The organism is Bradyrhizobium sp. HKCCYLS1011 (assembly GCF_051167795.1).
Lineage (GTDB): Bacteria > Pseudomonadota > Alphaproteobacteria > Rhizobiales > Xanthobacteraceae > Bradyrhizobium.
On sequence record NZ_JBNPTT010000014.1, the window covers coordinates 169,868 to 219,892 of the forward strand.

General features: G+C 64.0%; 37 protein-coding genes, 1 tRNA gene and 1 pseudogene (1 of these 39 running past the window's edge). 15 read left to right on the forward strand and 24 right to left on the reverse strand.

Going from position 1 to position 50,025, the window contains the following annotated elements:
* On the forward strand, positions 1-432 hold the 3' portion of the coding sequence (locus ACQR1W_RS36200) for a hypothetical protein (protein ID WP_434855245.1). 45 nt of this gene lie to the left of the window's left edge; 432 of the gene's 477 nt are visible here — the last part of the coding sequence; its start codon lies off the left edge, out of view; the stop codon is at positions 430-432.
* Positions 433-490: 58 nt separating this feature from the next.
* Here the strand turns inward: ACQR1W_RS36200 and ACQR1W_RS36205 are convergent, their stop codons facing one another.
* The 4 genes from ACQR1W_RS36205 to ACQR1W_RS36220 all read right to left on the reverse strand — a co-directional run bounded on the left by ACQR1W_RS36205 (position 491) and on the right by ACQR1W_RS36220 (position 5,330).
* The gene (locus ACQR1W_RS36205) at positions 491-2,188 is read right to left on the reverse strand and encodes a methyl-accepting chemotaxis protein (RefSeq protein ID WP_434855246.1); all 1,698 of its coding nucleotides are present in this window, start codon (positions 2,186-2,188) and stop codon (positions 491-493) included.
* 443 nt (positions 2,189-2,631) lie between these two features.
* A complete protein-coding gene (locus tag ACQR1W_RS36210) occupies positions 2,632-3,279 on the reverse strand; it encodes a flavin reductase family protein (protein WP_434855247.1) in 648 nt (215 codons plus the stop codon).
* Between the two features lie 168 nt (positions 3,280-3,447).
* On the reverse strand, positions 3,448-4,647 hold the full coding sequence (locus ACQR1W_RS36215) for an MFS transporter (protein WP_434855248.1): 1,200 nt from the start codon (positions 4,645-4,647) through the stop codon (positions 3,448-3,450).
* Positions 4,648-4,847: 200 nt separating this feature from the next.
* A complete protein-coding gene (locus ACQR1W_RS36220; protein ID WP_434855249.1) occupies positions 4,848-5,330 on the reverse strand; it encodes a hypothetical protein in 483 nt (160 codons plus the stop codon).
* Positions 5,331-5,732: 402 nt separating this feature from the next.
* Here ACQR1W_RS36220 and ACQR1W_RS36225 point away from each other — a divergent pair.
* Positions 5,733-6,504 (forward strand): annotated as a pseudogene (locus tag ACQR1W_RS36225) (SDR family NAD(P)-dependent oxidoreductase).
* A 121-nt stretch (positions 6,505-6,625) separates the two neighbouring features.
* Here ACQR1W_RS36225 and ACQR1W_RS36230 read toward each other — a convergent pair.
* Entirely contained in the window at positions 6,626-7,555 is a 930-nt protein-coding gene (locus ACQR1W_RS36230) for a helix-turn-helix domain-containing protein (protein ID WP_434855250.1), read from the reverse strand.
* Positions 7,556-8,084: 529 nt separating this feature from the next.
* Here ACQR1W_RS36230 and ACQR1W_RS36235 point away from each other — a divergent pair.
* Positions 8,085-9,890, forward strand: coding sequence for a feruloyl-CoA synthase (locus tag ACQR1W_RS36235; RefSeq protein WP_434855251.1), 1,806 nt, complete (start codon positions 8,085-8,087; stop codon positions 9,888-9,890).
* A gap of 70 nt (positions 9,891-9,960) precedes the next feature.
* Here ACQR1W_RS36235 and ACQR1W_RS36240 read toward each other — a convergent pair whose 3' ends face one another.
* Positions 9,961-13,071 (reverse strand): efflux RND transporter permease subunit, encoded by a 3,111-nt coding sequence (locus tag ACQR1W_RS36240; RefSeq protein ID WP_434855252.1) that lies wholly within the window; start codon positions 13,069-13,071, stop codon positions 9,961-9,963.
* Positions 13,071-14,174 (reverse strand): efflux RND transporter periplasmic adaptor subunit, encoded by a 1,104-nt coding sequence (locus tag ACQR1W_RS36245; protein ID WP_434855253.1) that lies wholly within the window; start codon positions 14,172-14,174, stop codon positions 13,071-13,073. Before ACQR1W_RS36245 ends, ACQR1W_RS36240 begins: the two co-directional genes overlap by 1 nt.
* A 223-nt stretch (positions 14,175-14,397) precedes the next feature.
* Here ACQR1W_RS36245 and ACQR1W_RS36250 point away from each other — a divergent pair, with 223 nt between their 5' ends.
* The 4 genes from ACQR1W_RS36250 (at position 14,398) to fabF (ending at position 17,416) form a co-directional block, all read left to right on the forward strand.
* The gene (locus ACQR1W_RS36250; RefSeq protein ID WP_434855254.1) at positions 14,398-14,976 is read left to right on the forward strand and encodes a TetR/AcrR family transcriptional regulator; all 579 of its coding nucleotides are present in this window, start codon (positions 14,398-14,400) and stop codon (positions 14,974-14,976) included.
* Between the two features lie 32 nt (positions 14,977-15,008).
* The gene (locus tag ACQR1W_RS36255) at positions 15,009-15,860 is read left to right on the forward strand and encodes an alpha/beta fold hydrolase (protein ID WP_434855255.1); all 852 of its coding nucleotides are present in this window, start codon (positions 15,009-15,011) and stop codon (positions 15,858-15,860) included.
* A complete protein-coding gene (locus ACQR1W_RS36260) occupies positions 15,857-16,087 on the forward strand; it encodes a hypothetical protein (RefSeq protein ID WP_434855256.1) in 231 nt (76 codons plus the stop codon). The genes ACQR1W_RS36255 and ACQR1W_RS36260 overlap by 4 nt, the downstream gene beginning before the upstream one ends.
* Before the next feature lie 66 nt (positions 16,088-16,153).
* A complete protein-coding gene (gene fabF / locus ACQR1W_RS36265) occupies positions 16,154-17,416 on the forward strand; it encodes a beta-ketoacyl-ACP synthase II (RefSeq protein ID WP_434855257.1) in 1,263 nt (420 codons plus the stop codon).
* A gap of 158 nt (positions 17,417-17,574) precedes the next feature.
* Here fabF and ACQR1W_RS36270 read toward each other — a convergent pair.
* A tRNA-Ser gene (locus tag ACQR1W_RS36270) sits at positions 17,575-17,664 on the reverse strand.
* 238 nt (positions 17,665-17,902) lie between these two features.
* Between ACQR1W_RS36270 and ACQR1W_RS36275 the strand changes: the two genes are divergently transcribed.
* Positions 17,903-18,211, forward strand: coding sequence for a hypothetical protein (locus ACQR1W_RS36275; RefSeq protein ID WP_434855283.1), 309 nt, complete (start codon positions 17,903-17,905; stop codon positions 18,209-18,211).
* Between the two features lie 67 nt (positions 18,212-18,278).
* Here ACQR1W_RS36275 and ACQR1W_RS36280 read toward each other — a convergent pair whose 3' ends face one another.
* The 4 genes from ACQR1W_RS36280 to ACQR1W_RS36295 all read right to left on the reverse strand — a co-directional run bounded on the left by ACQR1W_RS36280 (position 18,279) and on the right by ACQR1W_RS36295 (position 24,814).
* Positions 18,279-19,739, reverse strand: coding sequence for an alpha,alpha-trehalose-phosphate synthase (UDP-forming) (locus ACQR1W_RS36280; protein ID WP_434855258.1), 1,461 nt, complete (start codon positions 19,737-19,739; stop codon positions 18,279-18,281).
* Positions 19,740-20,002: 263 nt separating this feature from the next.
* On the reverse strand, positions 20,003-20,836 hold the full coding sequence (gene otsB, locus ACQR1W_RS36285) for a trehalose-phosphatase (RefSeq protein WP_434855259.1): 834 nt from the start codon (positions 20,834-20,836) through the stop codon (positions 20,003-20,005).
* A gap of 7 nt (positions 20,837-20,843) precedes the next feature.
* Positions 20,844-22,367: an MFS transporter gene (locus ACQR1W_RS36290; RefSeq protein ID WP_434855260.1), complete on the reverse strand. Its 1,524-nt coding sequence runs from the start codon at positions 22,365-22,367 to the stop codon at positions 20,844-20,846.
* Between the two features lie 407 nt (positions 22,368-22,774).
* Positions 22,775-24,814: a methyl-accepting chemotaxis protein gene (locus tag ACQR1W_RS36295; protein WP_434855261.1), complete on the reverse strand. Its 2,040-nt coding sequence runs from the start codon at positions 24,812-24,814 to the stop codon at positions 22,775-22,777.
* Positions 24,815-25,072: 258 nt separating this feature from the next.
* On the opposite strand from ACQR1W_RS36295, the gene ACQR1W_RS36300 reads away from it, so the two are divergent.
* From ACQR1W_RS36300 to ACQR1W_RS36310, 3 genes are all read left to right on the forward strand, one after another.
* Positions 25,073-25,558: a (2Fe-2S)-binding protein gene (locus ACQR1W_RS36300; RefSeq protein ID WP_008973916.1), complete on the forward strand. Its 486-nt coding sequence runs from the start codon at positions 25,073-25,075 to the stop codon at positions 25,556-25,558.
* An 83-nt stretch (positions 25,559-25,641) separates the two neighbouring features.
* Positions 25,642-27,981, forward strand: a complete 2,340-nt coding sequence (locus tag ACQR1W_RS36305) for a xanthine dehydrogenase family protein molybdopterin-binding subunit (RefSeq protein ID WP_434855262.1) — start codon at positions 25,642-25,644, stop codon at positions 27,979-27,981.
* A gap of 127 nt (positions 27,982-28,108) precedes the next feature.
* Positions 28,109-28,909, forward strand: a complete 801-nt coding sequence (locus tag ACQR1W_RS36310; RefSeq protein ID WP_434855263.1) for an FAD binding domain-containing protein — start codon at positions 28,109-28,111, stop codon at positions 28,907-28,909.
* 496 nt (positions 28,910-29,405) lie between these two features.
* On the opposite strand, the gene ACQR1W_RS36315 is transcribed toward ACQR1W_RS36310, so the two are convergent.
* Complete coding sequence (locus ACQR1W_RS36315) at positions 29,406-32,489, reverse strand: PAS domain S-box protein (RefSeq protein ID WP_434855264.1); 3,084 nt, start codon at positions 32,487-32,489, stop codon at positions 29,406-29,408.
* 560 nt (positions 32,490-33,049) lie between these two features.
* On the opposite strand from ACQR1W_RS36315, the gene ACQR1W_RS36320 reads away from it, so the two are divergent.
* The 3 genes from ACQR1W_RS36320 (at position 33,050) to ACQR1W_RS36330 (ending at position 37,492) form a co-directional block, all read left to right on the forward strand.
* Positions 33,050-34,159: a CaiB/BaiF CoA transferase family protein gene (locus tag ACQR1W_RS36320; protein ID WP_434855284.1), complete on the forward strand. Its 1,110-nt coding sequence runs from the start codon at positions 33,050-33,052 to the stop codon at positions 34,157-34,159.
* A 273-nt stretch (positions 34,160-34,432) separates the two neighbouring features.
* A complete protein-coding gene (locus ACQR1W_RS36325; RefSeq protein ID WP_434855265.1) occupies positions 34,433-36,166 on the forward strand; it encodes an ABC transporter permease in 1,734 nt (577 codons plus the stop codon).
* A gap of 15 nt (positions 36,167-36,181) precedes the next feature.
* Positions 36,182-37,492 (forward strand): ABC transporter ATP-binding protein, encoded by a 1,311-nt coding sequence (locus ACQR1W_RS36330; protein ID WP_434855266.1) that lies wholly within the window; start codon positions 36,182-36,184, stop codon positions 37,490-37,492.
* Between the two features lie 12 nt (positions 37,493-37,504).
* Here ACQR1W_RS36330 and ACQR1W_RS36335 read toward each other — a convergent pair whose 3' ends face one another.
* The 6 genes from ACQR1W_RS36335 to ACQR1W_RS36360 all read right to left on the reverse strand — a co-directional run bounded on the left by ACQR1W_RS36335 (position 37,505) and on the right by ACQR1W_RS36360 (position 43,659).
* Positions 37,505-37,819: a cupredoxin domain-containing protein gene (locus tag ACQR1W_RS36335; protein ID WP_434855267.1), complete on the reverse strand. Its 315-nt coding sequence runs from the start codon at positions 37,817-37,819 to the stop codon at positions 37,505-37,507.
* A gap of 9 nt (positions 37,820-37,828) precedes the next feature.
* On the reverse strand, positions 37,829-38,350 hold the full coding sequence (locus tag ACQR1W_RS36340; protein WP_434855268.1) for a DUF4142 domain-containing protein: 522 nt from the start codon (positions 38,348-38,350) through the stop codon (positions 37,829-37,831).
* Positions 38,351-38,446: 96 nt separating this feature from the next.
* On the reverse strand, positions 38,447-39,127 hold the full coding sequence (locus tag ACQR1W_RS36345) for an RNA polymerase sigma factor (protein WP_434855269.1): 681 nt from the start codon (positions 39,125-39,127) through the stop codon (positions 38,447-38,449).
* A gap of 98 nt (positions 39,128-39,225) precedes the next feature.
* Positions 39,226-40,851 carry an FMN-binding glutamate synthase family protein gene (locus tag ACQR1W_RS36350; RefSeq protein ID WP_434855270.1) on the reverse strand — a complete coding sequence of 542 codons (1,626 nt, stop codon included), beginning with the start codon at positions 40,849-40,851 and terminating at the stop codon, positions 39,226-39,228.
* Between the two features lie 284 nt (positions 40,852-41,135).
* A complete protein-coding gene (locus tag ACQR1W_RS36355; RefSeq protein ID WP_434855271.1) occupies positions 41,136-42,701 on the reverse strand; it encodes an acyl-CoA synthetase in 1,566 nt (521 codons plus the stop codon).
* A 184-nt stretch (positions 42,702-42,885) separates the two neighbouring features.
* Positions 42,886-43,659, reverse strand: coding sequence for a ferredoxin--NADP reductase (locus tag ACQR1W_RS36360; protein ID WP_008973973.1), 774 nt, complete (start codon positions 43,657-43,659; stop codon positions 42,886-42,888).
* A 285-nt stretch (positions 43,660-43,944) separates the two neighbouring features.
* Between ACQR1W_RS36360 and ACQR1W_RS36365 the strand changes: the two genes are divergently transcribed.
* Complete coding sequence (locus tag ACQR1W_RS36365; RefSeq protein ID WP_434855272.1) at positions 43,945-44,898, forward strand: ATP-grasp domain-containing protein; 954 nt, start codon at positions 43,945-43,947, stop codon at positions 44,896-44,898.
* Here ACQR1W_RS36365 and ACQR1W_RS36370 read toward each other — a convergent pair.
* The 5 genes from ACQR1W_RS36370 to ACQR1W_RS36390 all read right to left on the reverse strand — a co-directional run bounded on the left by ACQR1W_RS36370 (position 44,789) and on the right by ACQR1W_RS36390 (position 49,808).
* Complete coding sequence (locus ACQR1W_RS36370; RefSeq protein ID WP_434855273.1) at positions 44,789-46,600, reverse strand: carbamoyltransferase family protein; 1,812 nt, start codon at positions 46,598-46,600, stop codon at positions 44,789-44,791. The two genes, ACQR1W_RS36365 and ACQR1W_RS36370, sit on opposite strands and share 110 nt — an antisense overlap.
* Positions 46,601-46,996: 396 nt before the next feature.
* Entirely contained in the window at positions 46,997-47,287 is a 291-nt protein-coding gene (locus ACQR1W_RS36375) for a DUF1330 domain-containing protein (protein WP_434855274.1), read from the reverse strand.
* A gap of 28 nt (positions 47,288-47,315) precedes the next feature.
* A complete protein-coding gene (locus tag ACQR1W_RS36380; RefSeq protein ID WP_434855275.1) occupies positions 47,316-48,200 on the reverse strand; it encodes an alpha/beta fold hydrolase in 885 nt (294 codons plus the stop codon).
* Positions 48,201-48,246: 46 nt separating this feature from the next.
* Positions 48,247-48,717, reverse strand: a complete 471-nt coding sequence (locus ACQR1W_RS36385) for a MarR family winged helix-turn-helix transcriptional regulator (RefSeq protein ID WP_008971746.1) — start codon at positions 48,715-48,717, stop codon at positions 48,247-48,249.
* Complete coding sequence (locus tag ACQR1W_RS36390) at positions 48,714-49,808, reverse strand: quinone oxidoreductase family protein (RefSeq protein ID WP_434855276.1); 1,095 nt, start codon at positions 49,806-49,808, stop codon at positions 48,714-48,716. The genes ACQR1W_RS36385 and ACQR1W_RS36390 overlap by 4 nt, the downstream gene beginning before the upstream one ends.
* Positions 49,809-50,025 lie beyond the last annotated feature (217 nt).

The following is a 50,025-nucleotide window of genomic DNA, read 5'->3' on the forward strand; positions in this document are numbered from 1 at the left end:
TTCGTGCCATCCAGCCTCAGCAAGCAATGCAGGTCGCTGATCGAGAGCTATCATCGCGTCCACGGCTACGCCGGATTACCTGATCTGTTGTGGAAGTCCGGGCTCGGGCCCTTCATCGAAAGCCAGCGCGATCTGCGGCAGCTGTTGAAACGCGCCTCGATGTCACGCAGCGCGAAACGCGCCAATGAAGGCTTCGTGCGGATCGCAACCACGATCCTGGCGCTCGAGATCCTGGCCTCGAGTTTCGCCGGCTGGGCCGGTCTCCATCCTGAGGCCGCGCTGATCGCGCGCACGCTGCTGCAGCCCTCGGCGAGCCATCAGCAGCTGCCGCTGATGGCGTTCTACCTCTATCCGCAGCAAACGGTCGTGCCGAACGCGCTTGCGACCCTGGCGCCTCCGCTTGATGCCGACGATGAAGACCGCGCGCACTGACATGCGCGCGGCTTAATCGGATTGACCTGTCAAATAGTCGGCAGTGCCCCGGGCGGATTTAGGCCGCCCGGACATTGCCAAGGAAGTTCCCGGTCTCGCGCTTGAGCTGATCGGATTGCGAGCCGAGCTGGCCGGCGGCGCTGAGCACCTGCGCAGCCGCCGCGCCGACCTGGCTGGAGGCCTCGCGCACGCCGACGATGTGCTTCATCACACCCTGGGTGCCCTCGGCGGCCTGCTGAACGCTGCGCGCGATCTCCTTGGTCGCCGCCCCCTGCTCCTCGACCGCCGCGGCGATCGCTTCGGTGATCTCGTTCATCTGGCCGATGGTGGCGCCGATCTCGCGGATCGCGGTGACGGTCGAGCCGGTCGCATCGCGGATGGCCTCGATCTGGCTGGTGATATCTTCGGTCGCCTTGGCGGTCTGCGCCGACAGCGCCTTGACCTCGTTGGCGACCACCGCGAAGCCCTTGCCAGCCTCGCCTGCGCGCGCCGATTCGATGGTCGCATTGAGCGCGAGCAGGTTGGTCTGGCCGGCGATGGTCTGGATCAGCGCCATCACCTCGCCGATCTTCTGGGTGGCATGCACTAGCTTCTCGACCATGGCTTCCGTGCGCGTGGCCTGGCCGACCGCGTTCTGGGCGATCGACGAGGACTGGGTGACCTGCCGGGCGATCTCCTGGATCGATGACGACAGCTGCTCGGCCGAGGCCGACACGGTCTGCACGTTCTTGGCGGTCTGCTCGGCGGCGGCGGCCACGTTCGCGCTCTGGGTCGTGGTCCCCTCGACGATGCTCGACATTGACGAGGCCGAGCTTTGCAGCTCGCCGGCAGCGCTCGCGGTACCCTGGATGACGCCGCCAATCGAGCGCTCGAACTGGTCGGCGATGCGGGCCAGCACCGCGCGCCGCTCCTCGGCCGCCTGCGTCTTGCCCTGCTCCTGCTCGGCACGCAGCCGTTCGCTTTCGGCAAGATGGTCCTTGAACACCTGCAGGCTGCGCGCCATCCGCCCGATCTCGTTCTTGCGGTCGACGAACGGGACATCGAAGGCGAGATTGCCTTTGCACAATTCGTCCATCGCCTCGCAGGTCTTGCTGAGCGGATCGACCAGGCCGCGCCCGAGCCAGAACGCGATGACGCCCGCGATCACCAGCCCAGCCAAGCCGCCAAGGCCGGCCCACATCGCGCGCTCATAGACGACTGCGTCGACGTCGTTGATGTAGACGCCGGCCTGCAGCGCCAGCATCTTGTCGCCGCTGCCATAGGCCCCGACATAGGACAGCTTGGGCAGTTCGCCCCCGCCGCCCGAACGCGGCGCCATGTATTCGACGTAGCCGCCGCCGGCGCGCGCGGTGCGCACGATGTCCTGGATCAGCAGCTTGCCGGTGTTGTCCTTGAAGTCCCAACGATTGACGTTGATGTATTTCGGATTGGCGTGGACATAGGTGACGCCGGCGTCCGACGGGCCGGTGCCATAGACGCCGAGATAATCGGCATATTGCCCCCAGCGCATGGCGCCGATCGCAGCAAAAGCCAACTGGCGCGCGCGCTCCGGCTCGAGCCGGCCCGCCTTGGCATCGGCATCATAGGAACTCAAAATCTTGGTCGCGGACTCCACGAGGTTGCGCACCATGGTCCGCCGCTCCTCCAGCACGGAGTCCCGGAGCAACAGGATCTGCATGGCGGAGACGGCAAAGAGGGTGATCGACAGCACCGCAATGATCGTGGCCAGGCGCTGATAGACGGTGAGATGTCGCATTTATCTGATCCGGCTTCCCGTTTCGTGCAGGCCGCAACCCTATCAACTTGAAATTAATAGAGTGCTATTTGCAGATACCTCAGGTGCAACTATTAAAATCCCACTTAATTCGGTGCAGGTAATGCACCGGATCGGTATACGACACACCGTGGATTTCGCCGTCGATCGCGGGTTCCCTGCGCGGAACGATCTGTCAAAAGCTGGATCTCTCCTCACCCGCGACTGCGATCGCGGTCGGAGCCTTGCGAGTGCCACGCCGCGACCAACGCCGCTACTGTCGCGACGCGATCCGAGCCCGAGCGTTGCCAATCTATTAACTTTTTTGATAGCGGAAGGCGCCGCGAAGACCGCGCGGCGTCCCGCACCGACTCCCGTGCGAAAAAGAATGCACGGGGCGAAACCACAGGCTCAGCCGACCCGGGCTCCGCGTCCCGGCAGCCCGCTCAAATCTCCGCCCTGAAAGTCCGTCCTAGATCGCGTGCGTCGCCGAAATAGTGCCGGAATACGTAGTACAGCGGATTCCATTTCTGCGTATCGATGTGATTCGTTCCCGGCACTACGATACCGCGATGGGCGTGGACGCGGACAACCTCGCACTCGATGATCAAAGCCTTCTGCGGCGTGGAGCCGAGATCGACCTTGTCACCATGGATGGCAACAAGCCTGGCTTCGAACTGCAACGGACATTCGGAGATGCGCGGCGCCCGCACGCGCTCCGATGATACGGCAGTAAATCCACCAGCCGCGAATTTATCGCCCATGTAGCTGTAACCCATCGCGTGCTTGAAGGCCGGCACCGGATCACGACCGGTGCCGCGCGCGATCTTCTCGACTTTCGGCCACAACTCGGCGGAGGCAAAATTGAGTGTGCATTCCCGCTCACGTCGCAGATTCGCAGCACCGTGGCCGGCCGTCGAGAGACCGAGCACCACGCATGAACCCAGCGCCCAGGCCGACGACATCGGCGTGATATTCGATGTCCCGTCCTCGTTCCTGGTCACGACGAGAACGACAGGCGTTCCGAAATAGAGCACGGACGGCGAAATCGTCAAATGGTCGTCCGGCAGGTCCATAACACTGGAGGCGGTCACGACAAATCTCCCATATTTGGTTGTCGAGACCTGACCTAGCCGATCCGAGCGCAGCGACGCTTCGTCACCAGTCGAAGTATGCCAACAACCACCGCCCTCCGCGGAGGCGGAGACCCTTCATCAAACGAGCGGCTTGACGCCGCCGTCGCGATGCAAGGGAAAGGGAAATCAGGTCGCCGCGACGGCGGCACTGCCTGGTCGTCGCCGGCGCAACAAGAGCAGCATGCCGAGCGCGGCGCAGGAGCAAGCGAGCACCAGTGCCAGCAGCGCGTTGCTGCCGTAGCGCGTGAGCAGCGCGACCAGGATCGGCGCGGACATGGCGGAAAGCAGGTTGAGCGGCAAGGCGATGCGTGCGCTGGCCTTGGCGAACTCCGCCTTGTCGTAGAACACCAGCGGCATGGTGGCGCGCGCCACCGCCAGCGCGCCGCTGCCGAGACCATAGAGCAGAATGAACGTGGCTGCGGCGACATAGGAGCCACCGCTCACCATCAACAGCAGCATCGCGACCGGCAGTGCCAGACCGGCCACCAGAGCGGTGGTGATGCCGTCCCAACGGCCGCCGCCGAGGAAGTCCACCGCGCGGGCACTGACCTGGATCACGCCCAGCATCGCGCCAAAGCTGATCGCCTCCGAGGCTGTCAGTCCCTCCGCCTTGAGCAGCTCGATCAGCACCGCGCTGAGGCCGAACGCCACAAAGGCATTGAGACCGATCGCAGCAACCAGCAGATAAAACGTGCTCCGGGCCGGTGCAGCTGTGGGCGCCGCCGTCGATCCGCCGGCCGCTCCCATGGCATGCTCCTTGCGTCGTGGCGGCAGGGCGAAGGCGTAGAGCGGAAGCGAGACCAGCAGCAGCAGAGCCGCATAGACGAGGCAGGTGCTGCGCCAACCAAGCATGCCGGCAAGATAGGCGGTGGTCGGCCAGAAGATGCTGCTGGAGAGGCCGGTGACCAGCATCAGTGCGCCGATCGCGCCCGTGGCGTTCTGGCCTGCGATCTCGTTGAGCACGATGTAGGCGGCCGTCGACAGCGTGGCGCTTCCCGCCAACCCGAGCAGGAGCCAGGCTGCGTAATAACTGACCGGCCCTTGCGCGACCGACAACAGCACGAAACCGGGCGCTGCAATCACCGTCCCTGCCATCATGACGCGCCGGGCGCCATAGCGCACGAACGGCTGCGCCAACAGCGGCGAGCACAGACCCATGGCGAGATAGAGCACGGAGGTGCTGCCAAACACCGCGGTCAGGTCCATGTCCAGATCGGCGGCCATCTGGCGACCGAGCACGGCAGGAAGGCTCAGCGTCCCCCAACCGATGAGCTGGGTGACGGCGAGAACGACGAGCGCAATGAGGAGTTTACGATCGGCGAGCAAGAGGCATTCCAAGAATCGACGCGCCAAGAATCGACGCGCCAAGAATCGACGCGAGCGGCGCAACTGGCATCGCACCATTCGAGACCGCCATATTTGCCCTGGATCTGCAACGTCTTCAACGCCCAACCCGGCAAACGCGGCCCGCGTTTGCTGCATGAGTTGGGGCGCTCACAGCACTGCGGGCTTTTATCAGGCGGCCGTCAGCGTTGGCCTGTCGGGCAGCTCTTACGGGTCTCCTTCAAGAGCGTGCGCATCTTCTCGAAATACGTTGCATCATCCTCGGCCGTCATGTCGAAGCAGACATATTCCATATGCGGCCTGATCTCCTGCGCGAAACTGCGCCGCCACTCTTCATGATCGTAGACCGACAGGATCTCGTCATAGGCAAACAGCATATGGGCGACGAAGTTCTTGTAACGGACGAATTGCAGCCGATCGGCGCGCAGCGCCTTCATGTCAGGCTCGACGAGCTCCGGATTCCTCAAAGCGGACTCGCTGTAGGACATGTAGACCTGACGCGCCGTCGTCTCCCTGGTGTTCTGCCGGATCAGGTTGATCTGAAAGGACACGGCGGCAAAACCGAGCACGCCGACGGCGGCGGAGATGATCTGCGCCCAATTGGATTGCGGCCGCTTGGGCTTTTCTTGCGGGCTGGGTGTCGGACTGGGGGTCGTACTCGTCATGGCGCCATCCTAAGCTCATCGACCTTAAGAATGTCGTGACGGCCGCTCCATGGGCCGAAGCGTCGCCGACACCGTGCAGGAACCTCGCCTGCCGCGGCCGGTTGACGCCCCGACGGAGCTCGGGAACAAGCCATGCCCGCCTATAACATCTTCCGCCGCGGCATCCTGAAGGGAACGGCGGCGATGACCGCGTTTGCGGTCATCAACCAGACTATCGCGCAGTCCGCTGCGCCCGGCAGGTCCGACTCCGGCCCGCGGGAGTTGCGTGGACAGCCGGTGCCGGAGCCGCCGGAGGGCAAGAGCGCAGGACCGATCCGGCCCGACCGCGGCTCCGCGCTGTCGGGCAAGGTCGCCGTCGTGACCGGTGCGGCGCGCGGCATCGGTCGCGCCATCGCGGTGGAGATGGCGGCCAACGGCGCCGACGTGGTGGCGCTGGATATCGCGGGGCCGGTATCGACGGCGTCAAACGCGGTACCTGCGACGCCTGAGGATCTCACCGAGACCGTGCGGCAGATCATGGCCTATGGACGGCGCGGCGAAAGCATTCGGGCCGATATCCGCGACATCGCCGCGCTTCGCGCGGCGGCCGATCATGTCGAGCAGACCTATGGCAAGATCGACATCGTGGTCGCGGATGCCGCGATCCAGCGCTGGAAGCCGCTGCTCGAGATGGAAGATTCCGACTGGCGCGACGTGATCGACAACAATCTCAACGGCACCGCGAACACCATCCGCGCCTTTGCGCCGAAGATGGTGGCGCGCAATCAGGGCCGCATCATCGTGCTGGCGTCGATGCAAGCACGGCACCAAGGACGGCTCGAGCTACGCCGCCTCGAAATGGGGCATTCTCGGCTTGATGAAATCGGCCGCGCTGGAGTTTGGGCAATATAACATCACGGTCAACGCGCTGATCCCCGGCCAGGTCGACACGCCGCTGACCCGCTACGACAAGCGGTTCAGCGAAGCGATCGGCGAGACCGGCAGGCAGGCGCCCGAGCATCCCTCGCCGCAGCAGGCCTGGGACGCCCGCGCGGCGACCGTCGCGCTCAAGGTCGGGTGGCTGCAGCCGGACGACATCTCGCCCGCCGCCGTATTCCTCACCTCCGATGCAGCGGCGGTGGTGACCGGCGCGGAATATGAGTTCACCGGCGGCGACAGTGCGAAGAATGTGTGAGCTGGATGGTCGTCACTCGTGCGCTCTACGGAGAGTTCACCTCGGCTCGAATGACACAACAAGCTTGCCCCGCTCGTTGGTCCCGTTTGAGCCAACTTCGAGGTTGAGCAAGCGGCGGCAGCTAATACGATACCCTCTGTACATTCCCCCGCGACGGCGAAGCGATCGCCGCCCCACCGCGGAATGCCTGATCCGGCGGGACGCCAACGATCGCGTTGACATCATGGATCATGTGGGCCTGATCGGCAAAGCCGCAGGCATAGGCGACATCCGCCCAACCCGGCTCGCTGTGTCTTGCCGCCAGCGCCTTCTCGACGCGCGCGGTCCGTGCAAAACCTTTCGGCGTCAGGCCGAACATCGCATGAAAGCGGCGCGACAGCTGCCGTTCGCTGATGCCGAGGTCCCTGGCGAGCAGTCCAACGCGCAAAGATGGATTGCGCTTCAGCCTCGCTGCCGCTTGGCAGGCGATCTGATCCGGTCCGCACTTGCAGAGATGAGCAACCAGGAAGCGCTGGACATGGCCGACCCGCTCGCGGCTCGATCGCGCCTCCGCCAGCATCTCCACCAGCAAGGCGATGTCGCCTGGTGGGAAAACGTTCTCGAGACCGATCTTGAGATCGGCGAAGGGCTGCAGGCGATCGCCGAGCAGGTGTGCCGCAGTTTCCGGCTTGAGCTGCACGGCGACTAGTCCCAACGGCCCGCTCGGGTGAACCATCGCGATGCCGCTCTGAACTCTGGTTGCGACGTGGCAATAGGGTGGGTGCTGGAAATCTGTAGAGCCGAAGCGGCGCAGCGACCGGATCGGCGTGCGATATTGAAAAAGCAGCAGGGTCATCGTTCCCGGCAAGACCTGCATGACCAGCTTGCTGGTCGCCGCGTCATCCGCAACGTCCCAATCGGTGATGTCCTCGACCAGATCCGAGAGCTTCAAGGATGAGTCCACCGGCGCGGTGTCCAGTAGCTGCCCCGCGACCCGTTTCATGCCCAACGACAGAAGCCTGTCCGCAGCCCAGGGCCCCGTCGGCCAGGTAACGACCTCATGTTCGCCCATCCGTGCAAACTCCACTGAGTCACCAAGGACCCGCGCAGGCGGCCATCGTTTGTCGCTGCGGCAATCTGTAGGCGTAAAGCGGCACTGCCACGCAATCAAGCGCGTCACGAACAAGTGACCCGACCAGAATTGAAATGACCGATGCGCCGTACGCGGCTGGCGAACAGCAGGCCCGGAATCGTGACTAATTTGTCCAATTCAAACACGGCAGGCTCGTGTATCGTGTGTGCTTCGACGTGCCTGACGATCGCACGCCACTTCGGATCTCAACATAAACGGCCTCGGGTGGACGCTCATGCTGTTTGCCCTACCCGCTCGCAAGTCATGCGCCGCGCGTAGCTCGGCGCGCCAAACCCACGTTGGTTTCATCCGTAACGACTTCGTTTCATCCGTAACGACTTCGCACGGGCCGGGAAGTTGTCATGAAACGTGCAGGCTCCATCTCGATGAGCAACGTAACCAAATCATCCAGGAAACACCGAAGGCCGAATTGTGAAGGGGTTGTTTACGGCAGGAAGGAAGTCGACTAATGGCGGCAAATATCTTGCAACCCGGCGCGACGACGCAACAGATCGTCTGCGCAGCGTCTGCGGACGGCTCCGTCCTGGTTCGTCGGACCGAGCCTCTCGGCGCCCACGCGCGGCGCGTCACCGAGCCCCTCGAACATTGGGCTAACGTTGCGCCCGGCCGCGCCTTCATGGCGGAGCGGGCTGGCGACGGCTGGCGCATGGTGACCTATCGGGAGGCCTTGACGGCGGCGCGAGCGATCGGCCAAGCGCTGCTCGACCGTGACCTGTCAACCCAGCATCCGGTTCTGATCCTGTCCGGCAACAGCATCGCGCATGCGCTGCTCGCGCTCGGTTGCCTGCATGTGGGCATTCCCTTCGTGCCGATTTCGACGGCCTATTCCCTGCTCTCGGCCGATTTCGCGCGTCTGCGCGACATTGTCGACCTGGTGCGGCCCGGCCTCGTCTTTGCCGAAGACGGCTCTGCCTATGCGGCCGCCATCGATGTCTGCATCGCGCCGGAGACCGAGCTCGTCGTCGCCCGCGGCAATCCCGGCCGGCATGCCACCCTGTTCGATACGTTGCTCGCCACAATCCCTGGCGCCGCGGTCGATGTCGCGGCTGGCAAGGTCGGTCCCGACAGCGTCGCCAAGCTGCTGTTCACCTCGGGTTCGACCGGCTTTCCAAAAGGCGTGATCCACACTCACCGGATGTGGTGCAGCACCATCGCGATGTTCGCTGCCGTCCACCCGATCGGAGGCGAGAAAGCGCCCGTGCTCGTGGACTGGCTGCCCTGGAGCCACGTGTTCGGCGGCAGCGTCAGTTTCGGCATGGTCCTGTTCAATGGCGGAACGTTCTACATCGATGACGGCAAGCCGCTGCCGGGGCAGTTCGAAAAGACGGCGCGCAATCTGCGCGAGATCGCGTCGACCTTCCATACCAGCGTCCCCCGAGGCTATGAGGAACTGCTGCGGGCGCTGCGCGGCGACGACGCGTTACGCCGCAGCTTTTTCAGCCAGGTGCAATTCCTGCAGTACTCCGGCGCCGCGCTTCCGCACTCCGTGTTTGACGGATTTGCGGAGCTGGCGCGGGCCACCATCGGTCACGTCGTGCCATGGCTCGCGGCGCTTGGTTCCACCGAGGCAGGCCTGATCACCGCACGGCTCGGCGCCTCCCCAAACGACATCGGCCTGCCCGCCTGCGGCGTGGACCTGAAGCTCGTCCCGGTGGACGGCAAATGGGAAGCGCGCGTCAAAAGTCCGTCGGTAACGCCGGGCTACTGGCGGCGTCACGATCTGACCGAAGATGCCTTCGACGCGCAGGGCTTCCTGCGCACCGGTGATGCGGTGGCATGGATCGAGCCGGGCCGTCCGGAAGCCGGGCTTCGTTACGACGGACGCATGGCCGAGGATTTCAAGCTCGTGACCGGCACCTGGGTCCGCGTCGGCATGGTGCGGGAGCATCTAATGAAGCACCTGGCGGCCGAACTGCGCGACGTCGTGATCGTCGGCGAGAATCGAGAGTATATTGCAGTGCTCGGCATCCCGACCGATGCGCGCGGTGCCAGTGATCCGGACGTTCACGAGCGGCTGCGGAGCAAATTGGCCGCGTTGGCTCGGGACGCTGGCGGCAGCGCCCAGCGCGTGCTGCGTTTCGCCTTCCTCACTGCGCCGCTCTCGATCGATCGAGGCGAACTGACCGACAAGGGCGCGATCAGCCAGCGCACGATCCTGCGCCGTTACGTCGACGTGATCGATACGCTCTATGCGGACCCGCCTGGCGATCACGTGATCTGCGTGGATCCGTCGAACCATGATTCTGCCGCCTGAGGCAAACCTCCACGTTCTCATTTCGCGAGCGCGACGACAGAGTGAGGAGGCCGCCAGAATTGACCGAACTCTACTCGGCAGCCAATGCCGGCCGCACGTCCGGATGCTCCGTCGGACTCTGGTGCATCTGATCTGCAGTCGGCTTGATCCGGAACCACGCAGCATAGAGGGCCGGCAAAAACAGCAGGATCAGCACCGTGCCGACCGCCGTGCCGCCGATCAACGTGTAGGCCATCGATCCCCAGAACACGGAATGCGTGAGGGGAATGAAGGCCAGCACGGCTGCAAGTGCGGTCAGGATCACGGGCCGCGTGCGTTGCACCGTGGCCTCGATGACGGCGTGATAGTCGTCAAGGCCGGCTGCACGGTTCTCCTTGATCTGTTCGGTCAGGATCAGCGTATTGCGCATCAGGATGCCGGCCAATCCTATCAGACCCAGAATGGCGTTGAACCCAAAGGGCTGATGGAAAGCGAGCAATGCGGGCACGACGCCGACGAGACCAAGCGGTGCCGTCAGCATGACCAGGGCCATCATCGAGAAGGATCGTACCTGGAGCATGATGACGATGAGCGTCGCGGCGATCATGGCGGGAAAGACAGTCGCCAGCGCGTCGTTGGCCTTGGTGGCCTCCTCGATCGAACCACCCATCTCGATGCGATAGCCGGCCGGGAGAGACGCAATCAGCGGCTGAAGGGCTGCCTTGATCTCCTTGGAAACCTCTGGAGGTTGGGTCGCCTCATTGAGGTCCGATCGGATCGTGATGACGGGTGTGCGATCGCGGCGCTTCAGGATCGGTTCTTCCAGACGCACTTCCGCATGGCCGATCTGGTCGAGCGGAATCGGACGGCCCTCTCGGCTCATGAGCGAGAAGTCAGCCAGACGCGTCGGATCCAGTCTTTCGCGACCGGCGCTGCGTGCCATGATCGGGACATTGCGAATGTCCTCGCGGACCTGTGTCACGGCGATGCCGGTGAGCAGGAACTGGAGCTGCCGGCCGACTTCCGCTGGCGAGAGACCGATGAGGTTCAGCCGATCCTGATCTGGAATGAAGCGGAGCACGGGCGTGCGATTGCCCCAATCGCGGTTGGCCTGCCGCACATCGGGAACGCCGCGCATGACATCGATGGCTTTTTCAGAGATCGCGTACAACTGCGCAGGGTCGGGTCCCATGACCCGAAACTCTACAGGAAACGGCGTGTAGGGTCCGAACACAAGCTGAGTGACGCGAACATAGGCCTCGGATGCCAGCCCTTGTGACACCGCCTGACGCAGCCGGTGCTTCAGAGCCTCGCGCGCCTCCGCGTCTGGTGTCAGCACAACCAGCTTCGCGAAGGCTGGATCGGGGAGTTCTGGTGCCATCGCGAAGAAGAAGCGCGGAGCGCCCTGACCGACATAGCTGGTGACGATCTTCGCCTCAGGCTGATCGTGGAGCCAACGTTCGAGCTTCTCAACCGCGGCGGTCGTGGTCTCAATGCTGGTGCCTTCCGGCAGACGAACCTCCACCAGGACTTCGGGGCGGTCGGACGTCGGGAAGAACTGCTGCTTGACGGCACCCATGCCGACACCGGAGAGCGCGAAGGCGACGGCGACGATGCCGACGGTCAAAAATTTGTGGCGCACGGCGAAGGTGATGAGCCGCCGCAGACGCCGGTAGTTTGGCGTGTCGTAAATCGCGTGATGGCCGCCCTCGACCGGTTTGATCGCGGGCAGCATCTTGACGCCCAGATAGGGCGTGAAGACCACCGCGATGATCCAGGAGACGATCAGGGCGAACCCGACAACCCAGAAGATGTTGCCGGCATATTCGCCGGCCGTCGAGCGCGCGAAGCCCACAGGCAGGAAGCCGGCGATCGTCACGAGTGTCCCGGACAGCATCGGCGCCGCGGTATGGCTCCACGCATGGGCCGCCGCCTTGATGCGGTCCATGCCTTCTTCCATCTTTACGACCATGACCTCGATGGCGATGATGGCGTCGTCCACGAGAAGGCCGAGCGCGAGGATGAGTGCGCCGAGCGTGATGCGGTCGAAGAACCGGCCGGTTTCCAGCATGATCAGGAACACGACGGCAAGCGTCAGGGGGACCGCGGCGGCCACGACGATGCCGACGCGCCAGCCAAGGCTTAGCAGGCTTACGAGCAGCACCACGCCGAGCGCCATCGCGAACTTCAGCATGAATTCGTCAACCGCCGAGGTGATATTGACGGCCTGATCGCTCACCTTGTCGAGCGTCATCCCGAGCGGCAGCGTCCGCGCAATGGCTGCCGACCTCTCTTCCAGCTGCTTGCCGAGCGCCAGACCATTCCAGCCCTCCTGCATGACCACCGCGAGCATGATCGTGGGCTCACCCTGGTGCCGGATGATGTAGGTGGGAGGATCTTCGTAGCCGCGGCTGATGTTGGCGATATCGGACAGCTTTAACGTTCGTCCCGCAGCGGCAATCGGCGTGTCGGCGATCGCCTGCGCGCTGTCATAGCTCCCGTCGACTCGGATGAAGACCTGCGGCCCGCGAGTGTCGATCGAACCTGCCGGGGTGACCGTATTCTGCCGCTGCAACACGGCAATGATATCCTGTGCAGAGACGCCGAGAGTTGCGAGCTTTGGGTAGGAAAACTCCACGAAGATCTGCTCGGGACGTTCGCCGAGGAGATTGATCTTCTTGACGCCTGGCACGTGCAGAAGGTCTTGGCGGATCACCTCGGCCTTCCTGGCGAGCTCACGCATCGGCATGCCCTTGGCCTTGAGGGCGTAGAGCGCGAAGCTCACGTCCGAATATTCGTCGTTGACGAAGGGGCCGAGCACGCCAGGGGGCAGGTTGCGGGCTTCATCCCCGAGCTTCTTGCGAGCCTGGTAGAATTCCTCCTGAACGACCGACGGGGGTGTGCTGTCCTTCAGCGTGACCGTCAGATAGGCATAACCTGGACGGGTGGTCGTCTCGACCCTGTCGTACCAGGTCAGTTCCTGGAGCCGCTTCTCCAATGGTTCCGCGACGAGGTCCTGCATCTCGCGCGCCGTCGCGCCCGGCCATACCGTCGTGACCGTCAGGGTCTTGATCGTGAAGTTGGGATCCTCCGCGCGGCCAAGCATGAGGAACGCATAAGCGCCTGCGGCCGCAAGCAGGATGATGAAGAACAGGGTGACAGCGCGTTCGCGAACGGCGATTGCGGAAAGGTTGAAGCTCATCAGTTCCCCCTGCTCTCAGACGCGGTCCTCACGCGCGTGCCCTCCTGCAGCAGGTGAGCGCCGAGCGAGACAACCGACGCGCCAGAACTCAGTCCGGAGATCACGGCGTTTTCGCTGGTCACACGCACGAGCTTGATGGGCTGAAAGTGGACGGTCGAGATGCCGCTGTCGAAGACCCAGACGCCGGTCTTTCGGCCATCGTCGAGCACGGCCCCCAGCGGCACCTCGACTTCCGGCTGAGTCTCTTCGCTTGCCAGCCGAATGGTGACCGTCGCGCCAAGCGGCGCGGTCGCAGCCTCGCCGTCGAGCACGTAGCGGGCTTCATACGTGCGGGTCTGGGCGTCAGCAGAATCCGACAACTGCCGAAGATGCGCCGCATAGCGCTCTCCATCGCTCCCGTACAGGCTGGCCTCGGCGACCGAGCCGATCGCCGGCCGGATTGTTTCGGGAAGCGCGACCACCGCTTCACGGGCACCGGCCTGGGCAAGCCTGACCACGGTCTGGCCGGCAGAAACCACTTGGCCCGGCTCGCCAAGCGTTTGCACGACTGTTCCGTCCGCATCCGCCACCAGGACGGAATAGGCCGCCTGATTCTCGGCGACCTTGGCTTCGGCTTCCGCCGCAGCGAGTTGCGCGTTGGCCGTATCCGACGCGGCCTTCGCCTGTTCGTAGCGCTGTTTGGGTGTCCATCCGTCGCTGACGAGGTTGGCGTATCGCCGCTCATCGGCATCCGCCTGAACAACGGTTGCGCGCGCTGCGGCAACGGCGTTGCGCTTCGCCGTAAGCGCGAGGCGGAGGTCGGTTTCGTCGATCCGCATCAGCGGCTGCCCGGCTTTGACCTGCTCACCGACATTCACGAGCCGTTCGACGATCTTACCGGCGACGCGGAAGCCAAGGTTGCTTTCGACCCTCGCTCCGACGGTCCCCGTGAAACCGCGTTCAGATCCACTCACCCGCGCAACCATCGCCAGGCTGACAATCGGCGGTTCCAGCCTCGGATCGCTCACGGCCGAGGCCTCTTGAGCAGGAATGCCAAGCGCAACGAACGTGGCCACCCCCACCGGGATCGAAATACCGGCCAACACGGCAAAACCCCTCATCATGTTCATCTCCTGCTCGGAATTTAGATTTCGTTCGACTTCTATAATCAGATTAGAATACGATCGCAATCTAAAAAGGACGCTGACGAGAAAGTGATCTGCTCAAGATCGGCCGTTCGACGGCAGTGACCGACAGATCGGCCATCCCCACTTGATAGATTGCGTTCGAACTCTATATGCCATATAGCTTTCGAGCGTAATCCAAAAATAGAAATGGAGATCCACGATGCGCGTGAGCCGGGTTCAAGCCGCCGAGAACCGCCAAACCGTGATCAATGTGGCAAGTCGCCTTTTCAGGGAGCGCGGCTTTGACGGCATCGGGCTCAAGGATCTGATGGAGGCGGCCGGGCTGACCCAAGGCGCCTTCTACAAGCAGTTCGCATCAAAAGAGGATTTGGCGGTCGAGGCGTCCAAGCGCGCATTGGAGAGCGCGTCCCGCCGATGGTCGGAGGCGACCGCCCGCAATCCTGATGATCCGCTTGGCGCGGTGATCGGATTTTACCTCAGTGCCGACCATCGCGAAGAAAGAATGGACGGCTGCCCAGTCGTAGCGCTCGGCTCAGACGCCGCCAGACAGGGACCTGATGTGAAGGCGGCCTTCGAAGAGGGGATCAAGGCGTATCTCGACGTCCTCGGCGGCTTCACTGCTCAGAGTAACAGCGAGGAGTCTCGGCGCAAGGCCATGGGCATTCTCGCGACAATGGTCGGCGCAGTGACGCTATCGCGCGCCGTCAACGACCCTGACCTGGCTCAGGCGCTCTTGGATGCGGCGGTCCAACAGGTTCGCGACGCCGCTGCCGATTGAAAGATGGTCCCTCAAAGCACCGGGAGAATCGAATGCTCAGCCTGATTGAAGCCAGACCAACTTTGCTCAAGATCTCGGATGCGCTCAGCCTGCGGTTTCAAAAGATCGGCAATGGGCCTCCGCTACTCCTCTTACATACGATCCGGACGCAGCTCGAATATTTCCGCAGTCTCGCGCCCCTGCTCGCAAAGTCGCACACGGTGTACACCATTGACCTGCCAGGCCATGGACATTCGCCGATCGATCCAAGCGCGAGCTTCGACGAACCCTACTTCAGGCAGGCAGTCATTCGGTTCATCGAGGAGCTGAACCTCTCGGCCCTCACGCTCATCGGCGAGTCGATTGGCGGGGCATTGGCCCTGACCGTGGCGGCGGCGCTGCCGCAACGGGTGAAGCGGGTTTACGCGATCAACCCCTATGACTACGAGACCCGCTACGGGGACGGCATTCGACGCGGCAACCGGCTCGCGAATTTCATCATCGGAAGCTTGCAGATCCCGGTGCTCGGCGCGGTGAATGCAGCCCTCGAAAACAAGATGATTCTCGGCAAGATCATGGGTGGTGGATATCACGACCCGCGCAAGCTGCCGGCCGATCTGCTTGCTGAGTTCGATGAAGTCGCCCACCGCCCTGGGTACAAGCTAGTCGCACGAAAGGTGCTGGCAGGCTGGCGCTCCTGGCGCAAGGCACGCGACGAGTATCGGCTGATCTCGGCGCCTGTGACGCTTATTTACGGCGATAGCGACTGGTCTCGCCCAAACGAACGCGAACGCACCCGGTCGCTGATTCCTGCTGCGCAGATGGTGACGCTCAAGAACACCGGCCACTTCTCGGCTGTCGAGAGTCCGTTGGAGCTGGCTCGCGTGATCCTGGCGACGGAATGAGCGCGATCATCGAACACAGGAGTACGCAAGCTATGGTCAAGCGCTTTTGGGAAAGTTTGAATGACTGGGCTGAGGTCCTCAGCATGGACGATCCGCACGGCGATTACCTGTTCAGGCTGGAAGAGCGCGTTGCGAAGCTTGAGCGCAAGCTTGACGCTCTTCAAATCCAGTCACGAGCAACGCCGGTCGAGCCGCCGGATGACCGTGTTCGGCAATCGCAACCGTAAACACTGCCCTCCCGAGACACCAATATCCCGACCGTCAGTCAAGCCCTCCTCAAAGGTGATCTGATCATGCGCCGTATCGTCGTTACGGGACTGGGCCTCGTATCACCGCTGGGCTGCGGCAGTGAGCTGGCATGGTCTCGGCTGCTCGCGGCTCGCTCGGGACTTGCCGCGCTCCCGGAGTGGGCGGCTGTCCTTCCCGCACGCGTGGCCGGAATCGTTCCGACAAAGGCCGACGACGCAGATGGAGGCTTCAATCCCGATCTGATCGTTGCGCCGAAGGATCAGCGGAGGATGGATCGGTTCATCTTGTTCGCGCTGGTAGCTGCGGCCGAGGCGATAGCACAAGCCGCATGGACTCCTTCCGAGGCGTATTCCATGGAGCGCACCGCGACCGTGATCGCGTCGGGCATCGGAGGCTTTCCGGCGATCGTCGAGGCGGTCCGCACCACCGATCAGCGCGGAGTAAGGCGCCTCTCGCCCTTCACCGTGCCGTCCTTTCTCGCAAATCTCGCGGCCGGCCATATCTCGATCCGCTACGGTTTCAAGGGGCCAATCGGCACGCCGGTCACCGCCTGCGCCGCAAGCGTGCAGGCCATCGGAGATGCCGCGCGCCTCATCAGAACCGGTGAAGCCGACGTTGCGATTTGCGGTGGGTCGGAAGCCTGCATCGATCTCGTGAGCCTGGGCGGCTTCGCCGCGGCCCGGGCTCTTTCGACGGGTTTCAACGACATGCCGGCGCGTGCGTCCCGCCCCTTCGACCGCGACCGCGATGGCTTCGTCATGGGTGAAGGCGCCGGCATCCTGGTCATTGAAGAGCTGGAGCACGCGCTCCGCCGCGGCGCCCAGCCGATCGCGGAAATCGTCGGCTACGGTACGAGCGCTGACGCCTACCACATCACGTCAGGCCCCGAGGACGGCGACGGCGCGCGCCGCGCCATGGAGGGCGCCTTGCGGCAAGCCAGCCTCAGGCCCGGTGACATACAACATCTCAACGCCCATTCGACGTCGACGCCAGTTGGCGATCTTTCCGAACTGGAGGCGATCAAGGCCGTGTTTGGCCGCGAGGAAAAAATTGCGGTGAGCGCCACCAAATCGGCAACTGGTCATCTGCTCGGCGCAGCCGGAGGAGTGGAAGCGATCTTCACGATCCTCGCGCTACGAGACCAGATCGCGCCACCCACTCTCAATCTCGAAAATGGCGATGCGGCCGCCGAAGGCGTCGACATCGTAGCCCGCGAAGCGCGGCGCATGCCCATGGAGCATGCGATCTCGAACGGATTTGGCTTCGGAGGCGTCAACGCCAGCATCATCTTTCGACGTTGGCAATGACAGGTTCATGCATGCAGCTGCAGTCGAATTCAGATGCTGCCCACTGGACGGGTTTCCCGAGCTGTGCTGGCGATTTGATCGACCGACCTCCGAGAGGCGCTCAACCGCACAGTTTAGGATCGTAGAAGATCGGAGTTTGGAGCAAAAAATCGTGCAGATGGCGGAGAGAGTGGGATTCGAACCCACGGTACGGTTTCCCGCACACACGCTTTCCAAGCGTGCGCCTTAAGCCACTCGGCCATCTCTCCGAAGGGCCCTCTCTTGGCGGTCTCGGCGCCCTTTTGCAAGCCATCAAGCGCCCGTCGCGGCAAAAATTCGCCAAACCTCTGACGAATTTAGCCGTTTCGCGCCTTGCGCGGGCATCAGCGGCCAGCCGAACGCTGCAATGAACCCCGAATCAGCCTGGTGAGACCCACTGTTCGCGCCCTTTCCCCCGGAGGACAACCGATGACCGCGCCCCGCTTTTTCCGTCCCCTGCCCCTTGCCATGCTGCTGCTGGCGGTCGCGGCCGGCGTCACCGCTGCGCGCGCCGATCAGTGCACCCGGCAGGGCGTCGACGTCACCTGCGACGACGGCCGCAAGGGCATCTGGCAGGGCGACGCCATCCTGTGGCCGGACGGCACCCATTCCCGGCTGAAGGGGCACGACAGCGTCATCGTCGGCAACAAGGCCTCCGTGGTGGTCGGCCCGGGCGTTTTCGTCGGTCACGGCAAGGGCATGGTGCCGATGGAAAATCCGAGCGCGCCGAACAAGCTGCGCTGCGCGGTGCTGGACGGCGTGTCGTATTGCAATTGAGCGAAGGCCAACGGCTGGTGATCAAGACGGCCCGTGCGCGCCGCCTTGCTATGAGGGTCTAAAACTCTCAGTGGTAGCGCGCGCCGGACGAGGAGGCGCGGCGCACCAGGAAGCCGGGCGGCGTTGCCGGCAGCGGTTCGACATCGGCCTCTTCGAGCTCGGTGGCCTGCAACGCCGTGACGAAATCGGCAAACCATTGCTGGATCGAGTGCCGATGCAGCTTCGCCATCATGGCCTCATAGCGCATGCAGCGTTCGGCCAGCGGCATCGAGAGCGCCGTCGCGATGGTCCGCGCCATGCCGTCGATATCGTGCGGATTGACCAGCAGCGCCGCGTCGAGTTCGTTGGCGGCGCCGGCGAATTTCGACAGCACCAGCACGCCGGGATCGACCGGACTTTGGGCGGCGACATATTCCTTGGCGACCAGGTTCATACCGTCATAAAGCGGCGTCACCACCCCGACCTGCGCGGTGCGGTAGAGTCCCGCCAGCACGCTCTGGCCGTAGCCCTTGTTGAGATAGCGGATCGGAGTCCAATCCACCTCGCCGTGGCGACCATTGACCTCGCTGATGAGACGCGCCACCTCGCTCTGCAGATTGCCGTAAGCCGGGATCGATTCGCGCGAGGGCGTTGCGATCTGCAACAGCGAGACCGACCGCAGCAAATTCGGATGCAGGCTCCACATCCGGTCGAATGCGCTAATGCGATTGACCAGGCCCTTGGAATAGTCGAGCCGGTCGACGCCGATGGCGAGCTTCTCGCCCTGCAGGCTGCGGCGCAGCCGCGACACGTCGGGATGCGAGACCGCCTTGGTGGCGGCCTGCGCGAACTTGTCGGCGTCGATGCCGATCGGGAACACGGCAAGCCGGGTGCGCCCATGGCGCGACCGCACCACGCCGCTCTTTACCTTCAGGCCGAGACTCGTGCGAAGGCAGTCGATGAAATTCTCGCAATCATCCGCGGTCTGGAACCCGATCAGGTCATAGGCGAGCATCGCCTCCAGCAGCTCGGGATGATGCGGCAGGCTGTCGACGACGCAGCGCGACGGCCAGGGCGTGTGCAGGAAGAATCCGATCGCGCTCTTGACGCCAAGGTCGCGCAGCTCGGCACCGAGCGAGAGGAAATGATAGTCCTGGATCCAGAACAAGGTATCCGGCTTGTGGAACCGCATCAGTGATCGCGCGACGAAGGCATTGACCTCGCGATAGGACTCGTAGTCGTCATGGGAAACGCGGATCAGGTCGCTGCGCGAATGCAGCGCTGGCCACAGCGCGGAATTGGCGAACCCTTCGTAGTAGCCGGCATAGTGCGCCGCAGGAAGATCGAGCAAGGCCAACGCGCCTTCGCCGAGCGGCTCGATCTCCACAATGGGTTCCAGCTGGGCGCCGTCGCGGACACGGCCCGAGGAACCGACCCAGATGGCGCCCGATTTCTCGACGACCGGCAGCAACGCTGCTGCTAACCCACCGGTCATCGGCTCGTTGGCCTTGCCACGCGCCACCCGATTCGAAACCACGACGAGGTTCACCGGTGCCCTCCTGTTGGTCCAGCCGTCGGTTAACAGCTGTTCATCAATATGGTTCCAGGACACCCTTTCAACCAAATGAAACCGAATTCGGGCGGTGGCGCGGTGTAAACAAAGCAGAGACAAACTCGAGAATGATTCAAAGCAATTGCAAGTCGGTCGCGAATTTGCCGCAGGTTTTACACGCGCATCACAATGGAACCGGCGACGAATAGTTCCGCCTCCGGTTTCGCGGCGCCGATCGACTAATCAGATCTGATCACTGGTCAGAAGCGCTTTGCGTCCTCGCGGCGCGCGAGCTCGCCGAGAAATATGCGGACATCATTGGGCGTGCCGAACTGACCATGCACGCCGCGCGCTTGCCGCCCGACGGAGAACGACAAACCGTCATAGTCCGGCATGATCGCGAACACGGTTTCATCGGTGACGTCATCGCCGATGAACAGCGGCTTGCGGCCCTTGAACGGCGAATGCGTCATCAGTTCGCGTACGCCGCTCGCCTTGGTGAAACCTGCATGCTTGATCTCGCAGACGCATTTGCCGGGCAGCACCTCGATCGGCGCCTCCGGCAGGTCAGCGCGGATCTGCGACACCGCTTGATAGATCGCCTGCTCCGCCTGCGGTGCCAGCCGATAATGCAGCGCCAGCGAATAGCCCTTGTCCTCGAGCAGAATGCCGGGGCTGAGCTTGGCGATTGCCGCCAGGCGCCGCTTCAATTCCTTATCCAGCGGTGGCGCCTGCACCGCATCCGCCTCGCTGTCGATCGCCAGCCGCATCTCGGCGCCATGACCGCCGACCGCCGGATAGACCTCGGGCGCGAAGATCAGATCGATGTCATTGAGCGAGCGGCCGCTGACCAGCGCCAGCGCGCCGGACGTTAGCTCGTGAAGCCTGTTCAAGGTCTCCGCCAACCCCGGCGGCACCCAGACCTCGCGCGGCGTGGCCGCGAGCTCGAGCAAGGTGCCGTCGATGTCGAGCAGGAACGCGATGTCGCCGAGCGGCGGCACCAGACTCGCCGATACCGGCATCACGGCATCACCGGCTTGCTCGTCAGCAATGTCTCGCAATGGCAGCTCCGCGAAGTCGCTGTTGTCGGCCATGATCATATCACTCCATGACGGCAAGCGGGCGCGCCACGCTCTCAAGCGATTTCCGCTCCGCCGCCACCGCATAGCGGAAGGCGACGGCCGCCGCGACCACCATCAGCAGCGCGCCGAACAGATAGCCGGCGAACACGCTGGTGCGCGAGCCCGTATCCAGCAGCGCGCCGAACAGCGCAGGCCCCGCAACGCCGCCGATCCCGGTGCCGATGGCATAGAACAGCGCGATGGCGAGCGCGCGCACCTCCAGCGGAAAGTTCTCCGACACGGTGAGATAGGCCGCGCTCGCCGCGGGCGAGGCAAAGAAGAAGATCACCATCCACGCGGCGGTCTGGGTCTGCGCGTTCAGCACGCCGATTGAGAACAGGTAGCCGGTCAAGGCCAGCAGGATGCCGGAGACGCCGTAAGTCAGCGTGATCATGGTGCGGCGGCCGAGCGTGTCGAACAGCCGCCCGAGCAGCAGCGGCCCCAAGAAATTGCCGGCCGCGAACGGCAGGATGTACCAGCCGACCTGATCGGCCTTGATGCCATAGAAATCGGTCAGCACCAGCGCGAAGGTGAAGAAGATCGCATTGTAGAAGAAGGCCTGTGCGACCATCAGCGTCAGCCCGACCAGTGAGCGCTGGCGGTAGGACACGAGCAGCGTGCGCGCGACCTCGCGGAGCGGCGTGTGGTCGCGCATGCGCAGCTTAATCTTCGGCAGCTCCTTCGCGCGCTCCTCGCGATCATGGCCGGTGACGTCACGCTCGATGTCGGCCACGATCTTGTGCGCTTCGTCAGGATGGCCGTGGATCATCAGCCAGCGCGGGCTTTCCGGAATCCACATCCGCATCACCAGCACGATGAGACCGAGGCAGGCGCCGGTGGCATAAGCCAGTCGCCAGCCGAGATCGGGGCCGGTCAGCTCCGGGTCGAGCAGCACGATGGCGCTGCCGGCGCCGATCGCAGCGCCCAGCCAGAAGCTGCCGTTGATCAACAGATCGGTCCAGCCGCGATAGCGCGCTGGCACCAGTTCCTGAATGGTGGAATTGATGGCGGTGTATTCGCCGCCGATGCCGGCGCCGGTGAGGAAACGAAACAGCGCGTAGGAGGCGACGCTCCAGGATAGCGCCGTGGCCGCGGTTGCAGTCAGATACAGCGCGAGCGTAATGAAGAACAGCTTGCGGCGGCCGATGCGGTCGGTGAGCCAGCCGAAACCGAGCGCGCCGAGCACCGCGCCGGCGAGATAGGCACTGTTGGCGAGACCGACATCCAAATTTGAAAACTGCAGCGTCGGGCTCGCCTTCAGCGCGCCGGACAATGCGCCCGCCAGCGTAACTTCAAGCCCGTCGAGCACCCAGGTGATGCCGAGCGCAAGTACGACGCGGGTATGAAAGCCGCTCCAGCGGAGATCGTCGAGCCGGGCCGGAATGTTGGTGGCGATAACGCGGCTGTCATCGCCGGAGGGCACCGGCTCGGCCGGAGACAACGATGATGGTGGCGCAGCGGCGGCAGCGCCGTCATCGGGTGCGAATGCGTGCCGAACAGCCATATGAGACCATGTGAGGGCGCGGAAACCGCCCGTTCAGACCCATTGAACGGAGACGGTGGAGCAAATGCGGCAACATGCCACCCCGCTCCAACGCCGGCGTGGCGCGCGCGGTTCCCGGGACGAGGCACAGGAACTCGGGGTTCGACGTGCCGTCACGATGGACAGAGGTTTTCGAAGGGGGCTTGCCGCATCCCCTCGGCTGTCGTCCCGAGCAAGCGAGCGAAGCGAGTGCGACCCGGGACCCATACCGCGTGATGCTCGATTAGGGCACGCGACTGAATACCGCCCGTCAAATGATCGCCGCGGAGTATGGATCCCCGCGTTCGCGGGGATGACGGCGGAGTGCTGGGTGGCCGGGATGAACCTCGCCGGCCGCTCCGGTGCAACTTGCCGAGTCCGGGGGATAGCTACGCCGCGCGGATGTTGGACATGAAGCGGTTGAGCTCTTCGCGCAGCCGCGCGCTTTGCGAGGACAGCGACTTCGCCGAGCGCAACACCTCCTCCGAGGCCGAGCCGGTCTCGGTCGCGCCGCGGTTGACCTGGGTGATATCGGCGGCGGCCTCGCGCGTCCCGACGGCAACGCCCTGCACGTTGCGCGCGATCTCCTGCGTCGCAGTGCCCTGCTGCTCGACCGCGCTCGCAATGGACGAGGCGATGGTCGAGATCTGGCCGATGGTGCCGCCGATCTGCTTGATCGCCGCAACCGATTCCTTGGTCGCCTCCTGCATGCCGGAGATATGGTTCGAGATCTCGTCGGTGGCCTTCGCGGTCTGACTGGCGAGCGACTTCACCTCGGAGGCGACCACGGCAAAGCCGCGCCCGGCATCGCCCGCCCGCGCCGCTTCGATCGTGGCATTCAGCGCGAGCAGATTGGTCTGCTCGGCAATCGCGGTGATCAGCTTGACGACGTCGCCGATCTGCTGGGCGGCCAGCGACAGCTTGCCGATGCGGCCATCGGTCTCCTCCGCCTGCGCCACCGCCGATTCGGCGATGTGGTTGGACTCGCGCACCTGGCGGCCGATCTCGGCCACGGAGGTCGAGAGCTCCTCGGTCGCGGTCGCAACCGATTCGATGCCGCTGGTGGCCTGTCCGGAACTGCCGGCCACCCGGCTCGCCAGGCCCTGCGTGGTCTCCGCGGTGCGGGTCAGGGTCGCCGCGGCATGTTCCAGCTGATGCGCGGATTCCGACACGTTGGCGACGATCGAGCCGACCGCGGCCTCGAACTCGTCGGCGAAGCGGATCAGCTCGGTTCGGCGCGCAGCCCCGGCCGCCTTGTTCTGCGCGTCCTGGCTTGCGGCGTCGCGCTCGGCCTTGGCGACCGCCTGCAGCTTGAACTCTTCGACCGCGGCGGCCATCTCGCCGAGCTCGTCGGACCGCCCGAGACCCGGCAGCCTGACGTCGAAATTGCCGGAGGCGAGCTCGCGCATCGCCTTGCACATCGTGATCATCGGCCGCGAAATGCCGTTGCCGAGCATCAGCGCCAAGGCCGCGCAGAGCGCCAGGCCGCCGATCGCCAGTATGGCGATCAGCCGTTCGATCTCGGCAATGGTCGCATTGGCCGCCGATTCGATGCGCTGCTGATCCGCCGACAGGTCGGACCGCAGGGCGTTCGACAGCTTCACGATGGTGACTGCGGCCTCGCCCATCTGCTTTTCGAGCTTGGTGAGCGCCTTGACGTTCTCCGCCAGCTTGGTGAAGGAGAGGCGATACTGCTTCAGCAGCTCGCCGAGCTCGGTGACACGCTGGGTGATCTTCTCGTCGCTGGCATAGATCGTGACCAGCGAGGTCTCCAGAAACCGGATGCGCGCAATCGCGCCGTCGGCCGTGCGCGGCTCGGATTTGGCGGTGAAGGTGCCGACCAGGGTCGAGGCGGTCAGGTACTGACCGGTCAGATCCTTGGCAGTGGTCTGGATGTTGGGCAGCCCGGCGAGCGCGGCGGTATCGGCGAGATCGTCGAACTTGTAGCGGATCTTGTTGCCCGTGAGCATCAATTGGTCCGCCACGATCTTTTTGTTCTCGCGGGTGAGGTTGACGATATCGGCAAAGATCTTGCTGAAGACCTGAAACTCGCTTTGCAGCTGCGAAAGCTGCGCCCGCCGTTCCGGGGCAGTGGTGGCGGCAGTCGATTTGGCGATGGCCGCCTGCAGCCCCTCCTGCGCGGCCATCGCCGCGCTCTCGTCGTCGGGATTGCCGGTCAGCGCGTAATAACGGGCAAGCGCCTGGTAGGAGACCAGCTCCCGGTCGATGGTCCGCGCGGCATCCGCTTCCGCCACGCTCGCGCGATAGGCGGCGACCGCGGCGGCGACCCGCTCGAAGCCGAAATAGGCAAATCCGATGCTGGCGGTCGAGATGGCCAGCACGACGGCGAAGCCGAGAATGATCTTGCCACGGAAGCCGAGGGTCAGAAAATTCCCAGGCCGCCGCTGTGGCGCCGAACGCGCAGACATTCCTACCCCCGAAATAATTCTTGTCGCAGCATCTGTCGGGCCGGGTGCACAACGCCCAGCCACTGATCAAAACTACGTCACAATGGATAAGGGCCGGTAAATTTGCGGCCGCCTGATACGGCGGCGCGCCGGTCGACATCGAATCGAGGCGCGCGACGCAAGACGCCGCGATGACATCGGGGGCAAAAATTCGAGTTGCAAACTGATGATGGCGCTGTTTCTAATTGGAATAACGAAAAATCCAGCGGGAGGGTCAAAGTGTCGACAGTCAAACTGACGGTGAACGGCAAGCAGGTCGCGGTCGAGGTCGAGGACCGCACGCTGCTGGTCCACCTGTTGCGCGATCATCTGAACCTGACCGGGACCCATGTCGGCTGCGACACCAGCCAGTGCGGTGCCTGCGTCGTCCATATCGACGGGCGTGCGGTCAAGTCCTGCACTGTGCTGGCCGGCCAGGCCGATGGCAGCAGCGTGACCACGATCGAGGGCATCGCCAAGGGCGATGAGCTGCACCCGATGCAGGCGGCGTTCCGCGACAATCACGGCCTGCAATGCGGCTATTGCACGCCCGGCATGATCATGTCCGCGATCGATATTGTGCACCGCCACAGCGCACAGCTCGACGAGGCCACGGTGCGCGAGGAGCTCGAAGGCAATATCTGCCGCTGCACCGGCTATCACAACATCGTCAAGGCGGTGCTGGACGCCGCCGGCCGCATGAAGCTGGCGCAGGCCGCCGAGTAGCAGGCCGCGCCCCGCAACGCATCAATACTGCCGCTCTCGACGGGAAGCGGCGGAATAACGAACTCCGGCAGGGAGAGGATCGCATGGGTATCGAAGGCATTGGCGCCAGCGTTGTGCGCAAGGAAGACAAGCGCTTCATCACCGGCAAGGGCCGCTACGTCGACGACATCAAGCTGGTGGGCATGACCTATGCCCATTTCATTCGCAGCCCCCACGCCCACGCCAAGGTCAAGAGCATCGACGCCTCCGGGGCCGAAGCCATGCCCGGCGTGATCGCGGTGCTGACGGGCAAGCAGCTGGTCGATGACAAGATCGGCAATTTGATCTGCGGCTGGGCCATCACCTCGAAAGACGGCTCGCCGATGAAGATGGGCGCCTGGCCGGCCATGGCGCCGGAGACGGTGCGCTTCGTCGGCCAAGCGGTGGCGGTCGTGATCGCCGAAAGCAAGAACCTGGCGCGCGATGCCGCCGAGGCCGTGGTGGTCGATTACGAGGAGCTGCCGGCGGTGCCGGATATGCCCTCGGCGCTGAAAGCAGGCGCGCCGCAGCTGCATCCCGAAGCGCCCGGCAATGTCGTCTACGACTGGTCGATCGGCGACGAAGCCGCCGTCAACGCCGCCTTCGCCAAGGCTGCCAATGTGGTCAGCCTCGAGCTCACCAACAACCGGCTGGCGCCGAATGCCATGGAGCCGCGCGCGGCCATCGCCGATTATGACACGGCCGAGGAGCACTTCACGCTCTACACGACCTCGCAGAACCCGCATGTCGCCCGTCTCGTGCTGTCGGCGTTCTACAACATCGCGCCCGAGCACAAGCTGCGGGTGATCGCGCCTGACGTCGGCGGCGGCTTCGGCTCCAAGATCTTCATCTATCCCGAGGAGATGGTGGCGCTGTGGGCCTCCAAGAAGGTCGGCCGTCCGGTGAAATGGACCGGCGACCGCACCGAGGCCTTCCTCACCGACGCCCATGGCCGCGACCACATCTCCAAGGCGGAGATGGCGTTCGACGCCAACAACAAGATCGTCGGGCTGCGGGTCAAGACCCACGCCAATTTCGGCGCCTATATGTCGCTGTTCTCGTCCTCGGTGCCGACCTATCTTTACGCGACGCTGCTGTCGGGCCAGTACGACATCCCCGCGATCTATGCGGAGGTGATGGGCGTCTACACCAACACCACGCCGGTCGATGCCTACCGAGGCGCAGGGCGGCCCGAGGCGAGTTATCTGTTGGAGCGCATGATGGAGACTGCGGCGCGCCAGCTCAAGGTCGATCCGGCCGAGCTCAGGCGCAAGAACTTCATCACCCAGTTCCCGCATCAGACCCCGGTGATCATGGCCTACGACACCGGTGACTTCAACGCCTCGCTCGACGCGGCGCTCAAGGCCATCGACTATGCCGGCTTCCCCGCGCGCAAGGCGCAGGCACAGGCACAAGGCAAGCTGCGCGGCATCGGCTTCTCCTGCTACATCGAGGCCTGCGGCATCGCGCCCTCGAAGGCTGTCGGCAGCCTCGGCGCTGGCGTCGGGCTGTGGGAATCCGCCGAGGTCCGCGTCAATCCGGTCGGCACCATCGAGATCCTCACCGGCAGCCACAGCCATGGCCAGGGCCACGAGACGACGTTCTGTCAGCTCGTCGCCGACCGGCTCGGCGTGCCGATCAGCCAGGTGCAGATCGTCCACGGCGACACCGACAAGGTGCAGTTCGGCATGGGCACCTATGGCTCGCGGTCGGCGGCGGTCGGCCTCACCGCAATCCTCAAGGCAATGGAGAAGGTCGAAGCCAAGGCCAAGAAGATCGCGGCGCATCAGCTGGAGGCGAGCGAAGGCGACATTGTGATCGAGAACGGCGAGTTCAAGGTGGCGGGCACCGACAAGACCATGGCGCTGCCGATGGTCGCACTCGCTGCCTACACCGCACACAATCTGCCTGACGGCATGGAGCCGGGATTGAAGGAGACCGCGTTCTACGATCCGACCAACTTCACCTTCCCGGCCGGCACCTATATCTGCGAGCTCGAGGTCGATGCCAAGACCGGCAAGACCTCGTTCGTCAACTTCGTCGCGGCCGATGACTTCGGCCGGCTGATCAACCCGATGATCGTCGAGGGCCAGGTCCATGGCGGCCTGGTGCAGGGCATCGGCCAGGCGCTGTTGGAGCACGCCGTCTATGACGGCAACGGCCAGCCGGTCACGGCATCGTTCATGGACTATGCGATGCCGCGCGCCGACGACGTGCCGTCGTTCAAGCTGAGCCACACCACGACCTTGTGCCCGGGCAATCCGCTCGGCGTGAAAGGCTGCGGCGAGGCCGGTGCGATCGGCGCCTCGGCGGCGGTGATCAACGCGATCACGAACGCGATCGGCAACAACAAGCTCGAGATGCCGGCGACGCCGGACCGGGTCTGGCACGCAATAAACGGGTGATCGTCATTCCGGGGCGTGCGCAAGCGCGCCCCCGGAATCTGACGCGGTTGAACTTTCGAGAGTCCGGGTCTGCGCGCGGGAGGCGCGCATCCCGGAATGACCTCAAAAACAATTCAGGGAGTTTCCCATGTATCAGACCAACTATCACCGTGCCTCGTCGGTCGACGAAGCGGTCGCGCTGTTCGGCAAGGGCGGCGAGTCGAAATTTCTCGCCGGCGGCCACACCCTGCTTCCTGTCATGAAGCAGCGCCTCGCCGCGCCGTCCGACGTCATCGATATCGGCAAGATCAAGGAGCTGATTGGCATCGCGGCCTCCGCCGACACCGTGACGATCAAGGCCGCGACGCCGCATTATGACGTCGCAACCTCCGACACGGTGCAGAAGGCGATCCCGGGACTGGCCTATCTGGCTTCGCTGATCGGTGATCCCGCCGTGCGCCACCGCGGCACCATCGGCGGCTCGCTCGCCAATAACGATCCCGCCGCAGACTACCCGGCCGCCGTACTCTCGCTCGGCGCCACCGTGAAAACCAACAAGCGCACGCTCGCGGCGGACGATTTCTTCCAGGGCCTGTTCACGACCGCGCTGGAGGACGGTGAGATCATCACCGAGGTCTCGTTCCCGATTCCGGAGAAGGCCGGCTACGCCAAGATGCGTCATCCGGCGTCGCGCTTCGCGCTCACCGGCGTGTTCGTGACCAGGGCCAAGGGTGGCGAGGTGCGCGTCGCCGCCACCGGCGCCTCGCAGACCGGTGTGATGCGCGTGGGTGCAATCGAATCGGCGCTGAAGGCGAACTGGTCTCCGTCAGCGCTCGACAACGTCGCGGTGCCTGCTAACGGCCTGCTGAGCGATATCCACGGCTCGGCCGACTATCGCGCCAATCTCGTGAAGGTAATGGCGCAGCGCGCGGTGCAAGCCGCAGGCTGAGCTCGCTGACGCGGATCTTTCCGCGTCATGGCAGGCGGAATTCAATACGGCGCGCAGCGATGCGCGCCGTTTTGCTTTGCGGGATAGAGCGCGCTTGCGTTGCCTGATCTCACGCGAGACAATCGCGGAAACGCCATTCGCGCGTGATGACGCTTATTGAGTGAGACGCCAGCCAAGCACTGCCACCCTCCCCTGGAGGGGGAGGGTGGCTCACATGAGCGCAGCAATGTGAGCAGGGGTGGGGTGAAGGACTGGAGCACCGGCCATGGGGCGTCACTCCACCCCGCGATCGCTTTGCGATCGACCCTCCCTCCGCATGAGTAGCCGCAATTAGGGTTCCCTTCGGGGGGCCGGGGAGACAGGGCCAGCAGGTTCTTGGGCGGCACGTTCCGCCACGACGTTCTGCGCGACTGGACGATCGGATTGTCTTTGAAGCATTTCCGGGGGGAGTCGACTGATCCCGCGCCTTTCTTTTCGTGGATCGCGGAAATTACGATCACGACATCGACCCACTTCCCAACACCTCGCGGATTTTCTGCGCCAGCTCCGATTTCCGATATGGCTTCCGAAGCAGGACGACGCCGGGGTCGAGGTGCCCGTCGTGGACAATGGAATTGTCGGCATAGCCCGAGGTGTAAAGCGCCTTGACGTCACCGCGACGCTTGGTGATAGCGTCCGCCAGCTGCCGGCCGTTCATCCCGCCGGGCATGATCATGTCCGTGAACAGCAGATCGAATTCGACGCCCTGATCAACCAGCGCCAGTGCCGCCGCGCCGTCACTGGCGACAAGGGTCCGGTAGCCCAGGCCCCCCAGCTGGGCGATCACATAACCCCGCACCAGCGCATCGTCCTCGACCACCAGGATCGTCTCGTGCCCGTGCGGCACGCCCGTCGCATGCACCGGCTCAGCGGTCATGACCGCCTTTCCCGCCGATCGCGGCAGATAGAGCTTTATAACAGTGCCACGGCCTTCCTCGCTGTCGATTTCGACGGTGCCGCCGGACTGCTTGGCGAAGCCGTAGACCATGCTCAGTCCCAGTCCGGTCCCCCTGCCGACTCCCTTGGTGGTGAAGAACGGCTCGAACACGCGGTCGAGGATGTCGGTGGGAATGCCATGGCCGGTGTCGGCGACCGTGATCATCACGAACTCTCCCGACTTCACGTCGCTTTCCCTCGACGCATCGAGATCGTCGCGCCCGACATTGACGGTTGCGAGCTTGAGCTTGCCACCCCCCGGCATGGCGTCGCGCGCGTTGACCGCGAGATTGACGATCGCGGCCGAAAGCTGCGACGGATCGGCCATGGCGAACCAGGTATCGTCCGCCAGGTCGGACTCGATGTCGATGTGCTCGCCCAGGATCGGCTTGAGCAGCTTCGCGGTGTCCGTGACCATGCGATTGACATCGATCTCGCGCGGCTCCAGCGGCTGACGGCGTGCGAATGTCAGGAGCTGCGATGTGATCTCGGCGCCACGCGTCGCCGCGTCGCCAATGAGCTGGGCGATCGAAGCGAGTTGGGGCTCTTCCGCAATACCCTCCTGAAGGATCTCGATCGTCCCGGTGATGACGGTGAGGACGTTGTTCAAATCGTGGGCAATACCACCCGTGAGTTGCCCGATCGCATCCATCTTTTGAGACTGACGCAGTCGTTCCTCGGCTTCGTGCTGGTTGGTCGTGTCGGTGCCCGTCCCGCGATAACCCATGAAGCGACCGTCGGCGGCAAAGACGGGCCGGCCGTTCACACTGACATGGCGCTGGTGCCCGGCCGAGTCGCCGCATGTGTACTCGAAATTCCGGAACGGCTCGTGCCGCTCCAGCGTCGCCATATGCTCACGCCATTTCCGCGGCTCAGCCTCCTTGTCGGTCGCCGCATCGAGACGGCGTTTGCCGATTAGCCCCGCCGGATCGATGCCGAAGGCACTCAACCGCTCCGATATATAGGTGAAAAGGTGATCCGGCCCGGTCTCCCAAAGCCAGTCGGAGGCCGTCTCAGCGTAGTCGCGGAAGCGTTGTTCGCTTTCGCGCAGCGCCAGAAAGGCCTTTTCCAGCCTTTCCCTCGCTGCGTATTGCTCGGTCATGTCCATATACGTGCCGATGATCTCGCTGACCTCGCCATCGCTATCGAGAACCGGGTGCGCCACCGAGTGGACGTACCTGATCGCGCCGTCGGGCAATGCGACCCGGAAATCGAATTTGAAATCTCCCTGCTTGGCCTGCACAGCCCGCCGTACCACCTCGTCAAGCATTTGCTGGTCTTCCGCAGGAATCCGCGACTGGATCTGTTCCGCCGATGCGCCCTGTTCGGGATCGAAGCCGAACAGGCGATAGACCTCGGCCGAGCGGTACACGAAGTCGCGACGGCGCACGTCCCACGACCAGCTGCCGGTGTGGCTCAAATGCTGGGCCTCTTCCAAATAGGCCTCGCTGCGGCGCAGCTGCCGCTCCGCTCGCTTTGCCGCCGTGATGTCTGTCAGCGCTCCGACAAGCTCGAGGCTGCCGGCCGCATTGATCGTCGCGCGCGCCAGGGCGTGGACGTATTTCACCGAGCCATCCGGCATTAGAAGCCGGTATTCATGCTCGAAATCGCTCTGGTCGCGGGATGCCTGATCGATGGTGCTTTGCACCGCGGTGCGATCTTCCGGATGCGTCCGCTCGATGACCAACTGAAGCGTCGGCTGGGTCGCGGGATCGTATTCGAAAATTCGAAACGTTTCCGGTGTCCAGATCATCTCGCCGGTGGCGACCCTCCAGCCGAAGCTGCCGGTGTGGCTCAATTCCTGCGCATGTGCGAGATAGGCCTCGCTCTGCTGCAGGGCATGTTCGGTTCGCTTCCGCTCGGTGACATCCTCACAAGCAACCAGAACGACGAGCTCGTCGTTGGCGCGCCGCATGGCCTTGGCATTTTCGCGCACCCACAATAGCGAGCCGTCTTTCCTGATCTTCCGGATTTCCCACGTGTGCGATTGGCCGATCGATTCCAGACAGACCGCAATGCAATTGTTCACGAACGCATGGTCTTCCGAGAGAAAGACGTCAAGCACGGACTGGCCGACCAGCTCCGCCACGGTATAGCCAAGCTGAGCGGCACCGAAAGTGTTCACATTCAACACAGTGCCGTGCGCATCGATCATGAAATACATGACCGGATTGTGCTCGAAAACCTCCCGCCATTCCCTTTCGCTATCGCGCAGTTCATCTTGGCTGCGCCTGAGATTTGCCTCGGCCTCAAGCGCCATCTCCTTTTCCCGGCGGGCATTTCCGATCAGCCACGCCACCATCACCCCGGTTACGCAGAAGGCGGCCATCGTGACGACATGCTGCGAAAGGTCGATTGCGACGCTTAGGGTGGGAGGTGCGAAAAAATAGGCCAGGCTCGCAACGGACAAAAAGCAAAGCACGACTGCGGCGGCGAAGCTGCCGATCAGGGAGAACAGCAGAATCACGATCAGATCCGCGAACGCGGTTGAGCCGAGGTCGGCGTGAAGCCGAAAGAAGCCCAGGGTCACCAGTCCCAGCACAAGGCCGCCGAGGCAGAACTGCGCAGCTGAACCTGCAGCATTCCTGGTCTGATTTGGCGTCATCCGCAAAACGCCTCTGTCTGGCTGGCAGATTAAAGCATTTTGCGCAAAAAGGCGGCAGTTCGTTTTGATGTCGCCTACGTCATTGGACGCATATTTTCCGGCCCACGGGCAATAACGGCGGTCTCGGCGTCGCGCGCCGCCCTACGGACCTCCGTATAGCTCATCCAACCCTTTCGGTATCACTCTGTTACCTCAGTAGATATTCTCCGTCGGCCAGCACAGCCGACTTGCGAATTGTGCTTTTCTCCCATGATGACAGGCGAACGGGACGTCGGGCCCAGCGCCACTGCGCACGGTCATAGGTCAAAGTCTGTCATCGTCGTCCGAACGAAGTACCAACCGTTTTCCATCCCTTCGCCCAAGCTCTCAGACAGGCTCTAAAATCCGCCAACTTGAAACGAACCTGGACCGCCTAAATCCCTTGCCCTACCCTGGGGCTGCGTGGAGAAAGTTCAACTCTAGTTCCTCTCCCTCCAGGGGACGGAGGTCGTGCGCCGCGGCTAACGTCTTCAACCGATCCGAGCTGGATCATGCGCAGAGGACAACAAGGACATCACGACGTGCTCGACCCGACCGCACAACCCAGCCAGTCACGCGCCACCGGCCCGCTGGCCGGCTTCCGCATCGTCGAGTTCGCCGGCATCGGACCCGGTCCCTTCGCGTGCATGATGCTGGCCGACATGGGCGCCGAGGTCGTGACGCTCGACCGCGTCGGCGCGCGCAAGACCATGAAGTCGGTCGCGGGCCGCGGACGGAAAGTGGTCGAGCTCGATCTGAAGGACAAGGGCGCCGTCTCACAGGTTCTCGACCTGCTCGCCGGCGCTGACGCGCTGATCGAAGGCTTCCGTCCCGGCGTCATGGAGCGGCTGGGCTTGGGCCCCGATGTGGTGCTCGCGCGCAATCCGCAGCTGGTCTATGGCCGCATGACCGGCTGGGGCCAGGAGGGGCCGCTGGCGCAGGCCGCCGGCCACGACATCAACTATATCTCCATCACCGGCGCGCTGGCCGCGATCGGGCCCAAGGAGCGGCCGGTGCCCCCGCTGAACCTGGTCGGCGATTTCGGCGGCGGCGCGCTCTATCTCGTGGTCGGCGTGCTCGCCGCGCTGCTGGAAGTCTCGAAGTCGGGCAAGGGCCAGGTGGTTGATGCCGCGATGTGCGACGGCGCAGCCTCGCTGATGTCGATGTTCTTCGATCTCGCCGCGCTCGGGCGCTGGAGCGAGGGTCGCGAGCGCAACTTCCTCGACGGCGGCGCGCATTTCTATGGCGTCTACGAATGCGCCTGCGGCAACTTCGTCTCGATCGGCTCGATCGAGCCGCAGTTCTATGCGCTGCTCCGCCAGCATGCGGGACTGTCGGACGAGTGTTACGACGCCCAGATGAATCCCGCGGCGTGGCCCGACCTGCGCGAGAAGCTCGTCGACGTCTTCAAGAGCAAGACGCGGGACGATTGGTGCCGGATCATGGAAGGCACCGACATCTGCTTTGCCCCCGTACTGACCATGACGGAGGCGCCGAAGCATGCGCACATGGCCGCGCGCGGCGTGTTCGTCGAACGCCATGGGATCACCCAACCCGCACCCGCCCCGCGCTTCTCGCGGACGCCATCCAACATCCGCGAACCCGAAGTGGCCGAGCTCGGCGCGCTCGTGAAGGCTTGGACGGGGCGGTAGGACCGCGCATTCCGCCGGCTGTCGCTCAACCGACGCCAGATCGACATTCCATAGTCGGGCTCCGCCCCAGCGCGCATTTGCGCGCGCGGAGCCGGAGCTGCGCCATTCATCCCGGCGCGAACCCAGCCCCCGATAACAACCCATCACAAATCCCGCCTACCATGGCGGCCAGGGTTGGCTGCCGAATCGGCCCGCTTGAACTGCCCCGCGGCGATGTGAGAAGGAAGCTCCGCTGCGGCGCACAAGGACCATTGGCGATACGGGACACGCTTGATGATACTGCAAGGCATCAATACAACCGTTTTGCGAGAAGCAGTGCGGCCCAACATCTGGGACATCGTCGCATTGATCATCGTGATCGGTGCCATGGTGCTGATCGTCTATGGCGGCGAGCAGACCACGCTGCCGCTGTCGGCGCTCGATACGGCACCGGTCTCGCTCGACCCTGTGAACCTGCCGCTTTACGCCTTGCGCACCACCCTGCGCATGCTGCTCGCGATGCTGTGCTCGCTCGTGTTCACGTTCGTTTACGCGGCGCTTGCCGCCAAGAGCCGGCGCGCCGAGATGGTGCTGATCCCGCTGCTCGACATCCTGCAGTCGGTGCCGATCCTCGGCTTCCTCACCTTCACGGTCGTGTTCTTCATGAACCTGTTTCCGGGCAAGGTGCTGGGCGCCGAACTCGCCTGCGTGTTCGCGATCTTCACCAGCCAGGCCTGGAACATGACCTTCAGCATGTACCAGTCGATGCGCAACGAGCCGAAGGACCTCGACGAAGCCACGCGGAGCTTCCATCTCTCCGGCTGGCAGCGCTTCTGGCGGCTCGACGTGCCCTACGCAATGCCCGGGCTGATCTGGAACGCGATGATGTCGATGTCCGGCGGCTGGTTCTTCGTGGTCGCCTCGGAAGCCATCACCGTCGGCAACACCACCGTGACGCTCCCGGGCGTCGGCTCCTATGTGGCGCTGGGGATCGCGCAGCAGAACCTCGCCGCGATCGGCTATGCGATCCTGACCATGCTGCTCGTCATCATCGCCTATGACCAGCTGCTGTTCCGCCCCATCGTGGCCTGGGCCGACAAATTCCGCTTCGAGCAGACGGCGTCGGGCAATCCGCCGACCTCGTGGATGCTCGACCTGTTCAGACGCACCCGGGCGCTGCGGTCGCTGACGCTTCCCTTCGCCGCGCTCAACCGGTCCTTTTCCAATTTGCGGATTGACTGGCCTTCCGTCCTGAGCACGCCGGTCAGGTCCGGCCCGCCCTCGCGGCTGCTCGATGCGCTATGGCTTGTGGTGATCGTGATCGGCTGCTCCTACGCCGGCTGGAAAACCTACGACTATCTCTCGGCGACGCTCGCGCTCTCGGACGTTGCCACCGCGATCGGCTATGGCCTGATCACGCTGCTGCGCGTCGTGGTGCTGATCGCGTTGGCCTCGCTGATCTGGATTCCTGTCGGCGTCTGGATCGGGCTCCGGCCGAAACTCGCCGAGCGGGTGCAGCCGCTGGCGCAGTTCCTGGCGGCGTTTCCGGCCAACCTCGCCTTTCCGGTGTTCGTGGTGCTGATCGTGCGCCTCAGGCTCGATGCCAATGTCTGGCTGAGTCCCCTGATGATCCTGGGGACGCAGTGGTACATCCTGTTCAACGTCATCGCCGGCGCCAGTGCCTTTCCAACCGACCTGCGTGAAGCCGCCTCCAGCTTTCATCTCGGCGGCTGGCGCTGGTGGACCAAGGTCATCCTGCCCGGCATCTTCCCCTATTACATCACCGGCGCCATCACCGCCTCCGGCGGCTCCTGGAACGCCTCGATCGTGGCGGAGGTCGCGAGCTGGGGCGACACGCATCTGACGGCAACCGGCCTTGGCGCCTATATTGCGACCGCGACCGAGCACGGCGACTTTCCGCGCGTCGTGCTCGGCATTGCCGTGATGTGCATCCTCGTCACTTTGTTCAACCGGCTGCTATGGCGGCCGCTCTACGCGTTCGGCGAGCGCCGGCTGCGCCTCGGCTGATCGGGAGGGAACCGCATGCGCGATCAAGTCAACCAGGCCTCGCTGATCGACATCAAGGGCGTCAGCCGGCTGTTTCCCAAGGGCAGCGGCGAGGACCTCGTCGTCCTGGAGAAGGTCGATCTGACCATCCGCGCCGGCGAGATCGTCGGCCTGCTCGGCCGCTCCGGCTCGGGCAAGTCAACGCTTTTGCGCATCATCGCCGGCCTGGTCTCGCCGTCGTCGGGCGAAGCGACCTGCCGGGGCGAGATCATCTCCGGCCCGCCCCACGGCGTCGCCATGGTGTTCCAGTCCTTTGCGCTGTTCCCCTGGCTTACGGTCCTGCAGAACGTCGAGCTCGGGCTCGAGGCACTCGGCATCGACAGCGCTGAGCGGCGCAAGCGCGCGATCGCAGCCATCGACCTGATCGGCCTCGACGGCTTCGAATCGGCCTATCCGAAGGAGCTGTCCGGCGGCATGCGCCAGCGCGTCGGCTTTGCCCGCGCGCTGGTCGTGCATCCCGACCTGCTGCTGATGGATGAGCCGTTCTCGGCGCTCGATGTTCTCACAGCCGAGACGCTGCGCACCGACCTGGTCGACCTCTGGATCGACGGAAGGCTGCCGATCAAGTCGGTGCTGATGGTGACGCACAATATCGAGGAGGCGGTGCTGATGTGCGACCGCATCCTGGTGTTCTCATCGAACCCCGGCCGCGTCGCCGCCGAGTTCAAGGTCGATCTCGCCCATCCGCGCAACCGGCTCGACCCCGCCTTCCGCCAGCTGGTCGACAGCCTCTATGCCCGCATGACGCAGCGGCCCGAGCCGAAGGCGCCGAGCGCGGAGGGCGCGCCCGGCTTTGGCGTCGGGATGGTGCTGAGCCATGTGGGATCGAACTCGATCTCGGGCCTGATCGAGGCGCTGGCGGGCGCGCCCTATAACGGCCATGCCGACCTGCCGGTGCTGGCCGGCCATCTCCAGCTCGAGGTCGACGAGATCTTCCCGCTCGCCGAAGCGCTGCAGCTGTTGCGCTTTGCGCAGCTCAGCGAAGGCGACCTCACCCTGACCGAGGCCGGCAAGCGTTTCGCACATCTGGAGACCGACGAGCGTAAGAAGCTATTCGCCCAGCACCTCACCGAGAACGTGCCGCTGATCGGCCTGATCCGGCGCGTGCTCGACGACCGGCCCTCGCACACGGCGCCGGCCGCGCGCTTCCGCGTCGAGCTCGAGGACTACATGTCCGAGCAATATGCCGACGAGACCCTGGAGACGATCATCTCCTGGGCCCGCTATGCCGAGCTGTTCGCCTATGACGAGCAGTCGGAGACGTTCAGCCTGGAGAACCCGCACTGACGCTGATCAACGTTAGGGGGCGACTTTCAAGGTCGCCTTCATGTTCGGATGAAAGCGACAGTAGTAATCCACAGCTCCCGGCTTCTTCAGCACCAGGCTCATCGTCTTGTTCGGCGGCAAGGTGACGTCGAAGTCGCCATTGCGCGCGGTCGCGGTATGAACCAGCGCATCCTTGTTGATCCATTCAACGGTGTCGCCGACCTTGGCTGAGGCCGCCGCCGGCGAGATCTCGAGCTTGTCCATCACGATCTGGATGGTGGCCGCGCGCGCCGGAACGCTCGCTGCCACAAGCACGATCGTGCTCAGGAAGGCAATACGCCCCGACATCGCAACCTCCTACTTCAGCTCGGCCGCGACATGCTCGGCGTGCTGCTCGTGGCCCTGAAAGATCTTCAGGCCGGTCTGCAACAGGCCCTTCAGCTCGGCATTGCTGGCGGAGGGAATGAGCTGGGTCTCGAGCGCATTGTTCACCGTCTTATGATAGGCGACTTCGTTGGCGATATAGGCCTTGTCGAAGGCAGCACCCTTGAGCTTGCCGAGCTCGCCAAGCTTCTCGCTCGCCTGCTTCGACAACGTGCGGCTGGTGTCGTTGTCTTCGGGCGTCACCTTGAGCTTCTTGACGAGATCCAGCGCCTGCTTGTTGACGGCTTCATGGTCGCGCACCATGCCCTCCGCGAACTGTTTCACGTCCTTGTTGCTGGCCTTATCCAATGCCTGTTTCGCGGCCTTGATGTCGATTTCGCCTGCCGTGTAGGCGATGTGAGCGATCTGCGGATCGGTGAGCTTGGCGCCCTGTGCGAGCGCAACGCTGCTGGAGAGGCAGATCACGACGGCCGCCGTGCTGATTCGATAAAACATGGCTTGATCTCCTGTGCCGCCCGGACCTCACGGCCGGCGGGTGAATGGTTGCACAGGGATTGGATGGAAAATCGAAGCCGACGTTCCCGAGAAAGTTCAGATCGGAAAACCGAGCCGCCTAAGCACCGTATCGGTCAGCCGCTCACAGCGAGGGCCGGCGAACGGAAACGCATCGAGAATGATCGGACCGATCTCCTTCTCGACATTCTCACGCAGCAGGGCGCGGGCGCGATGCAGGCGCGTCTTGACCGTCTCCGGCTTCAGGCCGAGCAGTTCGGCGGTCTCCTCGATGCTCATCTCCTCGATCACGCGCGCAATGAAGACCAGCCGAAACGGCTCCGGCAATTCATCGATCGCATGCTCGACAAGCTCCTGGATCTGGCGTTGCGCCATGGATTTTTCCGGATCGCTCGATGCGGTGGGAAACGGAATGATGTCGGCCTCTGGCCCGTCCTGCGGCTGCCACGCCAGCTCAGGCCGGCGGCCGCGCAGCCGCCCCAGCGCCTCGTTCATGGCAATGCGCGTCAGCCAGGTCGAAAGGCTGGACTCGCCGCGGAAGGCTTCAAGATGCGTGAGCGCCCGGACATAGGTCTCCTGCACCACGTCCTCGGCTTCGCTGTCGTTGCGCAGGATGCCGCGGGCGATCCGGAACAGGCGGCGGTTGTTGGCCTGCAGGATGGCCCGGATCGCCGCCTCGTCGCGGGCCTTGGCCCGCAAGATCAGCTCATCCTCGCCAGCCGGCGCGGAGGATGGATTTCTCGCCGTGGTCCAACGCATGACGGTTCACCCGACCTGAGGATCTCATGAGGTTGGATGCAGCTCAGGCCCAAAGGTTCCCGAAAAAATCTCCCAATGTCGGCCCAGCCTGAGACGCCTCACACCGCCGGCGCGAACGTGTCCGCCCGGGCCATCGCCCAGGCATCGCGGTAGCGAATGTCTTTGGTGCCTTCGAGCAATTCACCCGGCCGCAGCGCCGGATAGAGTTGCGCGAACGACGAAACATCGGTGGTCGAGGTCCGCTGCGAGAAGTGGATCGGGCGCAAATCCTGCGGATGTTCGAGGCCGGCGGCGGCGATCAGTTCGGTCAGCGCATGCAGGGTGGCGTGGTGATAATTGTAGACGCGCTCCAGCTTGTGCGGCACCACCAGCGCGCGACTGCGGGTCGGATCCTGGGTGGTAACGCCAGTCGGGCAGCGGTCGGTATGGCAGCTGAGTGACTGGATGCAGCCGAGCGAGAACATGAAGCCGCGCGCGGAATTGCACCAGTCGGCGCCGATCGACATCGCACGCGCCATGTCGAAGGCGGTGGCGATCTTGCCGGACGCGCCGATCTTGATGCGATCACGGATGTTGAGGCCCACCAGCGCGTTGTGGACGAAGCTGACGCCCTCGCGCATCGGCATGCCCAGATGGTCCATGAATTCCAGCGGCGCCGCGCCGGTGCCGCCCTCATTGCCGTCGACCACGATGAAATCGGGATAGATGCCGGTCTCCAGCATCGCCTTGCAGATCGCCAGGAACTCCCAGGTATGGCCAATGCAGAGCTTGAAGCCGGCCGGCTTGCCGCCGGACAGCTTTCGCATCTCACCGATGAACTGCATCATGCCCGCAGGGGTGGAGAAGGCGCGGTGCGCCGGCGGCGAGATGCAGTCCTCGCCCATGGCGACGCCGCGGATCTTGGAGATCTCCGCCGAGACTTTCGCCGCCGGCAGCACGCCACCATGGCCGGGCTTGGCGCCCTGGCTCATCTTGAGCTCGACCATCTTGATCTGGTCCTGGCTCGCGACCCGCGCGAACGCGTCCGGATCGAAGCTGCCGTCGCGATGGCGGCAGCCGAAATAGCCGGAGCCGATCTCCCAGATGATGTCGCCGCCCATCTCGGCGTGATAGGGGCTGAAACCGCCCTCGCCGGTGTCATGCGCGAAGCCACCCTTCTTGGCGCCACCGTTGAGCGCGCGCACAGCATTCGGGCTGAGCGCGCCGAAGCTCATCGCGGAAATGTTGAACACCGAGGCCGAATAGGGCTTGCTGCAATCCGGGCCGCCGATCTGAATGCGGAATTTCTCCTCCGCATGCGGCTTCGGCGCCACCGAATGATGCAGCCATTCGTAGCCGTCGCGGTAGACGTCCTCCTGGGTGCCGAACGGGCGCTTGTCCAGCACCATCTTGGCGCGCTGATAGACCACCGCGCGGGTGTCGCGCGAGAATGGCATGCCGTCCTTCTCGCTCTCGAAGAAGTACTGCCGCATCTCGGGCCGGATCTCTTCGAGCAGAAACCGCATATGCGCTGAGATCGGATAGTTGCGCAGCACCGCATGGCTCTTCTGGATGAGATCGCGGATGCCGAGCAACGTCAGCGCGCCGAAGATCAAGAGCGGGACCAGGACAAGGTCGAAGATCTTGCGATCATAGATGCCGAGAATGAGCAGCATGGCTGTCACGACCGCGCAGAGCGTCAGCACGATGAAGCGCGGCGATAACGGAAGCAGCAGATTTTCCATCGGATCCCTCAGGCCATGTCATCAGGCGAGCGTCGTCGAGCGGGCGTCGTCGGGCGAGCGCGGCGATATCGTCTCTACGCCTGTAGCGGAGCAACGTTACTAAAGGCTAGCCCAGCCGTCCGTCATCGGTGTGACGGCACCGCCGCACCGGCCATCCAATCACCTGTTGCGAAATCAGTCCACCACCCCAACGGCTAGTTTTGCGATGCAATGTGTCCCGCGCGCCGGGCCAATGAACCGCTGCCGGCGGCCTCGCAGATCAGCATACGCGAGGGCGCACCCGCTCACATTTCCGTAAACAGGCCTGCGTGCATCTCCCGCAACTGCCGCTTCAACAGCTTGCCGCTCGGGTTCTTCGGCAGCGCATCGACGAACACGACACGTTTCGGGGTCTTGAAGGACGCGAGCTTGGCCGTAGCGCGCTTGAGCACATCCTCCTCGGTCAGCTCGCAGCCCGACTTGACGACGACCACAGCGACCACCGCCTCGACCCAGCGCGGATGCGGCAGGCCGACGACGGCGACTTCGGAAACCTCCGGGATCAGATAGAGCGCCTCCTCGACCTCGCGGCTGGCGACGTTCTCGCCGCCGGTCTTGATCATATCCTTCTTGCGGTCGACGATGGTGATGTAGCCATCCTCATCGATGGTGGCGAGGTCGCCGGAATGGAACCAGCCGCCCTGGAACGCGGCGGCGGTGCGCTCGTCGTCGTGGAAATAGCCGAGCATCAGATGCGGCGAGCGGTGCACGACCTCGCCGACCACGCCGGGCGGCACGTCGGCCATGGCATCATCGACCACGCGGGTTTCGACATTGAGCACGGCGCGGCCGCAGGAGCCGGGCTTGCGCAGCTGGTCCTCAGGGCCAAGCATGGTGGCGAGCGGCGCGATCTCGGTCTGGCCATAGAGATTCCACAGCCGTACCTCGGGCAGCCGCTGCGCCAGCTCGCGCAGCACCTCGACCGGCATGATGGAGGCGCCGTAATAGCCCTTGCGCAGGGTCGAGAGATCGGTGGTCTCGAACAGCGGCGAGCGCAGCATCGAAATCCACACTGTCGGCGGCGCAAAGAACGAGGTGATGCGATATTTCGCCATCAGCGGCAGTAGATTGTCCGGCGTCGGAAACGCGGTGATGATGTTGGTGCCGCCGACATAGATCGCAGGACCGAAGAACACATCGAGCTGGGCGCAGTGATAGAGCGGCAGCGCGTGCAGCGTGACGTCGTCGGCCGCGATGCCGGCATCGACCACGCAGGAGACATACTGCCAGATCACGGCGTCATGGGTCAGCATCGCGCCCTTGGGCAGCGACTCCGTGCCTGATGTGTAGACGATCTGGGCGAGATCAGTGCCGTTGAGCTCGACCGCGGGCACCACCGCCGTCGAGGCTGCCAGCGCGGCGAAATCGATCATGTCCGCCTGGCGCTCGCTTTGTGCTTCGGATGGCAGCCAGATCAGCTGCTCGACGGCTGGCGCGAATTGCTTGGCGGCGCGCGCAAGGCTCGCGAAGCCGCTGTCAGTCGCGAGCAGGCGGGCGCCGGCGTGTTTGAGGATGTAGGCGACCTCCTCCGCCTTGAGCATGAAATTGATCGGCACCAGCACGGCGCCGAGCCGCGCCAGCGCGAAGCGCAAGGCCGCAAAGGCATGCGAGTTGCGGGCGAGGATGGCCACGCGTTCGCCCTTGGCGACGCCGCGCTCGGCCAGGCCCGCCGCAAGGCGGTCGACGATGGCGTTGAATTCGGAATAGCTCCAGCTGACATCGCCGCAGATCACGGCGGTCTTCTGTGGCGTGCGCGCCGCGCTGCGCCGAAGGAGGTCACCCAGCGTTTGCCGCCGAACGATGGAATCCATGGCTATCCCCCATCATCATGGGGACGGCCGCACGCTTCGCGCGCTCCGCATCCCCTCCCTGGTTGCCGCCGGGCCTTCGTGGGCCCGATCTCTGCGGCCGAAACTCGCACAGCCGCTGCAAAGCTTGCAAGGGAGGATATTGCCAGGGATTGGAGCGCCCCGATTGCGTCGAGGCGCCGGAAGCTCAGCGCTCGACGAAGGCCTTCTCGATCACGAAGTGGCCGGGCGTATTGCCGCTGCCCTCGATGAAGCCGCCGGACTCGAACATGGTCTTCAGCTCTTCCAGCATCGCCGGGCTGCCGCACATCATGATGCGGTCGGTCTCGATATCGAGCGGGTGCTGACCGATATCGTTGAACAGCTGCTCGGAGGAGATCAGGTCGGTGATGCGGCCGCGGTTGCGGAACGGCTCACGGGTGACGGTCGGATAGTATTTCAGCTTCTCTTCGAGCAACGGCCCGAACAGCTCGTCCTGACGGAGGCTCTCGACCACGGTCTCGCCATAGGCGAGCTCGGCCACCTGACGGCAGCCATGCACGAGCACGATGGTCTCGAAACGATCGTAGACGTCCGGGTCCTTGATCAGGCTGGCGAACGGGGCAAGGCCGGTGCCGGTCGACAGCAGCAGCAGGCGCTTGCCCGGCAGGAGGTTGTCGGTGATCAGCGTTCCCGTGGCCTTGCGGCCGACCAGGATGGTGTCGCCTTCCTTGATTTTCTGCAGGCGGGAGGTCAGCGGGCCGTCCTGGACCTTGATGCTGAAGAACTCCAGTTCCTCCTCGTGATTGGCGCTCGCCATGCTGTAGGCGCGGAGCAGCGGCCGGCCCTCGACCTCCAGGCCGATCATCGCGAACTGGCCATTCTGGAAGCGGAAGCCCGCATCGCGGGTGGCTTTGAAGGAGAACAGGGTGTCCGTCCAGTGCTGAACGGAAAGAACTTTCTCTCGATAGAACGCGCTCATGATGTTTGTTTCTTCACGCAGGCTGATATTGGAAGAAATGGGTCGTAGGACAAAAGCGACCACAACCCTCTGTAAACGCTGCAGATTTTCCGCCGCTTGATGTACACGAAAACGGCCGGAAATCAACCCGCTGCAATGCACAATCGATAGCGAGCAAATGCATGCCAGCCTATGCTGGCACGGGGTTCGGCCGTTCATTTGTATACAAACGATCTCGAACAATCTACCTGCACTGACACGGCCTTCCCAGCCCTTAAATTCCGCAACCTGGCCAATCCTTGAGCAATGCCCAAGCAGCCCCGGATCCTCATCGAAGCTATCAGGCGCTACTGCGCCGAGCATGGGATCGGACTCGACATTCGGGCCGACGGTTGGCTGCTCGTGCTGGAGCGCGGTAGCCGGCGCCACCTGATCTTCGGCTATGACCTCGGGCTGAACAGCGCGGTGGCGCACAGACTGGCCTGCGACAAGGCGGCGACCGCAGATCTGCTGGCGGCATCGGGCGTTCCCGTCGTTTCCCATGCTTTCTTCCTCGCACCGGTCTTTGACGCCGGTGCCGAGGTGCCGTGGGCTGCGATGGTGGAGTTGCTCGAAACCCATCCTTCGGGACTGGTGGTGAAGCCGAACGAAGGCACCTCAGGACGCGGCGTGATGCGCGTTCGCGACCGAGACGCGTTGATGCAGGCTGTCAACGGACTGTTCGCCACCCATGACAACGTCGCCATCTCGCCGTTTCTCGATGTCGAGGACGAGGTGCGCATTGTTCTGCTCGATGGCATTCCGCTCGTAGTCTATCGCAAGGTGCGGCCGAGCGTGACCGGTGACGGAGCCCGAACATTGCAGGAGCTCGCGCTGGCCGCGCTGTCGCCAGCATTGCGCGCACGCATGCTCCCGCTCCTGCAGAGCGAGTTCACCCCGGTCGAGCTTGCCGCCATCGTTCCAGCAGGCGAGCGGCGGCTGGTCACCTGGCGGCACAATCTCGAAGCCGGCGCCAAGCCGATGCTGCTGCAGAGCGGCGCGGCCTACGATGCTTGCGTGGCACTGGCTGCGAAGGCCGCCCAAGCCATCGGCATTCGCTTCGCGTCCGTCGATGCGGTGCAGTCGGACGGACGCTGGCAGGTGCTGGAGATCAATTCCGGCGTGGTGATGGAGACGCTGGCCGCATCCTATCCCGCGCTGGTTCAAGCTGCCTATCGTGCCGCGCTGGACGAGCTGCTGGGCGAGACACGCGATCTGTAGGCCGGCCATGCGTACGAGCCTGCTCAGCTTTCGCGCTCAGCACGACGTCGTCCATGAACAATGCGTCGATGCCCGATTTGCGAAAGGTGACGATCGCATCCGTCGGCGTGCAGACGATCGGCTCGCTGTCGTTGAACGACGTATTGACGACGATCGGCACGCCGGTTTTCGCGAAGAAGCAGGAGATGAGCTCGTGAAACCGTGGATTTGACTTCCGACTCACGATCTGGACCCGGGCGCTGCCATCCTTGTGGACCACCGCGGGAATGAGATCGCGCCGATCGGGCTTGACCCGGCATGCGAACAGCATGAACTCGTGACTCGGCGAGCGCTCGCCGACATCGAACCATTCGTCGGCATGCTCCGCCAGGACGCTCGGAGCGAACGGCCGAAAATCTTCCCGGTGCTTGACCTTCTGATTGAGGATGTCACGCATGTCCGGCCGGCGCGGATCGGCGAGCAGCGAACGGTTGCCCAGCGCACGCGGCCCGAACTCCATGCGCCCCTGGAACCAGGCGACGATCTTGCCGTCAGCGATCATGTTGGCGGCCTCGCGTGCCGGAGACTTGCTTTGCCGTCCCGAGAGACCTGCCGACTTGACCGCGGCCAGAATCTCGCGCGGCTTGAACGCCGGCCCCAAATACGGCGTCGCATAGCCGCGCTGAGGCGGCGTCTTCTGCTTGGCGGCATGAACGAAAAAGGCCGCACCGATCGCGGTGCCGGCGTCGTGAGGCGCGGAAGGTATGAACAAATTGGCGAATTCCCCGGACTGTTTGACCAGCTCGTTGGTCACGCAGTTGAGCGCGACGCCGCCGGCAAGACATAAATTCTCGAACGGCACCTGGCGTTTGATACGCCGCACCAGCGCCGTCACCGCGGCATCTGTGGCCTCCTGCAGGGCGGCCGCCATATCGGCATGACGCGGCAGAATCTCAGCGTCGGCCTCGCGCGGCGGACCGAAGATGGCCTCCATTCTGGCGTAACGCTCCGGGCTGACGCCAAGAATCTCCGGCGCGACGCCATAGTTCATCTCGTCCGCGCGGAGGATCGAGTGGAATTGCTGACGGAAGACCTCGGGGTCGCCGTACGCCGCCAGTCCCATGACTTTCGACGCGTCGTAGTGCGAGAAGCCGAGGTAGTCGCTGAACACCTCCCAGACAAAACCGATCGAATGCGGATGTTCGAAGGTCTCCACGACCTGAATGCGGCTGCCGACCGCCTTCGCGAGCGAAGTCCCGGCCGTCTCGCCGATGCCGTCGACGGTGAGAATAGCTGCGCGGTCGAAACCCGACGGGAAATAGGCCGAGGCGGCATGGGCCAGATGATGCGACACAAAATGCAATCGCTGTCCCAGCGACCGGCCAAGAAGCTCTTCGACGGCCCCACGCACCTGGCCAAGCCGCAGCCGAAAGATCTCCTCCAGCCGCGGATCCCACCAGTCGGCGCGATATCGTGTTTGGCGCAGCTTTGGGTCGAACGAGTAGGCGACATGATCGATGTCGTCGGCGGTGAGGCCGGCCTGTTTCAGGCAAAAGCGGATCGCACGTTCGGGCAGCTGATGCGGATTGTCGAAGTCGGCCTGCTTGCCGTGCTTGATCCGGTTGAACCGTTCCTCCTCGACGGCGGCAACGAGCTCGCCATCGACGAGCAGCGCGGCCGCTGATTCATGATAGACCGAGTTGATCCCAAGGACATTCGCCAACGCATTTCCTCCCATGCAGCGTTTCGCCCTGCCAGACCGATCGACTGGCGCGGGACTGCCTGCGACGCGGACGTTGTTCATACGCGCCGTTCGGCAACCGGGCGGCCGAGACCCGACGGGCCGTCGCAGCCTGCACGGAAGAGTTGGATGATATCGAGGCGATCCTGCGGCGCCCGACCGCAGCGACGTCGCAAATCGGAAGCGGCGATCGGCTCGCAGGGACAGTCAAGGGCTGACGCGATCGCGATGCGTTGTTGCAAAGTGTTCGGCGAGGCCGCGGGCTCTGATCAGCCTGCTAGAGCATGATCCGGAAAAGTGCGAAGCGGTTTTCCGAAAAGATCATGCTCAAACAATAACCTAAAGCGCGATGACGATTCATCCTAATCTCATCGTGCTTTAGGAGAGCCCTTCCACGCTGACCAGCCGCGCAGAGCTGCAGGAGTCCCTGATGGCTTTGAGGCCTTGATAGGTTGCGCCGTTATAGAACGCCTCCCAGGCCGCGACGGAGGGAAATTCCAGCAGCACGATCCGGCGCGGCGTCCAATCACCCTCATGAACTTTGTGAGGTCCGCCTCGCGCCAGATATTTGGCTCCGGCCGCCTCCAACGCGGGCTTCACGCTCGACATGAATTCCTGGTAGCGCTGCGGGTCAGTGATCTCGACGTCAAAAATCACGTAAGCGGGCATCGCAGTTCTCCTTATCCATCAACGCGGCTCACCGCGAGCCGTCTTCCAAGAAGCCGATCAAACCGTTCACCAGGGCCTGCGGATTTTCCTCGGCAATCCAATGCGCAGCATTCGGCACCCGCAGCTCGGTGACATCTTCGGCCACCTCCCGCATCATCTCGGCCATCAGCGGTCCCGTCGTGCTCGCCTGCCCGCCGACGGCGAGCACCGGGATCGTCAGCCTGCCGTGCGCGGCCAGCCATTGACGGTTGTCCTCGATGTCACGATCGAAGGCCCGGTACAGTTCGAGGCCTGCGCGCAACGCTCCTGCCGCGGAATAGGCGGAGACGTATGCGTCCAGCTCCTGGTCCGTGATGGCGGCGATGTTATAGAGCCGCGCGTTGAAGAACGCCTGCAGATAGGCCCGCTCGCGACCCGCGATCAGCATCTCGGGAATGTCCCGCACGCTGTGGAAGGCGAACTGCCAGACCCGCGGATCGGCGCGAAGCCGGTCGAACACCTGGGTGCCCGGCAGCGGCGCATCGATCACCGCAAGATGAGAGACATGATCGCGGAACATCTGCGAATAGGCGTAGGCGACCATCAGGCCGATATCGTGCCCGACCAGCACGATCGGACCGGCGATGCGCAGCTCATCCTTGATGAGGCGCCGGATGTCCGATGCCATGGTGTGCTTGTCGTAACCATCGAGCGGACGCGAGGAATAACCGGCGCCGCGGTAATCCACGGCGACGACGCGATAGCCTGCGCTAGCAAGGCGCGGCATCACGTGCCGCCACTCGCGCCATGTCTGCGGAAAGCCGTGCAGCAGCACGATGGTGCGATCGCCATCACCGGCGGTGACATAGTGGAGGATGACGCCGGGCTCGAGCGCGGCCATGCCGTGTCGAATGTCGATATCCTGTGTGTCCATGACTTGCGTGTCTATGACTTGCGCGTTCATGACTTGCCCTTTCTGCTCAATCGCGCCGCGCGAAGGCGTCCGCGAGTGCTCGATTTTCGGCGATATCGCGCAGCGTCGACCGCAATTCGGAGAGCGCAGCGGCATCACCGTAGAATCGCGAGAATTGGGCATGGGCTTTTTCCCAATAAGGGCGCGCACGAGCCGCCGCCTTTCGACCGGCCGGCGTCAGACGCACCGGGCGCCGCCGAGCGTCGCGCTGATCGCGACCAAGCGCGACAAGCCCGTCAGTTTCCAGCGTGCGAAGGCTCTGTCCGAGCGCAGAGCGTTCCATGGTGAGGATCTCGGCCAGTTCGCTGACCGTCGGAGGCTCGGATGCCCGGCGTTCCAACTCGGCGAGAATGCCGAACTGGGTCAGGCGCAAGCCGGAGGGCGCCATCACCTCGTCATAGAGCAGCGTCAGCCGGCGCGACGCCGCGCGCATCGCGCTGGCGATGCAGGGACTGGCCGATCGGAGCGGCAGACTCATCGTGCGCGCTCCTCGTCGACGACGATGGCGATCTTGCCGACCGACTTCCGGCCGGCTCGCATCTCAGCAAGCGCGGCGTTAATTGCGCCGACCTCGGACGGGATGATCTCGCTGAGATGCGGGCGCACCACCCCTGCCTCGGCGGTCGCAGCCGCGTCCCGGATCGCGCCGCTCAGCAAGGTCTTTGTCTCCGCATCCAGCGCAACGGAATCGGAGAAATAGCGCAGCAGGTTGACGTTGACGAGCTGAGCATCCTTCGCTGCCAAGATGCCGGCTACCGGGCTTTCGGTCTCGGTGCGACGGCTGGTCTTGCCCGGACCGACGCCCAGCACCACCCATCGCCCGCCCGGCCGCACCAATTTCGAGGTCGCGACGAAGCTGTCCTCGCTGTAGGTCGCATCGAACACGAGATCGACGCCCTGACCATTTGTCAAACCCGCGACCTTGGCTGCGATATCGTCGCGCCGGTAGTCGAAGACATGGTCAGCGCCCGAAGACAGCGCCAAGGCACGTGATCGTACGTTGCCGGCGCTGCTGATGATCCTCTTCGCGCCGAGCGCCTTCGCCAGCTGAATGGCGAGATGACCGACCCCACCGCCACCGCCGGGAATATAGACCGTGGCGCCGGCATCCAACGTATCCGCAAGGGCAAGATAGGCGGAAAGGTAGCAGACGCCGAGCGCTCCCGCCTCGACAAAGCTGAAGCCGTCTGGCTTGGACGCGACCAAGCACTCGGGCACCAGGGCGTAGCCACCCGTGCCACCGGAGGCCCACGCGCCGTCCCGGTTCGACGGCACCATGCCGAAAACGGCGTCGCCGATATCGAACGCCGTCACGGCATCCCCGCGCGCGATCACGATGCCGGCGAAATCGAAGCCGAGTGCGACCGGCGGCGTGCGGCCCAGAAAATTGAGCTCGGCGAGCTTGTAGTCGAGCGGGTTGAGTGACGACGACACGACATGGACGAGCAGTTCGTCCGCCTGCGGCTTTGGTACCGGCCGCTCGAACGTTTCGAGCGGAAATCCGTCCGGCGCACGCGTATAACCAATGGCCCTGAAATGATCGGCAGCTGCGACAGCATCATGAGACATGGATCTGTCCTCCTGCCTCCGATTTAGGGGGATATCCCCGTATTCCAAGACCGGAACGTGCGCTCGGATCCGTTTGAGCGCTCAACTTCCGGTGAACACAGGGATCAGCACGGGGCATTGCGGCGCGATGAACGGCTGCCCGTCGAGGCTGGGCAAGAATGTGAGTTACAAGGCTGGGTGGGCTCGGCGCGGTGCGACTTCGAGCGATAACGAGATT

What these genes read in the sequence shown, in the direction of transcription:
- ACQR1W_RS36205 (WP_434855246.1), bottom strand. Translation starts at nt 2,188, where the DNA reads ATGCGACATCTCACCGTCTATCAGCGCCTGGCCACGATCATTGCGGTG.
- ACQR1W_RS36220 (WP_434855249.1), bottom strand. Translation starts at nt 5,330, where the DNA reads ATGACGAGTACGACCCCCAGTCCGACACCCAGCCCGCAAGAAAAGCCC.
- ACQR1W_RS36230 (WP_434855250.1), bottom strand. Translation starts at nt 7,555, where the DNA reads ATGGGCGAACATGAGGTCGTTACCTGGCCGACGGGGCCCTGGGCTGCG.
- ACQR1W_RS36235 (WP_434855251.1), top strand. Translation starts at nt 8,085, where the DNA reads ATGGCGGCAAATATCTTGCAACCCGGCGCGACGACGCAACAGATCGTC.
- ACQR1W_RS36240 (WP_434855252.1), bottom strand. Translation starts at nt 13,071, where the DNA reads ATGAGCTTCAACCTTTCCGCAATCGCCGTTCGCGAACGCGCTGTCACC.
- ACQR1W_RS36245 (WP_434855253.1), bottom strand. Translation starts at nt 14,174, where the DNA reads ATGATGAGGGGTTTTGCCGTGTTGGCCGGTATTTCGATCCCGGTGGGG.
- ACQR1W_RS36250 (WP_434855254.1), top strand. Translation starts at nt 14,398, where the DNA reads ATGCGCGTGAGCCGGGTTCAAGCCGCCGAGAACCGCCAAACCGTGATC.
- ACQR1W_RS36255 (WP_434855255.1), top strand. Translation starts at nt 15,009, where the DNA reads ATGCTCAGCCTGATTGAAGCCAGACCAACTTTGCTCAAGATCTCGGAT.
- ACQR1W_RS36260 (WP_434855256.1), top strand. Translation starts at nt 15,857, where the DNA reads ATGAGCGCGATCATCGAACACAGGAGTACGCAAGCTATGGTCAAGCGC.
- fabF (WP_434855257.1), top strand. Translation starts at nt 16,154, where the DNA reads ATGCGCCGTATCGTCGTTACGGGACTGGGCCTCGTATCACCGCTGGGC.
- ACQR1W_RS36275 (WP_434855283.1), top strand. Translation starts at nt 17,903, where the DNA reads ATGCTGCTGCTGGCGGTCGCGGCCGGCGTCACCGCTGCGCGCGCCGAT.
- otsB (WP_434855259.1), bottom strand. Translation starts at nt 20,836, where the DNA reads ATGGCCGACAACAGCGACTTCGCGGAGCTGCCATTGCGAGACATTGCT.
- ACQR1W_RS36290 (WP_434855260.1), bottom strand. Translation starts at nt 22,367, where the DNA reads ATGGCTGTTCGGCACGCATTCGCACCCGATGACGGCGCTGCCGCCGCT.
- ACQR1W_RS36295 (WP_434855261.1), bottom strand. Translation starts at nt 24,814, where the DNA reads ATGTCTGCGCGTTCGGCGCCACAGCGGCGGCCTGGGAATTTTCTGACC.
- ACQR1W_RS36305 (WP_434855262.1), top strand. Translation starts at nt 25,642, where the DNA reads ATGGGTATCGAAGGCATTGGCGCCAGCGTTGTGCGCAAGGAAGACAAG.
- ACQR1W_RS36310 (WP_434855263.1), top strand. Translation starts at nt 28,109, where the DNA reads ATGTATCAGACCAACTATCACCGTGCCTCGTCGGTCGACGAAGCGGTC.
- ACQR1W_RS36315 (WP_434855264.1), bottom strand. Translation starts at nt 32,489, where the DNA reads ATGACGCCAAATCAGACCAGGAATGCTGCAGGTTCAGCTGCGCAGTTC.
- ACQR1W_RS36325 (WP_434855265.1), top strand. Translation starts at nt 34,433, where the DNA reads ATGATACTGCAAGGCATCAATACAACCGTTTTGCGAGAAGCAGTGCGG.
- ACQR1W_RS36330 (WP_434855266.1), top strand. Translation starts at nt 36,182, where the DNA reads ATGCGCGATCAAGTCAACCAGGCCTCGCTGATCGACATCAAGGGCGTC.
- ACQR1W_RS36335 (WP_434855267.1), bottom strand. Translation starts at nt 37,819, where the DNA reads ATGTCGGGGCGTATTGCCTTCCTGAGCACGATCGTGCTTGTGGCAGCG.
- ACQR1W_RS36340 (WP_434855268.1), bottom strand. Translation starts at nt 38,350, where the DNA reads ATGTTTTATCGAATCAGCACGGCGGCCGTCGTGATCTGCCTCTCCAGC.
- ACQR1W_RS36345 (WP_434855269.1), bottom strand. Translation starts at nt 39,127, where the DNA reads ATGCGTTGGACCACGGCGAGAAATCCATCCTCCGCGCCGGCTGGCGAG.
- ACQR1W_RS36350 (WP_434855270.1), bottom strand. Translation starts at nt 40,851, where the DNA reads ATGGAAAATCTGCTGCTTCCGTTATCGCCGCGCTTCATCGTGCTGACG.
- ACQR1W_RS36355 (WP_434855271.1), bottom strand. Translation starts at nt 42,701, where the DNA reads ATGGATTCCATCGTTCGGCGGCAAACGCTGGGTGACCTCCTTCGGCGC.
- ACQR1W_RS36360 (WP_008973973.1), bottom strand. Translation starts at nt 43,659, where the DNA reads ATGAGCGCGTTCTATCGAGAGAAAGTTCTTTCCGTTCAGCACTGGACG.
- ACQR1W_RS36365 (WP_434855272.1), top strand. Translation starts at nt 43,945, where the DNA reads ATGCCCAAGCAGCCCCGGATCCTCATCGAAGCTATCAGGCGCTACTGC.
- ACQR1W_RS36375 (WP_434855274.1), bottom strand. Translation starts at nt 47,287, where the DNA reads ATGCCCGCTTACGTGATTTTTGACGTCGAGATCACTGACCCGCAGCGC.
- ACQR1W_RS36380 (WP_434855275.1), bottom strand. Translation starts at nt 48,200, where the DNA reads ATGGACACACAGGATATCGACATTCGACACGGCATGGCCGCGCTCGAG.
- ACQR1W_RS36385 (WP_008971746.1), bottom strand. Translation starts at nt 48,717, where the DNA reads ATGAGTCTGCCGCTCCGATCGGCCAGTCCCTGCATCGCCAGCGCGATG.
- ACQR1W_RS36390 (WP_434855276.1), bottom strand. Translation starts at nt 49,808, where the DNA reads ATGTCTCATGATGCTGTCGCAGCTGCCGATCATTTCAGGGCCATTGGT.